At 71.6% G+C, this 57,671-nt stretch carries 43 protein-coding genes, 2 tRNA genes and 1 pseudogene (2 of these 46 only partly in view); 8 read left to right on the top strand and 38 right to left on the bottom strand.

Annotated elements, in window-relative coordinates:
• From ABD466_RS10915 to ABD466_RS10905, 3 genes are all read right to left on the bottom strand, one after another.
• Nucleotides 1-1,256, bottom strand: the start of a protein-coding gene (locus tag ABD466_RS10915; protein ID WP_344656847.1) for a rhomboid family intramembrane serine protease. It extends 1,336 nt beyond the left edge of the window; only the first 1,256 of its 2,592 coding nucleotides appear in the window; it begins with the start codon at nucleotides 1,254-1,256; its stop codon lies beyond the left edge, outside the window.
• Complete coding sequence (locus ABD466_RS10910) at nucleotides 1,253-2,566, bottom strand: alpha/beta hydrolase (RefSeq protein ID WP_344656846.1); 1,314 nt, start codon at nucleotides 2,564-2,566, stop codon at nucleotides 1,253-1,255. Before ABD466_RS10910 ends, ABD466_RS10915 begins: the two co-directional genes overlap by 4 nt.
• 125 nt (nucleotides 2,567-2,691) lie before the next feature.
• Nucleotides 2,692-3,279 (bottom strand): RNA polymerase sigma factor, encoded by a 588-nt coding sequence (locus tag ABD466_RS10905; RefSeq protein WP_344656845.1) that lies wholly within the window; start codon nucleotides 3,277-3,279, stop codon nucleotides 2,692-2,694.
• A gap of 75 nt (nucleotides 3,280-3,354) precedes the next feature.
• Between ABD466_RS10905 and ABD466_RS10900 the strand changes: the two genes are divergently transcribed.
• Both ABD466_RS10900 and ABD466_RS10895 read left to right on the top strand, forming a co-directional pair.
• Nucleotides 3,355-4,017 (top strand): winged helix-turn-helix domain-containing protein, encoded by a 663-nt coding sequence (locus tag ABD466_RS10900; RefSeq protein WP_344656844.1) that lies wholly within the window; start codon nucleotides 3,355-3,357, stop codon nucleotides 4,015-4,017.
• A complete protein-coding gene (locus tag ABD466_RS10895) occupies nucleotides 4,014-5,252 on the top strand; it encodes a sensor histidine kinase (protein WP_344656843.1) in 1,239 nt (412 codons plus the stop codon). The genes ABD466_RS10900 and ABD466_RS10895 overlap by 4 nt, the downstream gene beginning before the upstream one ends.
• Nucleotides 5,253-5,258: 6 nt before the next feature.
• Here the strand turns inward: ABD466_RS10895 and ABD466_RS10890 are convergent, their stop codons facing one another.
• The 5 genes from ABD466_RS10890 to ABD466_RS10870 form a co-directional block, all read right to left on the bottom strand.
• Nucleotides 5,259-5,504, bottom strand: coding sequence for a DUF5999 family protein (locus ABD466_RS10890; RefSeq protein ID WP_344656869.1), 246 nt, complete (start codon nucleotides 5,502-5,504; stop codon nucleotides 5,259-5,261).
• A 221-nt stretch (nucleotides 5,505-5,725) separates the two neighbouring features.
• The gene (locus tag ABD466_RS10885) at nucleotides 5,726-7,153 is read right to left on the bottom strand and encodes a WGR domain-containing protein (protein WP_344656842.1); all 1,428 of its coding nucleotides are present in this window, start codon (nucleotides 7,151-7,153) and stop codon (nucleotides 5,726-5,728) included.
• 155 nt (nucleotides 7,154-7,308) lie between these two features.
• Nucleotides 7,309-8,322 carry a hypothetical protein gene (locus ABD466_RS10880; protein ID WP_344656841.1) on the bottom strand — a complete coding sequence of 338 codons (1,014 nt, stop codon included), beginning with the start codon at nucleotides 8,320-8,322 and terminating at the stop codon, nucleotides 7,309-7,311.
• A 67-nt stretch (nucleotides 8,323-8,389) separates the two neighbouring features.
• Entirely contained in the window at nucleotides 8,390-8,896 is a 507-nt protein-coding gene (locus tag ABD466_RS10875) for a SigE family RNA polymerase sigma factor (RefSeq protein WP_344656840.1), read from the bottom strand.
• Nucleotides 8,897-8,933: 37 nt separating this feature from the next.
• Nucleotides 8,934-9,188, bottom strand: a complete 255-nt coding sequence (locus ABD466_RS10870) for a hypothetical protein (protein ID WP_344656839.1) — start codon at nucleotides 9,186-9,188, stop codon at nucleotides 8,934-8,936.
• A 19-nt stretch (nucleotides 9,189-9,207) separates the two neighbouring features.
• Between ABD466_RS10870 and ABD466_RS10865 the strand changes: the two genes are divergently transcribed.
• Nucleotides 9,208-9,510 (top strand): DUF6529 family protein, encoded by a 303-nt coding sequence (locus ABD466_RS10865; protein WP_344656838.1) that lies wholly within the window; start codon nucleotides 9,208-9,210, stop codon nucleotides 9,508-9,510.
• A 5-nt stretch (nucleotides 9,511-9,515) separates the two neighbouring features.
• Here ABD466_RS10865 and ABD466_RS10860 read toward each other — a convergent pair whose 3' ends face one another.
• The 10 genes and pseudogenes from ABD466_RS10860 to ABD466_RS10810 form a co-directional block, all read right to left on the bottom strand.
• Nucleotides 9,516-12,479 (bottom strand): polysaccharide lyase family 8 super-sandwich domain-containing protein, encoded by a 2,964-nt coding sequence (locus ABD466_RS10860; RefSeq protein ID WP_344656837.1) that lies wholly within the window; start codon nucleotides 12,477-12,479, stop codon nucleotides 9,516-9,518.
• Nucleotides 12,480-12,605: 126 nt separating this feature from the next.
• Nucleotides 12,606-13,235: a cysteine dioxygenase family protein gene (locus ABD466_RS10855; protein WP_344656836.1), complete on the bottom strand. Its 630-nt coding sequence runs from the start codon at nucleotides 13,233-13,235 to the stop codon at nucleotides 12,606-12,608.
• Nucleotides 13,236-13,246: 11 nt separating this feature from the next.
• Nucleotides 13,247-14,401, bottom strand: a complete 1,155-nt coding sequence (locus ABD466_RS10850; protein WP_344656835.1) for an ATP-grasp domain-containing protein — start codon at nucleotides 14,399-14,401, stop codon at nucleotides 13,247-13,249.
• Nucleotides 14,398-15,771, bottom strand: coding sequence for an MFS transporter (locus tag ABD466_RS10845; protein ID WP_344656834.1), 1,374 nt, complete (start codon nucleotides 15,769-15,771; stop codon nucleotides 14,398-14,400). The genes ABD466_RS10850 and ABD466_RS10845 overlap by 4 nt, the downstream gene beginning before the upstream one ends.
• Nucleotides 15,758-17,017, bottom strand: a complete 1,260-nt coding sequence (locus tag ABD466_RS10840; RefSeq protein WP_344656833.1) for an ATP-grasp domain-containing protein — start codon at nucleotides 17,015-17,017, stop codon at nucleotides 15,758-15,760. The genes ABD466_RS10845 and ABD466_RS10840 overlap by 14 nt, the downstream gene beginning before the upstream one ends.
• A gap of 34 nt (nucleotides 17,018-17,051) precedes the next feature.
• Nucleotides 17,052-20,132, bottom strand: coding sequence for an AfsR/SARP family transcriptional regulator (locus ABD466_RS10835; RefSeq protein ID WP_344656832.1), 3,081 nt, complete (start codon nucleotides 20,130-20,132; stop codon nucleotides 17,052-17,054).
• 147 nt (nucleotides 20,133-20,279) lie between these two features.
• Nucleotides 20,280-22,337 carry an alpha-galactosidase gene (locus ABD466_RS10830; RefSeq protein WP_344656831.1) on the bottom strand — a complete coding sequence of 686 codons (2,058 nt, stop codon included), beginning with the start codon at nucleotides 22,335-22,337 and terminating at the stop codon, nucleotides 20,280-20,282.
• 698 nt (nucleotides 22,338-23,035) lie between these two features.
• A pseudogene (locus ABD466_RS10820) lies at nucleotides 23,036-24,454 on the bottom strand (NEW3 domain-containing protein); the annotation flags it as partial.
• A 241-nt stretch (nucleotides 24,455-24,695) separates the two neighbouring features.
• Nucleotides 24,696-25,910: a serine hydrolase domain-containing protein gene (locus ABD466_RS10815; protein ID WP_344656830.1), complete on the bottom strand. Its 1,215-nt coding sequence runs from the start codon at nucleotides 25,908-25,910 to the stop codon at nucleotides 24,696-24,698.
• A gap of 90 nt (nucleotides 25,911-26,000) precedes the next feature.
• The gene (locus ABD466_RS10810; protein ID WP_344656829.1) at nucleotides 26,001-28,997 is read right to left on the bottom strand and encodes an AfsR/SARP family transcriptional regulator; all 2,997 of its coding nucleotides are present in this window, start codon (nucleotides 28,995-28,997) and stop codon (nucleotides 26,001-26,003) included.
• A gap of 131 nt (nucleotides 28,998-29,128) precedes the next feature.
• Here ABD466_RS10810 and ABD466_RS10805 point away from each other — a divergent pair, with 131 nt between their 5' ends.
• Nucleotides 29,129-29,947: a MerR family transcriptional regulator gene (locus ABD466_RS10805; protein ID WP_344656828.1), complete on the top strand. Its 819-nt coding sequence runs from the start codon at nucleotides 29,129-29,131 to the stop codon at nucleotides 29,945-29,947.
• A gap of 76 nt (nucleotides 29,948-30,023) precedes the next feature.
• Here the strand turns inward: ABD466_RS10805 and ABD466_RS10800 are convergent, their stop codons facing one another.
• The 13 genes from ABD466_RS10800 to ABD466_RS10740 all read right to left on the bottom strand — a co-directional run bounded on the left by ABD466_RS10800 (nucleotide 30,024) and on the right by ABD466_RS10740 (nucleotide 46,190).
• Nucleotides 30,024-30,959, bottom strand: a complete 936-nt coding sequence (locus ABD466_RS10800) for a sensor domain-containing protein (protein ID WP_344656827.1) — start codon at nucleotides 30,957-30,959, stop codon at nucleotides 30,024-30,026.
• Between the two features lie 625 nt (nucleotides 30,960-31,584).
• A complete protein-coding gene (locus ABD466_RS10795) occupies nucleotides 31,585-33,387 on the bottom strand; it encodes a helix-turn-helix domain-containing protein (RefSeq protein ID WP_344656826.1) in 1,803 nt (600 codons plus the stop codon).
• A gap of 80 nt (nucleotides 33,388-33,467) precedes the next feature.
• On the bottom strand, nucleotides 33,468-34,361 hold the full coding sequence (locus ABD466_RS10790; RefSeq protein ID WP_344656825.1) for a serine hydrolase: 894 nt from the start codon (nucleotides 34,359-34,361) through the stop codon (nucleotides 33,468-33,470).
• 14 nt (nucleotides 34,362-34,375) lie between these two features.
• Entirely contained in the window at nucleotides 34,376-35,506 is a 1,131-nt protein-coding gene (menC, locus tag ABD466_RS10785) for an o-succinylbenzoate synthase (RefSeq protein WP_344656824.1), read from the bottom strand.
• Nucleotides 35,503-36,663 (bottom strand): GNAT family N-acetyltransferase, encoded by a 1,161-nt coding sequence (locus ABD466_RS10780; protein WP_344656823.1) that lies wholly within the window; start codon nucleotides 36,661-36,663, stop codon nucleotides 35,503-35,505. Before ABD466_RS10780 ends, menC begins: the two co-directional genes overlap by 4 nt.
• Nucleotides 36,664-36,682: 19 nt before the next feature.
• The gene (locus tag ABD466_RS10775) at nucleotides 36,683-36,940 is read right to left on the bottom strand and encodes a hypothetical protein (protein ID WP_344656872.1); all 258 of its coding nucleotides are present in this window, start codon (nucleotides 36,938-36,940) and stop codon (nucleotides 36,683-36,685) included.
• A 3-nt stretch (nucleotides 36,941-36,943) separates the two neighbouring features.
• On the bottom strand, nucleotides 36,944-38,356 hold the full coding sequence (locus tag ABD466_RS10770) for a serine hydrolase domain-containing protein (RefSeq protein WP_344656822.1): 1,413 nt from the start codon (nucleotides 38,354-38,356) through the stop codon (nucleotides 36,944-36,946).
• A 39-nt stretch (nucleotides 38,357-38,395) separates the two neighbouring features.
• The gene (locus tag ABD466_RS10765; RefSeq protein WP_344656821.1) at nucleotides 38,396-40,339 is read right to left on the bottom strand and encodes a S9 family peptidase; all 1,944 of its coding nucleotides are present in this window, start codon (nucleotides 40,337-40,339) and stop codon (nucleotides 38,396-38,398) included.
• Complete coding sequence (locus ABD466_RS10760) at nucleotides 40,336-41,190, bottom strand: ABC transporter ATP-binding protein (RefSeq protein ID WP_425558607.1); 855 nt, start codon at nucleotides 41,188-41,190, stop codon at nucleotides 40,336-40,338. The genes ABD466_RS10765 and ABD466_RS10760 overlap by 4 nt, the downstream gene beginning before the upstream one ends.
• A complete protein-coding gene (locus ABD466_RS10755; RefSeq protein WP_344656820.1) occupies nucleotides 41,187-43,139 on the bottom strand; it encodes a dipeptide/oligopeptide/nickel ABC transporter permease/ATP-binding protein in 1,953 nt (650 codons plus the stop codon). The genes ABD466_RS10760 and ABD466_RS10755 overlap by 4 nt, the downstream gene beginning before the upstream one ends.
• Complete coding sequence (locus ABD466_RS10750) at nucleotides 43,139-44,161, bottom strand: ABC transporter permease (RefSeq protein WP_344656819.1); 1,023 nt, start codon at nucleotides 44,159-44,161, stop codon at nucleotides 43,139-43,141. The genes ABD466_RS10755 and ABD466_RS10750 overlap by 1 nt, the downstream gene beginning before the upstream one ends.
• Nucleotides 44,161-45,819: an ABC transporter substrate-binding protein gene (locus ABD466_RS10745; protein WP_344656818.1), complete on the bottom strand. Its 1,659-nt coding sequence runs from the start codon at nucleotides 45,817-45,819 to the stop codon at nucleotides 44,161-44,163. The genes ABD466_RS10750 and ABD466_RS10745 overlap by 1 nt, the downstream gene beginning before the upstream one ends.
• Nucleotides 45,820-46,013: 194 nt before the next feature.
• Entirely contained in the window at nucleotides 46,014-46,190 is a 177-nt protein-coding gene (locus ABD466_RS10740) for a hypothetical protein (protein ID WP_344656817.1), read from the bottom strand.
• Nucleotides 46,191-46,342: 152 nt separating this feature from the next.
• Here ABD466_RS10740 and ABD466_RS10735 point away from each other — a divergent pair, with 152 nt between their 5' ends.
• The 3 genes from ABD466_RS10735 to ABD466_RS10725 all read left to right on the top strand — a co-directional run bounded on the left by ABD466_RS10735 (nucleotide 46,343) and on the right by ABD466_RS10725 (nucleotide 49,772).
• A complete protein-coding gene (locus tag ABD466_RS10735; RefSeq protein WP_344656816.1) occupies nucleotides 46,343-47,935 on the top strand; it encodes a DUF1254 domain-containing protein in 1,593 nt (530 codons plus the stop codon).
• Between the two features lie 48 nt (nucleotides 47,936-47,983).
• Nucleotides 47,984-48,916: an HAD family hydrolase gene (locus ABD466_RS10730; protein WP_344656815.1), complete on the top strand. Its 933-nt coding sequence runs from the start codon at nucleotides 47,984-47,986 to the stop codon at nucleotides 48,914-48,916.
• Nucleotides 48,917-49,343: 427 nt separating this feature from the next.
• Nucleotides 49,344-49,772, top strand: a complete 429-nt coding sequence (locus ABD466_RS10725; RefSeq protein ID WP_425558606.1) for a site-specific integrase — start codon at nucleotides 49,344-49,346, stop codon at nucleotides 49,770-49,772.
• Nucleotides 49,773-49,848: 76 nt separating this feature from the next.
• On the opposite strand, the gene ABD466_RS10720 is transcribed toward ABD466_RS10725, so the two are convergent.
• Both ABD466_RS10720 and ABD466_RS10715 read right to left on the bottom strand, forming a co-directional pair.
• Nucleotides 49,849-49,922, bottom strand: a tRNA-Ile gene (locus ABD466_RS10720).
• 152 nt (nucleotides 49,923-50,074) lie between these two features.
• Nucleotides 50,075-50,147: transfer RNA gene (locus tag ABD466_RS10715), tRNA-Asn, on the bottom strand.
• A gap of 195 nt (nucleotides 50,148-50,342) precedes the next feature.
• Here ABD466_RS10715 and ABD466_RS10710 point away from each other — a divergent pair.
• Nucleotides 50,343-50,696, top strand: coding sequence for a YtxH domain-containing protein (locus ABD466_RS10710; protein ID WP_344656814.1), 354 nt, complete (start codon nucleotides 50,343-50,345; stop codon nucleotides 50,694-50,696).
• A gap of 328 nt (nucleotides 50,697-51,024) precedes the next feature.
• On the opposite strand, the gene ABD466_RS10705 is transcribed toward ABD466_RS10710, so the two are convergent.
• The 5 genes from ABD466_RS10705 to ABD466_RS10685 form a co-directional block, all read right to left on the bottom strand.
• The gene (locus tag ABD466_RS10705; RefSeq protein WP_344656813.1) at nucleotides 51,025-51,903 is read right to left on the bottom strand and encodes a DUF8094 domain-containing protein; all 879 of its coding nucleotides are present in this window, start codon (nucleotides 51,901-51,903) and stop codon (nucleotides 51,025-51,027) included.
• Nucleotides 51,904-52,219: 316 nt separating this feature from the next.
• Nucleotides 52,220-53,800 carry an FGGY family carbohydrate kinase gene (locus tag ABD466_RS10700; RefSeq protein ID WP_344656812.1) on the bottom strand — a complete coding sequence of 527 codons (1,581 nt, stop codon included), beginning with the start codon at nucleotides 53,798-53,800 and terminating at the stop codon, nucleotides 52,220-52,222.
• 102 nt (nucleotides 53,801-53,902) lie between these two features.
• Nucleotides 53,903-55,075, bottom strand: a complete 1,173-nt coding sequence (locus tag ABD466_RS10695; RefSeq protein ID WP_344656811.1) for an RNA polymerase sigma factor — start codon at nucleotides 55,073-55,075, stop codon at nucleotides 53,903-53,905.
• A gap of 126 nt (nucleotides 55,076-55,201) precedes the next feature.
• Nucleotides 55,202-57,292, bottom strand: a complete 2,091-nt coding sequence (gene dnaG, locus ABD466_RS10690) for a DNA primase (RefSeq protein WP_344656810.1) — start codon at nucleotides 57,290-57,292, stop codon at nucleotides 55,202-55,204.
• Nucleotides 57,293-57,313: 21 nt separating this feature from the next.
• A protein-coding gene (locus ABD466_RS10685) for a deoxyguanosinetriphosphate triphosphohydrolase (protein WP_344656809.1) crosses the window boundary here: on the bottom strand, nucleotides 57,314-57,671 show its end. The gene runs 965 nt beyond the window's last position; 358 of the gene's 1,323 nt are visible here — the last part of the coding sequence; its start codon lies off the right edge, out of view; it ends in the stop codon at nucleotides 57,314-57,316.

The following is a 57,671-nucleotide window of genomic DNA, read 5'->3' as shown; positions in this document are numbered from 1 at the left end:
AAGGCCAGGCCGGAGGTGCCGAACAGCTTGAGCGCGGTCCGGCGCGGAGCGCGCAGCTCGAAGTGCCGCCGCTTGTGCAGGAGAAGGGCGATGACGGCGACGGGCACCGCCATGAGCAGGGCCGAGTACCGCACCACGAACGCGTGGTCGTCGGCGTATCCGGGCTGCGACCGGTCCAGGCCGTCGAGGACCCGGACCGTGTACCGCCACGTCACCAGGGTCACCGCGGCCTCCACCACGATCGCGGCGACCAGCGCGAACCGGCGGCCCCGGCGCAGCCCTTCGGCGACGATGAGCAGCAGGATCGCCGGGACGAAGAGCATCAGCACCGCCGGACCGCCGGCGAGCAGGTGCTCGGACCGGGCCTGGAGGCAGCCCCCGGACATGTCCGCCGCGCCGGCGCAGGTGTTCCGGACGTCCTCGATCCCGGTCCCGGTCCCCACGAACAGGTCGGAGTACAGCGAGAGCGGCCCGTAGGGCGCCTTGGTCAGGAACGCGATCAGCGGCCCGAGCGCGGAGGCGCCGACGGCGATCGCGACCAGGAGCCGGTTCTCGGCATGTGAGGCGACACGGTCGGCCCGGGTACGGCGGCCGCCCCAGACCAGCAACCCGGTGACGCACCCGATGACGGCGCCACCGCAGCGCAGGACGTCCAGCGCCGTACCGTCGTAGAGCACGAACAGCACCACACCAGACCCCAGCAGGAGCCGGATGCGGCGCCGCCACAGTGCGGACAGCCGAGCGCTGAGCGCCAACGCCACGCCGACCAGCCCCACACTGGCCCCGACCGCCCGATCACCGCGATCAGACTCCAGCCACGCGTCCCCGCCGAGCGTCCCCAGCTCCAGGAGAGCCACTCCGAGCAGCGCCCCGCCGACCTGGCAGAGCAGGAACAAGCCAGCCGTCGCGGGGACGCCCAGCCGACGTTCGGCCGGGCCCAGCACGGCCAGCGCCAGCAGAACCGTCAGGATCAGCGCGCTGGGACCGACGTTGAGGAAGCCATAGGTCACCACGGTCCACCACTGGCCGCCGGCGAGAGCCGCGACGCCGGTTCCGGCGGAGGCCGGACGGGACCGGCCGTCCGGATCGGCCCCGGCCGTGCCGAACAGCAGCGCCACGGCGAGCAGGACCGCGACGAAGCCCGCTGTCAGCGGGGCTCGGCCGACGGCACGCCGCGGCGCGGACCGGACGGACCGCGCCACCGCCGTCGGCACCGGAGGTCGTGCCGCATCCGCCGAACCGTCGCCGGCGGTCACCGGCGCGCCAATCCGCCGCGCTCGGCGATCCACGGCAACTGCTGGGCGAGCCCGGCCCGCCAGACCTGCCAGCTGTGGCTGCCGGGCAACTCGATCATCTGCACATCCATGCCGGCTTTCCGACATGCCTGGAAGACCGTCCTCAACTGCGGCGTGAACTCCCGGTCGGAAGCCCCGCTGATGATGCGGCCGGCGATGGTCGGGAACTGCCGGGTCCGGAGAATGGTGACCGGGTCGACTCGGGCGAACGCGGCCTCGTCACCGTCGAACGTCCGCCGCACGGTGTCCGTATGGCTTCCGAGCGTCGGTTCGCGCTGCCCTGACAAGTCCAGGAACGTGCGATACAGACCGGGCGCGCGGACCGCCAGTTGCAGCGAACACGTCCCGCCGAACGAGAACCCGCCGACGCTCCACCCCTGCTCCGGCGGAGCGACCTGCAGATTGCCGGTCACCCAGTTCCTGACGTCGACGGTGAGATACGTCTCGGAGTTCCCCAGCTTGGAGTCGATGCACAGGGTGTTGCCGATGGTGGATCCCGTCGCGTCCGGCATGAGGACGACCGGCGCGAGTCCGGAATGCGTGGCGGCGTAGACGTCGAGGATCCTCTGCATCCCGCCGGCGTCGATCCAGTCCCGCGGCGACCCGGGCTGTCCGGGCAGCAGCACGAGCAGCGGCAGCCGGGGTCGCGGCACGGCCTGATACGCCGGCGGCAGGTAGACCCACGCGTCGCGGGCGTGGAAATGCGACACGGTGCCGGGGATCGAGACCCGGGACAGCGTGCCGGTCGTCGGCAGCCCGGGGGGCGGATGCCAGACATCGGCGAGCATCTCGCCGGGCGGTGCGACGACCTCGGCGGTGACGCGCCCCGCGGCGCGGCTGAACGTCGTCCCGGTGTCGAGCCACGGGCCCAGCGCGGCGCGCATCGTCGGATAGTTCTGGAAGTAGCGGTTGACCTGGTTGAGACAAGTCACCCCGACGATCGCGGCGCAGGCCAGCGCGGCGGCCCGCCGGGGCCACCCGAGCGCCGGCAGCCGCATGGCCGCGACCGCGCCGCCGGTGACCGCGACGCCGATCCAGGCCAGGACCTCGGCAGGCAGACCTTCGGGGAACGGCTGCCACCACCGGTCGACGATCACGCCGAGCACGGCGGTGAGCACCAGCGCGGCGCCCAGCGCGACCGGGGCCTTCCAGACCCACCAGCTCCGGGTCCGTTCGGCCAGCAGCAGCCCGAAGGCGGCGACGGCCGCGAGAAGCAGCAGGACCGGCAGCGGACCGCTGAGCAGGGACCAGTCGAGGGGATTGGGTGGCATGTCCATGAGATGCGGGCGGACCCGCCGGGGTTGTCAACCGGTGGCCGGACCGGGTGTGAGCCCGGTCTCCGAGGTGGCTCCCCGGCTGGTCTCACCATCGGTCGAAGTCACCTTCGCTCCGGGCGTCAACGAGGCGCGTGGCCCGCCAGCGACTGCTCCAGCTTGTGCATCCCGCGGCTGGCCGTGGACTTCACCGTCCCGCGGCTGATGCCCAGGACTCCGGCGATGTCCGCCTCGGACATGTCGGCCCAGTACCGCAGGACCAGCACCTCGCGCTGCCGCCGCGGCAGGGCCTTGACGGCGTCGAGCACCTGGCGGTGCTGGCGGGAGAGCACGATGTCCTCGGCGGACTCCCCGTAGGGCAGGAACCACGGTATGTGGTCGCGGGCGGTCTTACGGCGCCGCAGCCGGGTGCGCGCGTTGTTCAGCACCGCCACGCTCAGGTAGCTGAGCGGGTTGTCCAGGCCGTCGATCCGGTCGCCGTGCCGGCGCCACAGGCGCAGGAACGCGTCGTGGACCGCGTCCTCGGCGTCGCCCGTGTCGCCGACCAGGAGGACGGCGAGCCGGGTCAGGTAGAGGTGGTGCAGGCGGTACAGGTCGGCGAGCGTCGCGCCGGCGCCCGCGGTGGGGTCCGCAGCGGGGTCCGGGACGCGGTCCTCGGCGTGGTCCTCGGGTACGGCTCGGGGCGCCGCCGCGATCGTCAAGGCGGTCATGGGAGCAGACTGGACGAACGTTGATGAGATTTTGATGACGCGCCCGGATCCCGGGGCGGCGGCTAGAGTCCCGTCATGCGGGTGTTGGTGGTCGAGGACGATCGCGAGGTGCGGACGGCGGTGGCCGAGGGGCTGCGCCGGGCCGGGTTCGCCGTCGACGAGGCCGACCGGTGGGCGCGCGCCGACCTGCAGATCGCCGTGAACACGTACGACTGCCTGGTCGTGGACCGGATGCTGCCGGACGGCGACGGCTCCGAGGGGCTGCACCGGCTGCGCGCGGCCGGGACGGCGACGCCCGCGCTGCTGCTCACGGCGCTGGACGCGCTGAGCGACCGGGTGGCGGGCTTCGCGCGGGGCGCCGACGACTACCTGGTCAAGCCGTTCGCCATGGAGGAGCTGGTGATGCGGGTGCGGGCACTGTCCCGCCGGAGAGGCCAGGTCGTCGCCTCCGTGCTGCGCAACGGCGATCTCGAAGTGGACCTCGCGCTGCGCACCGTGCGCCGCGACGGCGTGCTGCTCACTTTGCGGCCGAAGGAGTTCGGCGTGCTGGAGCTGCTTCTGAGCGCCGCCCCGGCGGCGGTGAGCCGGTCGACGCTGATCGAGCACTGTTGGGACGAGATGGCCGATCCGGCGTCCAACGTCGTCGAGGTGCTCATCGGCCGGCTACGCCGCAAGCTCGGCGACCCGGCGGTGATCCACACCGTGCGCGGGTTCGGCTACCGGCTGGGGCCGGAGTGACGGCTCTCCCGCACACCGCGGTCCGGCTCCGCCGGATGCGCTGGCGCCTGGCGGTGCTCTTCTCGGTCTTCAACGTGGCCGGCCTCGCGGTCCTCGGCACGGTCGCCGTGGCCGCCGACCAGAACGGCCGCTCCTCGACGCTGCGGACCCAGATCCGCGGCATGGCCGCGCTGGCCGCCGACCATCTCAGCGACGTCAACGGCACGCTGACCTTCGACGAGTCCGGCGTGGAGCAGGACTTCGTCGACGGCATCACGGTCTACGTGTTCACCCGCGACCCGTCCGGCGCCGTCAAGCTGTTCGACACCGCGGGCGACGGCCCGATCTGGGGCCCGGAACTGCTGGCCGACTCGGCCCGCTGGGCGGTGCGGCACAACGACGAGACCGCGTTCACCGACGTGACCGGCCCGAACGGTTCCGGGCTCCTGCTGGCCGTCCCCTTCTACCACTCGGACGGCACGGACGGCACGGACGGGGAGCCGATCGGCGCGATCGTCGCGGTCGGCGATCCGGACGCGCAGTCGGAGGACCACGAGCGCCTGGTGTGGGCCGTGGTCGCGGCCGGAGCGGCGCTGACGGTGACGGCCGGCGTCGGCGGCTTCCTGCTGGCCCGGCGCAGCGTGCGCCTCGCGGCCCAGGCGCTGGAGCAGCAGGAGCGGTTCCTGACCGACGCCGCCCACGAGCTGCGCACACCGCTGGCGGCGATCCGCGCGGCCGCCGAAGCCGCCGGTCCCGAACCGGCACGGCACTCCGCGACGCTGAGCCAGGTGGCGGCCCGGGCCGCGGGCATGTCCGGCACCGTCGACGGCCTGCTCCTGCGGGCGCGGCACGCCGCCGGCCTCACCCACAGCGAACCGGAGCGGCTGCGCCTGGACCTCCTGGTCGAGGACGTCGCCGCGGACGAGGTACCCGAGCCGCACCGGCTGATCGCCCAGCTGGCGCCGACCGTGGTCCGCGCGGACCCGGCCCTGCTGCGGATGGCGGTGCGCAACCTGCTGGACAACGCGGTGCGGCACGGCCGCGGCGACATACCGGCGGTGGTCGAGGTCAGCGTGCAGGACACGTCCGTGTCCATCCACGACTACGGCCCGGGCGTCGGGGCGTCCGGGCCGCGGGAAGGGGTCGGGCTGTCCCTGGCCCGCTGGGTCGCCGAGCTGCATCACGCGGAGCTGACGGTGGCCGACCATCCGAACGGCGGGACCGTGGCCACGCTGCGGCTTCCCAGCGATCAATAGCGCTCCCTAGCCGAGACCGAGCATGTCCGTGGGCCGACGGGGCGGGACGACACGGCCGTCCGGAAGGAGCTCGCCGGTGTCGTCGAAGACGACGACACCGTTGCACAGCAGGCTCCAGCCTTGTTCCGGGAACGAGGCGACTGTGCACGCCGACTCGCGATCGGCCTCTTCCGCGCCGGGGCAGCGTGGCTTGTGCGAACACGGCGTCCGGGAAGCCGCTGGCCGCCCGGACCCGGATCGGTCGGAAGGAATGTTAGTGAGCACCATGGTCGGCGCACCGCCTTGCCTTGATTCAGGCCATGTCGTCAACGCGCCCCCGAGCGTGCCTGTCAGGCGGTGGTCCCGCCCCCACACGGCCTCTACTCATCCGATATATACCGAACGACCGCCAATAAGTAAAGACCTTTCTAGAAAGGCCCCACTTCACATGTCCGACGTACGACCAATCGGCGATTCGGGCGAGCCCCGGCGCACTAGACGAGCCGCTTGATCTCCCCGCGCACCCGGTAGAAACCGCGACTGGTCTCGTGCAGTTCCTCGACGACATAGCGCGCGCCGACCACTCGCATGTCGCGCGGGAACTGGACGTTCCAGCCCGACTGGAAGCCGCCGCTGACGACGCGGACCCGCAGGCGTCCATGGTCGTCGACACACTCGACGACGGTGCCGCTCCCGACGGAGGTGGTGGTGGCGACCGCGGTGGTCGGGGTGGCGACCGGCAGGGCGGCGCTGGCCTTCACGTCGACCACGGTCGGGACGACACCGCCCTGCGCGGCGGTGATCGCCTGCTCGGTGGCGTCGATGCAGGCGAGCGTGCCGTCGGTGGTGACGATGTAGAGGCGCTCGTCGCGGTACTGCATCGACAGGGCCGACCCGCAGCCGGTGCCGAGCTTCCACAGCCTGGTGCCGTCCGCGGCGAAGCAGTAAACGGACGAGGCACTGTCACCGGCGAAGACATAGCGGCCGCCGGGGGCCGTGGCACAGGAGTAGACGGCGGTGTCGCAGCGGTAGTCCGCCGCCACGCGACCGTCCGCCTTGGTGATCTTGTGAACGGCGTGGCGCCCGGTCCCGGCATAGACGTGGTCGGCCTCCTGCCAGCCGAAGAGCACGGCACCGGGGGTCTTGGTGTTCCACAGCTCGCGGCCGCCGTCGGCGGCGTAGGCGGTGACACCCGCGCTGTGGCCGTGGTAGACGGCGTCAGCGTCGCTGCGCACCATCCACGCACCGCTGCCGGGACTGTTGCGGGACCACTGGTGCTCCTCCTCGTGGTCGATGACGACCAGGCGCCCACCGGCGTCGGAGACCGCGAGCACCCCCTCGTGGATGTCGAGCCAGTAGATGTCGACGTCCTCGTCGATGCGGTACGCGGCGTGCGGGATCTTGCCGGAGAGGTCGTAGACGGAGCCGTCGTCACAGCCCGCGTAGATCCAGAAGTCGTCCGCGACGAGGCACTTGACCCCCTCCGGCAGCTGGAACCGCGACAGCACCGACCCGTCGTGCCCGAGACTGAACACGTCCCCGGACTGGTTCCCCACCCAGCACCGATCCCCGTCGATATGAATCCCGAACGCGCTCGACGCGGTCCGGAACCGCCACAACACCGGCGCCGTCGCCCGCGCCGTCGACGGCGCCGAGGCCACCGCCCGCCGTGTGATACTCCGCGGCGCCCGCGCCCCCATCACGGCCGGCGCGTACCCCTTCCGCACCTTCTCGCCGATCTTCTTGGCCGCAGCCGCCTCAGCCTTCTCCACTGTCGGAAACGTAGAGGTCTGACGCGCGCCATCGGTGCCTATGCGCCCGTACCGGATGTCGACGACCGTGCCCGCGACGGTCACCTCGTAGAACTTGTGCGCGGCGCCGTCATCCTCGGACAGCTCCAGATAGGTGGTCCCCTGAGTCATGGGGAGAAAGTACAAGCAGCGGGTGACAGTGCCTTGGCGGGGTTCGCCGAGCGACGCTTGATCGGTGCGGCAGCACGCTTCAACGCTGCCGCACCGATCCATCGATCCTCGCGGTAGGGCACCGGGACGTGCCCGGAGCCGAGGTGCCGTTACCGTCAGTGCCCGTCGACAGTCATCGTCGTCTCAGCGTGCTGCACGAACACCGGGTCCATGCTGAACCCCCACCGCGGATCCGCGGCGATCGCGTAGGCCTGCTGGTCGGTGACCGGGACCTGGGCCAGGCGGGAACCGTTGCCGAAGAAGAGGCCGTTGGCGATGGTGACCTCGATCTGGACTCCGTCGACCCGGTTCAGCAGCACCTCGACCTCCTTCAGGCTCGACGTGCCGGTCCCCTTCGCCTCCGTGTGCAGGATGCGGACCTGGCTCCCGTCGGCCAGGGTGCCGCGGGCGCAGGTGGCGGTACGGCCGCTGGGCACGGTGACGTCGTCGCACAAGGGCGCGTCCTGCGGCATGACGCCGGGACGATCGAGGAACACCTCGGCTTCGGCCGTGCCGCCGTCGACACTGAACTCGACTTGAACCTGCGTCATGACGTTGGACGCGGACATGAGCGAACCGTGGACCCCGGGGACCGCCTTGCCGGGCAGCAGCTCTTGGAGCAGCGCCCCGTACGCCTTGAGGGTAGCCGGGACGCCGTTCGCCGGCGGGTTCGCCGCGACCGGCGCCGGCAGCGACGGGAGCTGCACGACCGTCGCCGGCGTCCCGCCGGCCGGTCTGGCGCCGGACGGCGGCGACGAGGGCACGCCGCCTGCCAACGACGAAGCCGACGACGGAACCGACGGCGCCGACGAGGCCGACGAGGGAGCCGAGGACGCGGACGACGGAGCCGAGGACGCCGACGACGGCGCCGAAGTCGGCCTCCCACCGTGCCCGGGTCCGGCCGCGCCGGAGCCCCCGCCTCCGGACCCGATCCGTCCGGACAGGACCACGGCACCCACCACCACCGCCGCGACCGCACCGGTCCCGCTCACGATCCTGATCTGCTGCTGCCGCCTGCGCAGCCGGCGGCCGTGCGCCAGCGCGTCCGCCGCCAGCCCGCTCGACACCCCGCCGCCCCCGGCGGCCAGTTCGTCGCGGAGCTGCTCCTTGAAACCACTGTCGCTGAACATCTCGATTCCCTCCGCTGCGGGTCCGCGTCTGAGTGGGTGGCCGAGTGGGTGGCCGAGTGGGTGACCGTCACGCCTCGACCGGGAACTGGTCACCGAGCAACTCCCGCAGCTCGGCCAGCGCCCGCGCCGACGTCGACTTCACCGCGGACGCGCTCATCCCGAGCAGGTCCGCGGCGGACTCGACGCTGTGGTCCTCCCAGTACCGCAGCACGACCACGGCCCGCCGCCTGGGAGACAGCCGCGCCAGCGCCTCCAGCAGCGTCAACCGCAGGTCGGCGGAGTCGTCGGCGGCAGGCCGGTCGGGCAGCACGGCGGACGGCCGCTCGTGCCAACTCCGGCGCCGCTGCTGGCTGAGGAACTCGTTGAGCAGGATCCGCTTGGCGTACCCGTCTATCGAACCGTCGTCATGCAGCCGGTGCCAGGCCACGTAGACCTTCGCCAACGCCAGCTGCGTCAGGTCCTGAGCCCGATGCCAGTCACCGCATATCAGGTACGCGGTCTCGCCGAGGCGCGATGCCTTGGCCGCCGCGTACGCACTGAACTCCGCATCACGATCCACACCCTCTATACGCATCGAGGGCACGGTCGCGACTCACCCCCCGCGCGATTGTTCAGCGATCACCGGCCGGATCGACGGCCTCGGCATGCGCCAGCAGCATGCCCGCCAGCTGACGCGCCTCCTCGACGGTCAGCCCGGCCCAGCACCGCTCCAGGTCACCGCGGTTCAGGCTCGTCCCCAGCACGACGCGATCAGCGTGGTGACCGCCGGGATCCGGCTGCAACGTGTTCACGGTCAACTCGCGTCCGCAGGTAGTGCGCATCACGTCACGGGCTCTGCGGGCCGGGCCACCGCCGGATGCCGTCATGCCGTCGTCCTCCTCGGTTGTGTTCAGATGGGCTATTCGGCACAACACACGAGGTGGCGAGCCTCTTCCCGAGGGCCGCTGGTCCGCCGAACAGCCCGCGGAGACCGCCGCGGCGCCACCGCCGACCGGATCCGGGCTCGCCCTCCTGATCCCGGCGGCGATCGGCTGCGCGGTGTCGCTGGGCATCCGCCTCTACGCACATGTCCACACTCCGGCCGGCCTCGCGGTCAACGTCGCCGGTTTCTCCGGCCCGCTGCCCGCGAAGGCCTGGCTCACGACGATCGCCATCAAGGTCGCCGACGGACAGATCTCGCTGGCTTGATCGAGCTAGTCCGTCACCACCTCCAGCACCGGTGCCGTGCCGACGGCACCGTGGTTCGTGGCGAGGATCGCGGCCAGCCCCGCAGCAGCCTGCGACACCCCGATCGCCACCACGCCACTGGCAGCCGCCGCCTGCACCAGACCGGTGACGTCGAGTCCGACCCAGTCCGCGGTGTTGCTCAACGGCCCGCTGCCGTATGCGGTCCGGATGGCGGGCGCCGTGTTCCACGTGACCGTCGCCTCGCTCCAGGAACTGCTGCTCAGACCGTAGGCACCGACCGTGGTCATGCTGCCTCCGGAATCGGCGACATAGCCGTTGACCCACAGCACCGCCCGGGTGACCGAGCCCGTGATCGCGGCCGTGTCGAACTTCAGAAGGCTGACACGGTCGTAGCCGCTGGACGCCGACTTCACCACCATCGTGGTCTGGCCGCCGTAGTTGGTTGCCGCGTAGGACCCGTCCCGCACATAGCAGTTGTCGGTCGCCGCCAACGCAGTCGCGGTACACGGCGTGAGGGCGGTGCCGGACGTGGACAGCGTCACGCTGTGACTGGAGCCCCGTGACCCTCCGGTCTCGACAAGAAGCTTCACTTGACCGCCCGAGGTCGACAGGACGGTGACGCCGGGATCGCCGCTGACGACGGAGACGTAGCCCGACGCCGCTACGACGACCTGAACCGTCGAGGAGCCCCATGTCGGATCGGACACCGCGATCGTCAGGCTACCGCCGTTCTCCCGCGTCACGACCGAGGCCGGCGCACTGACGGTGATCGCCCCGGCCGTCCCGGCCGCGAAGAAGTTGGCCATGGTCACGCCGAGCCCGGCGTGCGTGATCGCCTGCACCGACGCCGTGTTGCTCAGGACGCCGACCTCGGGACTCGCCGCGTAGGCCGCGGTCTGGGCCGGCGTCGCGCCGGGCAGGACGACGTAGGAATAGGTGGCTCCCGCCGGGTTCGCACCGTGGTTGAACGCGATGCTCAAGTAGGGCCGGGTGTCGTCGGCCAGCGTGCTGGGGGCCAGGCCGTTGACCGTGTGCCAGTTGCCCGTCTGGTTCGTGAGCGCGAACTCGACGTTGTTCGCTCCCGCCGGCCAAAGGAAGTAGTAGCCGGCAACGCCGCTGATGCACGCGGAATGCACCGCGCTGACGGTCGTGGACCAGCCGGGGCTGGTGGACTGCGCCGCGCCGTTGACGTAGAGCGTGTTGGCCCCGGCGCTGTGCAGGTTACGGTTCTCCACCGTCGTCCGCACCGTGTCGCCGCTGCTCGACGTGATGCCCGCACCCAGCGCGACGACCTCGTCATCGAGGCAGAACCATGATTTACAGCCCGTGAGGCCGTTCGAGTAGGCCTGCAACTGCATGCCCACCGAGCCGTACGCGCCCGACGCCGCACCGCCGACCCACCTCGTGCTCGGCTTGGTGGCCTCGCCCGCCGAGGCGGCGACCGTGCCGGAATCCGCGGTGACGCCAGGCAGCCGCAGCGGGTCGACCGTGTCCCAGAAAGCGTCGTTGAACTGCGCGACGTCGCCGTCCAGGTACAGGTAGCCCATACCGTCGCCGGTGTACCAGCCGTGCACGTTCTCGCCGTTGATCGCCTCGTAACGCTCCACCAGCCACGACGACATCGCCAGCGAGTACGCCCACCCGGGACGCCGGTGGATCGCCCGGGCCATGACCGGGAACTGGCGATGGCCGGCCGGCTCGGGCGCGGCGGCGACCGAACCGTCGGCCAGCACCGACTCGGCCACCGCGATCCCGGAGACGCCCGGCACCGACACGGTCACCGAGGCCCCGCTGGTGAAGTCGACGACCTGCTGCGTCGTGGTGGCCACGGTGCAGCTCGTGTTGCGCTGCAACCAGCCCTTCGCCGCGGCCCGCCACGCGGCGGCCTTCGCGGGATCGGCGGTCGCCTGCGCGTACCGGAGCACGGTCAACGCCGCGCTGAAGCCGTCCTGGGCATCGGTCTCGTTGAACCGCGACACCGCGCGTCCCCGCACCGCGTCGATCATCAGCCCGTTGTAGACGACCGGCGCCAGGGCGGTGTCCACGCCGTCGAAGACCACCGCCAGGTTCGGATCGGTGATCGCCCACGACGAGTCCTTCAGCAGCAGCGCGAGCGCGACCACGTCGGCGAAGAAGATCTTGCCGTAGGTGCCGGTGTAGGCCACCCCGCCGTGCTGGATGAACGAACCGTCGGCGTAGAGCCCGTCACTCCACATGACCAGCGGCAACGCCGGCGACATCGCCGCCACACCCGTGCTGATGGGCGTCGCGGCGCCACCGAGCGCCCCACGCACGATGACGCTGCGGCACAGGTCGAGCCGGTTCGCCCCGGTGGAGGTGGTGACTCCCCCACTGACAGACCTCTGTTTCGCCGGGTCCGGTACGAAGGCGTCGATGACCGCGCAATAGCTGGCCACCTGCGCGGCGGAGAGCGCGGGATACATCAGGATCGCCGCGTCCTCCAACGCCTGCGTCGCCCCGATCTGCCAGTCCCACCAGTTGTCGTACATGGCCGTACTCGCCGAATAGGGCCCGCCGACCATGAAGTCGAGACCCCCGGTCACGGCCGCGGCCACCGTCGCGCTCCCCGTGTAGCCGCTTCCCGGCGTGACGTATGCCAACGCCAGGGTCCGCAGCCGGTTCAGGCTCGACGTGATGTTCGCCGAGACGGTGCCGAGCGGCAGATCCGTCCACAGCGCCGCCCGCCCCGAGCCCACCTGCATCGACCCCGACCACGCCTGCGTCAGACTATTGAGTCCCGCCAACGCCGGCGCGTAGACGGCGTTCCCCGGATCAATGGCACCACCTGACAGGTAGGCGCTCCACGAACTCCGCAGCGCCGCATAGGGATCGGTCGCCGCCATCGCCGGCGGAGCACCGTCCAGCGACAACGCCAACGCCCCGAATCCGGCCCCACTCCATGCCAGCAACCGCCGCCGGCTCACCCGAGGCTGTTCACGACTACTCACGGACCACTCCTGCCGATGCGGACTGCACGTGCGTGTCGCGCAAGGTAAACCGGTTCCACGATTTCCGTCAAGAGCACGGCCACAGATGACCGGGAACTCGGCCAATCCGACTAGTAACCGTTTTCGTCACACAGTCCTTCGGCGCCACCCCCAGTCGTCCGGGTTCCGCCAGCTCACGATCCTGGCTCCGGGCGGCGGCTGCTCCACGACCTCCTGGCCGAACACGCGATTGATCGAGCTGTTCCCGTTCACCGAGATGTCGGCGCCGTACACGTGCAGCGACACCGCCCGGCCGGTACCGCCGTTGGACACCCGGTGGATGTCCTCGTCCGGCGGCACCAGGAACTGGACCCGGCCGGGCGTACAGGTCGTGCGGCCGGTGGGAACCAGGACTTTGCGACCGGAACCCGCGAGCCGCCACAGCCGGAACGACTCGTCCACCTCGGCGCCCTCCACCACCCCCGCCACGCACCAGGCGACATGGTCGTGGATCGGCGTGCGCTGGTCCGGCAGCCAGGTCAGAGCCACCACCGAGTGGGTGGGACCGGCATACAGGAGACGTTGCGTGTAGCCGCCTTCGTCACCCTCGCACAAGTCGTCCGGGACGATCAGGCCGGCCTCCAGATACCGGCGCAGGGTGTCGGCGGTGGTCTGCGGGGTCAGGACACCGATCGCGGCGTAGCGGTCGAGGTCGGAGAGGAACGTGTCGAGGTGGGAGCCGAGGCCGCCGTCCTGCTTCATGCCTTCGCGTTTCATGCCGTCGTGCTTCATGCCGCTCGCCGACCGCCGACCGGTTTCTCGTCCTGCGTCCCGATCTCCTCCCACCGGATCCGGGCATGCCGCGGCGAGTCGGCGGTGAACAACTCGTGGCCGACGCGGTCACGCCAGTCGGCGGCGCCCGGCACCGTCAGGAACCTGATTCCGGCCGCCGCGGCCGACGCCGCGCCGAACGCCCCGAGGGCGAACGGGTCACGTCCGGTGGCCGCGGCCAAGGCGACGGTCGGCAGATCGACGCCGGTGGTCAGCTGCAGCAGATCGGTGATGCGGTCGCCGGGCAGGCGGGCCGCGACCTCCATCAGAACCGGGCCGTGCGGGGACAGCCGCAGCTCGCAATGGAACGGGCCGCGAGTGACGCCGACCGCCCGGACCACCGCCTCCGCGTAGGACGTGAGGGCGGCCGCCTCCCAGGGCAGCAGGTCGGCGGGCGTCAGGTGGCCGGTCTCGACGAACGCGGGCTCCGGACCGAGCAGCTTGCGCGTCACCGCCACCACGCTCGGCGTGCCGTCCGCCACAAAGCCGTCCGCACTGAACTCGGGTCCTGACAGGTACTGTTCGACGATGACGGCACGGCCCAGCCCGACCCCGAGGTCCAGACGGGTGTCCCGCAGGATGGCGGCCACCGCGGCACGGGCCCCGCGCACGTCGTCGACGCGGCGCACCCCCATGCTTCCGCAGCCGTCGGCGGGCTTGACGACCGCGGGGAAGCCCACGTGGGCGCAGGCCGCCGGGAGATCGGCCGGGTCGTCGAGCTCTGCGAAGCGCGGCCCGGCCAGGCCGGCGGCCGCCACCGCCGCCCGCATCGAAGGCTTGTCGCGCACCAGGTCCACGGTCGCCGGATCCAGGCCGGGCAGGCCGAGGGCCGCGGAGATCCGGGCGGCGCTCGGGACGCGGTACTCGCACCCCGCGACCACACCGTCGATCGGCGCGCGCCGGTGCTCCCCCGCCACCGCGGCCGCCAACGCGGTCTCGTCGTTGGTGTCGACGGTGATGATGCGGGCCGCCGCGGCGCGCGCCGCCGGATCCAGCCGCCGGTCGCCCTGGTCGTGGGAGGCGACGAGCGGCTGCCAGCCCAGCGCGGCGGCGCGGTGGACGAGGGCCAGCCCCGAGGACGCGGGTTCGAGGATGGCGACGCGGACGGTCATGGTTGCTCCTGGGACGGGACGAACGAAGGCAGAGGGACGGGAGGGTGATCGCGGACGGGAGGGTGATCGCGGACGGCACGCCCCAGGCCGCGCAGGGCGGCGGCGTTGACCGTGGTCGCGGCGATCGCCGCCAGCAGCACCAGGGCCGGCAGGCGTCCCGCCGGGGCCGCCGCGACGAGCAGGCCGGAGACGGGATTGGGCAGCAGCCCGGTGAGAACGACGGCCGCGGTGACGCCGCCGTAGTTCTGGGCGGGGACGGCGCGCGCCCGGATCGTGCGCAGATGGACCTGCACCGCGCCGAGCGTTCCGAGCACCAGCGCCGCCGAGACGAAGAAGACCGGCAGGCTGCGGGCGGTGCCGGCGGCGAATCCGGCGAGTGACAGCACGGCGAAGGCCCCCGCCCCGACCCGGTCCGGCTCGTACCGCTCCAGGCCGCGCCGGGCCAGTGCCACGCCGACCAGCGAGAGGCAGAAGCCGCAGGCCCACAGGACGCCGACCGCGGTGGGCGGGCAGTCGTAGCGCTTGAGCAGCAGCGGCGGCGCCGCGACGATGACGACGCCGTAGAGCAGGTTCGACGCGCTGTAGACGGCGGCGACACGCCGCAGGTCGGGACGGCGCCGGACGGTGGCCAGGCCCGCGAGGACGCCGGTTTCCGTCGGGAGCTCGGCGACTGCCGCGACCGCGCCCTCCGCACCGACGGCGGAGGCACTTGTCGGCCGCCCGCCGAGGGGCCACGCCAGGAGCGTCACGAGCGCCGATGCCCCGGTGATCGCGGCGACGGCGACCGCCGAACCGGCGAGCAGCAGCACGGAGGCGAGCAGCGGCCCGGCCATCCGCGCCGCCTCGTCGATCGCGGTCTGCACGGCCTGGATCCGCGGCACCCGCTCGGGCTCGCGCGCGCCGAGCTGCGCGCCGACCGACTCGGCCGCGATGAAGGTGCTCTCGAAGGAGAGCCCTGACACGATCCCGAACCCCGCCGCACACCACCACGCGGCCGGATGGGCGATCAGCACGGCGAGGAGCGCGACGCCGGCGACGGTGCGGACCGCACCCGCGGCGCGATAGACGGTCCCGGGACCGAGGCGGTCCACGAGCGCTCCCGCGTGGGGGATGACAGCCAGCCGCAGAACCCACTCGACGCAGAAGCTGAGGCCCGACCACGCCGCACTGCCGGTGGCGTGCAGAACGATCAGCGGGACCGCGATCTCCGTGGCCGAGGACGCCAGCGCGTCGGCGGCGCGCAGCGGATAGGCGCGGCGCGGAGTAGGGGCGTGGCCTCGGCGGCCGCTGCGACTGCGGTGGCCGCGCTGGCCGCGCTGGTCCCGCTGGCCGGGCTGGCCGCGGTGACTGCCGTGTCTAGGGGCGGGCATCGGCGTGCCCCGCTGCCGCCTCAAGCGCTTCCGCTATGACGCGTACGGCCCCGACCCGCTCAGCCTCAACCGCCTCGACCGGCGCCGCATCGAGCTCGAACACGAACTCCCGCAGCGCCCGCGCCATCCCCTCCAGGACCGCGTCCGTATCCGTGCCCCGGAACCGGAACCCGGCGACCAGGTCCTCGCCCTCCAGCACCTTCCCGACCTCGGCCGATACCTGCGCGTACAAGCCCGGGATCCGCCCACTCAGGTCTTCGACCCGGCGCACGCGCGCCCCGACGGTCCCCGGCACGAGCAACGCGCCCCCGACCGCCGGACCGCCCGGCGCCGCGGGCTCCTGTCCCATCTGCAGCCTGATCCACTCCCGGACCAGGTCGAACCCGTGCACCTCGGCCAGCGTCCAGGGAATCAGGCAGCCGCCGACCCGCGCTCCGACCTCCAGGAAGACCGGCCCGTCCGGGGCGTCGATCGCCTCGAGGTGGAACGCGCCGTCCGCGAGGCCCAGCGCGTCCAGGCACCGCAGGGCGAAGTCCAGAATCCGCCGCCCGTCGGGGCCGTCGTCGCACACGCTCGCCGTCGGCTGGCCGCTCGCGAAGCCCAGCGGCGTCCCGAGATACCGGGAGGCGCACGCGAACCACGGGGCGCCGGCCCGCATCAGCCCGTCGACATGCCACAGCGTCCCCGTGACGAACTCCTCGGCGTGCAGGTCGGCGAAGTCCGCACCCTCCAGATACGGTGCCGGGTCAGCGCCGGAGGGGATGACCCGCACTCCCGCCGCGGCGGCCCCCGTGCGGGGCTTGAGCACGGTGGCGCCGGCCACCGTGGCGGCGAACCGGGCGACCGCCCCCGCCGAGTCCACGACCTCCAGACGCGGCACGCGCAGCCCGGCCCGGGCCACCGTCTCCTTCATGAGCGGCTTGTCCCGGAAGCGCAGCAAATCCGCCACGCCGGGACCGGGAACGCCGAACTCGTCCCGGATCCGGCCGCCGAGCAGCAGGTTGAACTCCGACAGCGCCAGCACCCGGTCGACGCCGCCGAGCGCTCCCCGGCAGCGGCGCGCCGCCGCGAGCAGCTCCTCGTCGTCCGCACCCGGGGCGACGACTTCCACCGATCGCGCCTCGGCGGGCACCCGCGGCAGATGCCCGGGCACCGTCACATACGCCACCGAATGCTCATGGTGGTCGATATGGGCACCGTAGTCGGAGAACTCGTCGTCCCACCGGTTGATGATCAAAACACGCATGGCGACACGGCACCATGCGGGGATCGATGAGCGATTACGGGTTGGTTGACGCCCCCGTGGATCCCAGGTCGGCGAGCGCCGCACGGCATCGCGCGAGCAGCCACCGGAGGTTGAAGCGCAGGGCCGTGGCCTCGCCGACGGTCCGCACGACCGTCGCGAGCAACTCGGCGGCTCGTTCGGTCTCCCCGCTGTGGAACAGGGCCAAACCCAGAACCCCGGAGCTGAACGTGACGCCCTGGCCGACGCCGATCTCCTCGGCGATCGCCAGCGCCTCCTCGGCCGCGGCGACCGCCTCGGCATGCCGGCCGGTCATGGCCAGGCCGATGGCGTAGAGGTCCAGGCTGTCCTTGGTCCCCAAGGTGAACCCGCCATCGCGGCTCCAGGCGACGGCCGTCTCGGCGAAACCGACGGCTTCCTCCCACCTCCCGGCGGCGATGCACACCAGCGCGGACGCCCTCCGCGCGGTCCCGGATTCCGGGTCCAGGATCCGGGACCGGTCCGCGGCCTCCCGGGCGGCGTCAAGGTCTCCGTCCGCCTCCAGGATGCAGGCCGCGACCTTGTACAGGGCGCTGGATTCGGCGAGAGCGTTGCCGGCGTCCCGGAACCGGGCCGCCGCGTCGTACAGCAGCTCCAGACCGCCGGCCGGTTCCTGCGGTGCGAGCACGTAGCCCAGCAGCGCACGGGACTGGGCGGCGATGTAGGGCTCCGGGTCCTCCACGGCGACGGCCTTCCGCAGGGAGTCCACGCACTCCGGCAGCGGCGGCGTCGGTCCGACGCGGACGCTGCCGCGCACGTAGGCGGCGCGCGCCAAGGCGGTCCCGTCCCCGAGCTCCGCGGCCCGGGCCATCGTCGCCGCGGCGGCTGCGGCCGTCGACGAGGCGTGGACGGCGCGGTCGACCCAGTACGTGTCCATGAGCAGCAGCAGGGCCCCGGCGTTGTCCACCCCGGCCGGTCCGGCGATGGCGACCTGCCCGAGCGCGGCCATCAGCGACGGGAGTCCGGCGTTGATCTGGAACCCCGGGGCCAGCGTGGTGGCCAGCTCCGGCAGCACCAGCCCGGCCGCCGGGAGGTATTCCTCGTCTTCGAGGTCGAGGCTGCACACCGCCGCGTAGAAGTACTCGAGCATCCGGTCCACACAGCCGGCGGCCGTCGCCGGATCCGTCTTCTCCCGGGCGAACAGCCGGACCAGGTCGTGGTAGCGGTAGCGGCCTTGTTCCGGGGTCTCCAGCAGTCCCAGGTCGACCAGCTGCTCGGCCAGGTCCTCGGCCTCGTCGTCGCCGGTCTCCAGGAGCGCGGCGGCCAAAGGGACGCTCAGGGTCGGGACGTCGGGCCCGGCCAGCAGCCGGAACGCGCGGGCGAGGCGGTCGTCCAGCTGCGAGTAGCTGAGCTCGAAGGTGGCCCGGACCGCGAGGTCGCCGGCCTGCAGCCGGGCCAGCCGCCGGCCGGCGTCGGCCAGGTTCGCGGCGAGGTGCGCGACCGTCCAGCCGGGCCGCGCGGCCAGGCGGGCGGCGGCGATCTGCACCGCCAGCGGCAGGTGGCCGCAGGCCGCCACGATCTCCTGGGCCGCGGGCCGGTCGGCGGCGACGCGCTCGGCACCGGCGACGGCTGTGAACAGGGCGAGGGCCTCCTCCGGCGCCAGGACGCCGAGATCGACGTCGGCCCCGGAGCCGAGCCCCCACAACGCCGCCCGGCCGGTCGCCAGCACCGCGCAGCCCGCGGACCCGGGAATCAGGGGACGTAGTTGGGCCGCCGACGCGGCGTTGTCGAGCACCAACAGCATCCGGCGGCCGGCCACGACGCTCCGGAACAGCGCGGACCGTTCGTCGACCGTCTCGGGGATCTCCCCCTCGGGAACGCCGACGCCGCTCAGGAACGCGGCCAGGACCTCGGCGGGCTCGGCCGGCTCGGCGCTCACCCCGCGCAGGTCGACGTACAGCTGCCCGTCGGGATACCGGTCCCGGAGCCGGTGGGCGACGTGCACGGCGAGGGCGGTCTTGCCGACGCCGCCGACGCCGGTCACGGTGACGACCGGCGGGACCCGGCCGTCGGCCGTCGTGATCGCCGCCATGAGCTGGGCGACGCGGTCCCCGCGGCCGGTGAAGTGTGATGGCGCCGCGGGCAGCTGGGCCGGGCTGAGGCGCGGGGGCGCCGCGGGCGGGGAGTCCGAGGCCGGTTTGGTGCCTTCGCCGCCACCGGTACCGCCAGTGGTGCCGCCGGTGCCGCCGGTGCCGCCGGTGGTGCCGCCGGTGCCGCCAGTGGTGTCGCCGGTGCCGATGCCGGTGCCGGTGCCGGTGCCACCGGATCCGACGCCGCCGTCCAGCGCCGCCGCCTGCCCGGTCGCCGGCCCGGCCGCCGCCACCAGTCCCGGATCCGCGCGCACGATCCGCAGATGCAGCTCCGCCTGCTCCGGGCCGGGCAACACTCCCAGTTCCTCGTCCAGCCTGCGCCGCAGCTGCTCGAAGAGTTCCAGCGCCTCGCCCTGCCGCCCGCAGCGGTACAACGCCAGCATCGACAACCGATACAGGCTCTCCCGCATCGGATGCGCCGCGATCAGCTCCGTGAGCTCGGCGACCGCTTCCCCCGCCCTCCCCAACTCCAGCATGGCTTCCAGCCGCGCCTCCGTCGCGTCCAGATGTCTGGCCGCCAAGCTGTCACGATGGACCGCGATCTGCCGCCCCGGCACTCCGGCGAGCGGCTCCCCGCGCCACAGCGCCAGCGCCGCGGACAGATCTTCGAATGCTCGTCGGTGGTTTCCGGTGGCGGCGGCGGACCGGGCCTGGTCCACCAGGGTGTCGAACACCTCCAGGTCCGACGCCCCGGGCTCGATCCGCAGAGCGTAACCATCGCCCTCGGTGACCAAGGGGCTGTCACCCGTCCGGCCGGGATCCAGAACCGTCCGCAGCCGGAAGACGTAGGTGCGAACCGACCTCTTCAGACTCGTCCCGCGGCCGTCCTCTCCCCAGATCGCCGTGCAGAGGTCGTCGACAGAGACCTGCTTCCCCCGCTGCAACACCAGCAAAGCCAGGAGCGCCTGCTGCTGCGGCGCCCCGGCCGGCAAGGCCTCCTCCCCGCGCCACATCGCCACCGGCCCCAGAACGCCGAACCTGTACTCCATGACCCCCGCCCCCGGTTTTCCGCATAGCCTGCTCGCCCCAGCTTGTACCAGTGATCAACTCTAACCACCGCCGGCGACCGCGGCTGGAACGGTCCGGGTCCGTCCGGGCAGCGGCTCGGACGGACCCGGACAGACCTGGACGGTGACTCAGTTCAGAACATCCCAGTCGGCCGCCGTCCCCGGCGGGGCCAGGACCACCGAACCACCGACCACCGACAGCACCCCGCCGCCGGCGGCGTTGACGACGCTCAGGCCGCCGTCCGAGGCCGGCGTGACGATCCACTTCTGGCGCGGATCGGCCGGATCGAACACGGTCGAGGCCGTGACCGGCGAGCCCGCCGCGCCGGCCGCGGTCAGCGAGCCGTGCTGCTGGGCGGCGCTGTAGCAGGCGTCGAAGATCCGCACCGTGCCGTCCGGGTTGGGCGCGAACTGCCACCACTCCGACCAGTGCGAGTCCCACCAGGTGTTCACATCCAGCGGCGCGTTCGCGGGCGCCGCCGCACACTGCCCCGCGACCTCGAGGGCCTGCCCGGTGGCACCGTGCACGGCCAACCCGTGATAGCCGCCGTCGCCCACGACCGACGGCTGGGCGGCGGTGATGCGGAACAGGGCCACGCCGTGCGGTTCGACGTCCGCGCTCAGCGATCCGGTGACACTGAGCGTTCCGGTCGTCTTCGTCCACAGCTCGCGATACGCCTCGCCGGTACCGCCGATGCCCAGGGCCGCTGCGCTGACGCTGATCGTCCGGGTGTTCGCCGGATCCTGATTCACGAGCAGCACCGCGACGTCCCCGTTCGCCAACCGCCGCTCCAGCACCACCGGCGCGGTGCTGGACGCCGGCGGCGACCCGACCAGGGTGGCCGGCGTGCCCTGCCGGTCCTGGTCGATCGCGACGACGTCGGCGTTCTCGTAGATCGCCAGGCTGCTGGCCGAGACACCCGTCGACCACGTCACACCGTTATCGGTGTGCTGTGACTGCGCCGCCGGACGCAGGTCCGCCCCCGAGACGAGCGGTGCAGCGGTCATCGCCAGAATCGACATCTCGGTCCGCGACTCGGTGTCGGTGAACGGCTTGTGGCAGGGACAGTTATCGGTGACGCCGTACACGCCATATGGGTCGAGCCACCCGGTGAACATCATGTCCATGTCGTTCCAGGACCCGGGTCGCACGTTACCGGCGTAGGCCAGGGTCGTGGCGAGCTGACCGTTGTACAGCACACCGTCGAGCTCGCTGTCCCGATCACCACCGATCCGGCACATGTTGGCCACTTGCCCGCACCACACCCCGGTCGGCGCATAGCCGGGAGCCCGGTCCGGCGGCGTCCCAGCCGCCACGATGACCGGATCGGTGCGGGCCGGATCGTTCGCGGATTCCAGATACGGCACGCCGGTGTGCACCGGCTGAGCCGAGACACTGACCACCACCCGCGGACGCCCCTGCGCCGCCGACGCCGCGTCGAGCGCCTGCTGGAACGCCCGCACGCGCGAGTACATCGACTGTGTCAGTTCCCTGCCTTCGCCCTGCGTCCCGTAGTTGTGGCCGTCCGGTCCGACGACCGGCGGGCCATAAGGGCAATCGTCGTATTTGACGAAGTCCACGCCCCACGCGACGAAGTCGGCCGCGTCGGTGGCCTCGTGCCCCAGACTGCCGGGATGGCCTTGGCAGGTGGTGTAGGTGTCCGTCGCGTAGAGGCCGAACTTCATCCCCTTGCTGTGCGCGTACCAAGCGAGATACGCGATTCCATTGAGCGTCCGTCCCTGAACGACCTGGGACGGGAATGCACTGTTCGGCGTCAGGTGTCCGGAGGTGGGATCGACGCCGGAGCCGTCCAGACCGTCGACCGGATTCCCCGCCGCGTCGTACAACTGCATCGCGCCGTACGACGTCTTGGCGAAGTTCGTGCTCTGATCACTCCGCCACGGGACCGACCAGCCGTCGTCGATGGTCACGGTGTCGTAGCCGGCCGCGACCATGCCCGACGAGACCATGTAGTCGACGGTCTGCTGCACCTCCGTCTCCGTGACGGCGGGCCCGAAACTGTTCCACGAGTTCCACCCCATCGGAGGTGTCAGCGCCAGGCCGTTGTCCAGCCGGACAGCCGCGGACGCCGGTGCCGACGCGGAGGCCGCACCCGTCGTCCCCACCGTCAGCGCAGTCAGCACCGCGAGCGAGGCGCACGCAGCCGCAAGGTTCTTCTTCAGCATCCCGGACCAGCCCTTCAGCTCGTCTGGAAGCCGGTGAAGTCGACCTCGCCGCTGTCGCCGGAACCGACGTTGTGCGCGGTCATGAACGCACCGACGTCCTGGGTCGCGTTCACACCCGGAACGGTGGCCGTTCCCACCTGGTTCCAGGTCGTACCGTCGGTCGAGTAGTAGCCGGTGAACGTCGAGCCGGAGCGGACCAGCTTCAGCCACGACGGATACACCGCCGAGCCGAGCCCGGAGTCCGGCGGCGAGCTGTTGCTGTCGAGCTGCCCGCTGCCGGTGCTGTCCCACTGCAGGACGTAGCCGTGGCCCGGCGTGACAGCGAGGATCAGGTACCCCGGCGAGCTCCCGGCGCCCGTGATGTCGTCGCGGACCATGATCCCGGCCTTGGCCCAGACACTGGTGGCGGCCTGCGCGGTCACCTTGACGACGGTCGTCGACCCGTCGTGCTCGGCACCGGGCCGGTACACGGTGCTGTACTCGTCCGTCGATCCCCAGGCGTCGGCGCCGGCCCCGATGATCGAGACGTCCGATCCGAGCTGGCCGGTGAGCGCCGTGGTGCTCGTGAAGGCCTTGTAAGGAGCCTGCGGCGGGTTGACGAGCCGGATGGTGCCGGACGAGGTCGAGCTCTCAGCGCCGCCTTTCCACCGGTCGGACTCGGTCCCGTCGATCCGCACCGTCTGGATCGGTTCGGTCAAGGTCGCCGGCGCGGTGAGCTTGAACGCCGCGATCGCCATGTGGCCCGGCTGGACGCTGCTGGACCGGGTCGGCGTCAGCGGCCTCGCCGTCCAGCCGCCGGGCACCGTCAGACCGAGCACGACGTCGTTCACAGCCGCCACACCGTTGTTGGTGAAGTACGAGTACACCGTGCCGGACTGGCCGGCCGACAGCGCAGGCAGGGTCGTCAGCAACGTCGTGCTCGGCGGAAGCTGCCGCGTCGTGGCCGGAGAGACCCGGTACATCACCGTCCCATGCCCGGGGACAGCCGCGCTGATCGTCCCACCGCTGATCGTCGTCCGACCGGTCCACAGGTCCTTCAGCGCGTATCCGCCGTTCGAACTGCTCGGCACGCCCGCGGCGGCCGCCGTGGTCGAGATCGTCGCCGCCGTGGCGTTCTCGTTGAACAGGACCACCGCCACGCTGCCGTCGCTCAACGGCTTGGCCAGCACGTCCAGCCCGCCCGAGGACGAGATCCCAGTTCCCTGCTTCCCCAACGGATCCTGGTCGACCGCGATGACGTCGCGGTTGCCGAGGATGCGCAGGGTGTCCGGACTCGCGGTGCGCAGATCGGTGCCGGAGATCAGCGGCGCGGCCATCTCCGCCCACAGCGTGAATTCGGTCTGGTCCTCGGTCACGGACATGCCGTTGCCGACTTCCAGCATGTCCGGATCGTTCCAGCCACCCGGCCCGGCGTCCTTCGCGAGCTGCACGTTGGTGTGGAAGATGTCCAGCATGCTGCCGAAGCCGGCACTGATGTCCCCGGTCGTGCGCCACAGGTTGCCGACGGTCCCGCCCCACGACGCCACGTCCTCGGTGCCCCAGCTGCACAGGCTGTAGACGATCGGCCGGCCGGTGGCGGCGAGCGCCGATCCCATGGCCTGGTACCGCTGTTTCGAGGGGACGCCCTGGTTGTAGCAGTTGTCGTATTTGAGGTAGTCGACACCCCAGCTGGCGAACAGGTTCGCGTCCGCGGTCTCATGGCCGAGGCTGCCGGGATACCCGGCACAGGTCTTGGTCCCGGCGGTCTCGTAGATGCCGAGCTTCAGCCCCTTGCCGTGGACGTAGTCGGCCACCGCCTTGATCCCGTCGGGGAACTTCACCGGGTCGGGGACCAGGTTCCCTTCCGCGTCCCGGTTCGGCGCCATCCAGCAGTCGTCGATGTTGACGGAACGGTAGCCGTCCGCGGCCAGCCCGCTGGAGACGAGCTTGTCCGCGGTCTGCTCGACGAGCTGCGCGCTGACGTCACACCCGAAGGCGTTCCAGTCGTTCCAGCCCATCGGCGGGGTCAGCGCCAGACCGTTGGGCAGCGCCGCCGCCGGCGGCGCCGTCGTCGCCGCGAGCGTCAGCGGCGCCGCGACGAGTGCTGTGACCAGTAGGAGTATCCGTGCTCTGAGCATGTGCCATCTCCTCGGAAGGCGGGGGTGGGTCCTATGCGAGGTGCAGACGGTGCGTGCGCGCCATGATTTGAACGATCGAATCCAACAGTTTCGATCGCGTACGCGCATGGTTCAACATGACGTCCCGCAACGTAGCGATGTCATATAGCACTGTCAAGCATGCGCGATCAGGCTCCTGTCACGCCTATCAGGACGCCCGGGAGGTGCACACGGCCTCACACGGCCCACCCGTCGCCGAAACTCAGTACTTTGCGGCAGTAAGGTCCTGATACACCTTCAGCAGCAGCTGCGGAAGGTGATCCTCCGCGACGCCACCGCTGTTGAGCGCGAGACTGACGAGGACGCCGGATGAGGGCACGTACATGATGACCGACCGGAAGCCGGAGGTCTCGCCCTCGTATACCCACGCCTTCCCCACCACCGGGCTGGTGACCTGACCGACACCGAGACCGTAACCGTGCGGGTCACTCGGCGTCGTCGTGCTGATCGGCAGACCGGTCTCGACCGACACCAGGCTCTCCAGTTCCCGCTGCTGCCGTGGCGGAAGCAGCTCGCCGTGGTAGAGCGCCCGCTCCCAGCGCGCCAGATCCGGCAGGGAGGCGACGATGCCGCCGGCCGCCTGCATGGCGGTCAGGGCGAGAACCGGCATCGAGGTCGCCTGCCCCGGCGCGGGGGCGTAGTAACCGGCGGGCATGCGTGCCGCCGTGCGAGCCGGGCAGACCGGCCCGTAGCAGGTGTCGCGCAGGCGCAGCGGCTTCAGGATCCGCGTGGTGAGCTGGTCGGCGTAGGAGTCGTGAGTCGCCCGCTCGATGATCTGCTCGGCGATGATGTAGTTCGTGTTCGAGTAGCCGTAGCCATGTCCCAGCGGCAAACCGTACGCGTAGGACACCAACTGATCCGCGGTGAAGTCCCTTTTCGGATCGGCGAAATAGGCGGACGTGAAGGCGGGAAGCTCGGTGAAGTCCGGGATACCGCTCGTCATGTTGAGGAGCTGCCGGATCGTGATGCGCCGCCACGCCGGATACTGCGGCAGCCACGTGCCGATCTCGTCGTCGACCGACAGCACGCCCTGTGCCTCGAGCTTCAGCAACAGCACCGACGTGAACGCTTTAGTGTTGCTGGCGATCTGCCACCGGGCATCGGCCGTCACCGGACGGCCACCGCCGAACCGCGTGGTGCCGGCGGCCAGGTTGATCGGTCGGCGACCGCCGGACCCGGCGGGATCGAACGTGACGGTGAGCGATGCGGCTGAAACGTGTTCGTCGGCGCCCTCGGCGGCCAGATAGCTCCGCAGATCGGCACGCAATATATCAATAAGCTGTGAATCTTGGCGACGGTGCTGTGTCGCGGACGCTGTTGGTGCCGAGACCGTCGACCCGGCCAAAATGACCACGGCAGCCCCCGCCATGGTTGTGACGAGCCGACGGCGGCGGCCGGCTCCGGTGAAAGTACGCATGGCACCAAGGCTGTTCGACGATGAGGGCTGACCTCCAGCCTCCGAAAGTCGATGGGTTCAGCTCTAGCCGATGGTCTCGCTACGAAAGAACTACCCCGCCCTCCCAGCCCCCAACGCCTGAAGCGCCTCGGCCTCGGCGACCAAGCCGAGTCGCGTGAAGATCTCCATCGCCTCCCGGCGTGCGGTCTCAGCACGCTCATCTTGCCCCAGCCTAGGCAGCGACTCAGCCAGAACCCCCAGTGCCTGGGCCCGCAGCCAGTCGTCATGCAGCGCCTCACCGCCGGCCAGGATGTGCTCGGCGATCGCCGCCGCCTCCTGGTGCCTCCCGACGGCGGCATGCAGAGTCGCGATCCGGAACCGCGTGGTCTCCTCGCGGTTCGGGATCCTCGCCTCCTGGCAGGTCCGGACGCATTCGTCGTAGACGGCCTCGGCCTCGTCGAACCGGCCCAACCTCTGCAACGCCAGGGCCGTCCCGTACAAGCCGGTCGCCACGTTCTCGAAGTCGCCCAACTCCCGGGACAGCTCGACGCACCGCCGTCCGTGCTCGATGGCCGCCTCCAGGTCGTCGTCACACGTCACCGGCAACTGCGCCATCGTCGCGTACACCGCCGCCAGCGCCTGCCGGTTCCCGGTGGACAGGGCCAGCTCCCGCGCCTCGTCGAGGCAGATCAGCGCCAGATCACGCCGCCGCACCGTGGACCACATCGCGCCCAGGTTGTCCAGCACGTCGGTCAACAGGATCCGGTCCCCCACCGCGCGACACAGCTCGACGGTCCGGTTGTAGGGCCCGCCGTCGACGACCGATTCGAGGAACTCCGCCGTACCCAGGCTGTAGTAGTCGATGACCCGGCGGGCGCGCGCCTCCGACAGCTGATCGCCGGTCCGCGCGGCGGTTTCGGCGAGCAGCTCGGCGGCCGGCTTCACCATGTTGCGCTGCCATTGCGGGTCCACATACAGCAGCACCAGGTTCTGCGCCGCGATGCTCAGATGCTCGGGTGAGCCGGCGATGGCCTGGCGCATGACCGCCAGGATCGAGGGGAGCCGCACGGCCAGAACGGCACGGGTCTCGGCGGCGTCGGTGAAGGGCAGCCCCGGCGACCGCGCCGGCTCCAGGCTGCCCGGGAGCATGCTGCGCGGCTGCGTGAGGCGGAAGGCGTTGAGCGCGGTGGCCTGGAACATCTCCAGGAGCCGCGTCAGGCACACGTCGGCCGCCTCGGGGCCGTCGACCGCCAGGGCCAGATCGCGGGCGTACGCGCGCACCAGATCGTGGTAGCGATAGCGACCGGGGGCCGGCGACTCCAGCAACGCGAGGTCGACGAGCGACTCCAGCAGGTCCTCGGTTTCACCGGTGTCCAGCGGGTCCAGACCGATGATCGACGCGGCGCCCTCCAAGCCCATGTCCGGGAAGGAGATGGTGGCCAGCAGGCGGAACGCGCGGGCGGCGTCGGGATCCAACTGCTGGTAGCTCACGCTGAAGCACGCTTCGATGGACAGATCGCCGGTTCTCAGCTCCCTGAGCCGCCTCTGCTCACCGGCCACCCGCCCGGCGATGTCCTCGACAGTCCAGTTCGGCCGCGCCGCCAGCCGTGCTCCGACGATGCGCACCGCCAGCGGCAGACACCCGCACGCGGCGACCAGTTCCGCGGCCGCCGCACCGTCCACACCCGGCCGCCCGGACCCCACGATCCGGCTCAACAGCTCGGCGGCCTCGTCAGCGTCCATGACGTCGAGGTCGACCGTCGCCGCCGTCGGCAGACCGACCAGGTGCGGCCGGCTCGTGACCAGAGCAGCGCTTTCCGGCGCACCCGGCAGCAGCGGACGCACCTGCGCGGCGTCGAAGGCGTTGTCCAGCAGAATCAGGACCCTGCGGGAAGCGAGCACCGTCCGGAACAGCGCCGCACGCTCGTCGAGCGCCGCGGGCACCGTCTCCGGGGCGGCGCCGAGCGCCGTGAGGAACCGTCCGAGCACGTCGCCCGGATCCGTGGGCCGGTCGTCCGCACCGCGCAGGTCGGCGTACAGGCAGCCGTCCGGAAAGCGGTCGGCGACGGCGTGCGCCGCGTGCGCGGCCAGCGTCGACTTCCCGACGCCGCCCATGCCGGACACCGTCACGATGGCCACGCGGCCGGACGCCGCGCGGTCGGTGAGGGCCTCAACGATCTTCCGCGTGGGAACGCGACGGCCGGAGAAGTCCGGGATGTCGGCCGGGAGTTGTGCGGGAATCGGCATCCGGGGCGCCTGCCTCCGCGTGGCCGCCGTCGCCGACGGCGCGTTCCGGACGTCCACCGTGGCCGGCCGGACAGAGGCGGGCACAACGTTGAGCGTCGGATCGGCAGCAAGGATCCTGCGATGCATCTCCCGCAGCCCGAAGCCCGGCTCGACACCGAGTTCCCCGTCCAGAAGCCGCCGGGCCTCCGCATACGCGGCCAGCGCCTCAGCCTGCCGCCCGGATCGATAGAGCGCGAGCATCAGCGACTCGTACAGCTGCTCCCGCAGCGGATGCTCGGCGATCATCACCGACGCCTCCTCCACGACAGCCCCATGGCGTCCGAGCTCCAGCTCGCACTCCAGCAACGCCTGCCGCACGTTCAGACCCGCCTCGACCAACCGGACCCGCTGCGTCTCCGCATAGGGTCCCGGAACCCCCGCAAGCGGCCCGCCGCGCCAGAGCGCGAGTCCGCGGCGATAGAGGTCGACGGCCTCATCGACCCTGCCGGCGCCGCGCGCTTCGCCGGCCCGCACGGTCAGATCGTCGAACACGGTCAGGTCGAGCGCTTCAGCGTCGGGTTTCAGGACATACCCGGAGCCAACAGACGCCAACAGCCCCCCGGTCTCGCCCCGAGCCCGCTCGGGATCCAGACACTTGCGCAGCCGAGCGACATAGGTACGAACGGTGCCCAAAGCACGATCGGAAGGCTCGTCGCCCCACACGGCATCGATGATCTCGTCGGCGGTCACGGTCCACGCCCCCGCCAGCAACAACCGCACCAACACCGCGACCTGCTGCGGAGCCCCGAGCGCCACCGGCTCGCCGGCACCCCGCCACGCCCGCACCGGTCCGAGGACGCCGAACCGCACCCCCTGGCCCATGATCATTTTCCTCCCCGCAGCCCCCGGTTCATGCTAACTGGATCAAGGTGCCAGAGGACGGGACGACCGGCGAGGCGTTAAGGAAGCCCCGGACTTGCCTCGTCCCCAGGGGCAGGGTGCAGGGTGAACCCGTGCCCGAGGACTTGATCACCATCGGCGAGCTCGCGTCCCGAACCAGGCTCAGCCTCAAAGCCCTCCGCCTGTACGGGAACCGAGGCCTCCTACCACCGGCCGAAGTCGATCCCCGAACCGGCTTCCGCCGCTACGGCCCCGCCCAGGTGGAGCGGGCCCGCCGCATCATGCTGCTGCGCGCCGCCGGGATGCCGTTGACACAGATCGCGGCACTCCTCGACGCCCCCAGCGAAGAGGCTCTGCATCTGCTGACGGCCTACTGGCGCGATCAGGAGTCCACCCACGCGGCCCGCCGCCAGGCGGTGGGCTACGCCCGAGAGATCCTGAACGGAAGGAACCCGGCCATCTACGAGATCGCCGAACGCCACGTACCCGAGCAGCAGGTGCTCTTCATCCAGCGCCACGTCAACGCCGCCGCCCTGCCCGGCTTCCTCGCATCAGCGCCGGATCAACTGTTCGCGCACCTCCGCACCACCGGCGCCTGCCTGTCCGGCCCGCTGTTCGCGATCTTCCACAGCCTGGTCAGCGAAGAATCAGACGGCCTCGTGGAAGTCTGCGCCCCCACCCTGAACACCGTCTCCCCGGCCGGCCCGATCGGCCTCCGCATCGAGGCCGCCCACCGCGAGGCCTTCGCCGCCCTCCCGAAACAGGCCGGCGGCTTCGCGTCCATGGCCGCCGCCCACGACGCCGTCCACGCCTGGCTCGTGGAGCACGGGCACCGACGCTCCGCCTCGAACCGCGAGATCTACTACCCGAACTGGGCGACCGCCGGACCCGACGAGCACGCGGCCGACGTCGCGATCCCGTTCGTCACGTGACCTGCTGTCCGCGCACCACCGGTGCCGTCCGGAGGGCGCCCGGAACCAGACCCGATGCCTTCTCGAAAACCCGTGCTCAGCCGAGATCCTCCACAGCCTGAAGCCGCCCGACCTGGATGTCGGAAAAGTGGGCGAGCGTCACACCCATCTGGTGCAGGGTCTCGGTATCGTCCGTCGCAGGCCCGATCAGGGCGACGATCGAGACCGCCTTACCGACACGAACCAGTTCAGTGGCCATCAGCACGGTCTTGCCGTTAGCGGAGATGTAGTCAACGTAGCCCACCCCGCCTTCCGCAAGCTCAGATCCCGAACCGAAGGTCATGGAGACCGGGACTCCATCCTGAGTCAAGGTCAGGGACTTACACCCCTTCAGCCCCACAGTCAGGTCGGAGAGCATCGTCACAGCCTCATCGACAGACGGCAACACCACCACCGAGTCACGGATCGTATGCTCCTGAGCCGCCTTCGTGAACTGGCGGTCGACCTCAGCCACCGTCCCGTACTTCGTGGACAGCGCGTCCGTCGCGTCCGCGAGCGTCTGGCAGAGGCCACCCCCGCTCGTGACGACGTCCTGGACATCCGTGGTCTCGGTACTGTCCTTCGAGGCGTCATAGACGTAGCCGGGCGCGTCCTTGTCGGTCAGCAGCAGCTTCCTGATTTTGTCGGTCGTCAGAGCGGAACCGCCGGCACCGCTCGACGTCGCGACCAGGCTGGCCGACGGACTACTGGACACCGGCGCCGTCGACGAAGCAGTAGTGGCCGCCCCGGCACTCGCACTCGACGACGAAGTGGCCGACGCACCCACCCCCGCCGGCAAGATCTTCCCCGACCCGCTACAGGCCGTCGCCGTCAGGACAGCTGCCGCGAGCACAGCTATGGAAACGCCTTTGTTTGCTGAGCGCATGATGATTTCCCCCTCGACGAGACACACCGCGCCCAGGAATCCCTGAGACGCGGTGCGTTGACGAACGCTCGCTTCGATGGCGGCTACGTGAGCTGCCACCACCTCCACCAGCTGAGGAACACCATCAGACAGCCCGACCTGTCAAAGCCCCATAAGAGGCACCGCTTGCGCTCAGGGCGCCGGCGGTCCAAGAACTGCCTCCGACGATCAGTCGACGTCGCCAACGCAGAGCCCGGCGGGCCCCAAAAATCCTTCGAGGAGCTGAATAGCCTGCTCGCCCCAAGGTTGACTCAGCAAACATGCGCGATGAGCGCCTGCGTCGTTCAGCACCCACTTTTTATCGCCGGAGTCGGGAAACAGGCCGGAGGGAAAAGCCACTACATCCTCTCCCTCGTTCAGCGTCTTACCGCAGATACGACACGTGCTTCGCCCCAAGAGAATCAGAGCCATATCCATAACTCCAATCCCGCGTAGCAGCCGGAGGGTCTTGATGGGTTCCGGCCGCCCCGGATCATGGTGTGGCGCGGAGACGGGCCATTCCCCGAGTAGCAAGCACGGTATCGCCCCACAGCACCCGTTGCAGGTTCTACGCTGGATGTCGTGGGGATGGGACCGGAGCCTTGGTGAGCGGCTGGGGAAGCCGCGCCGTCGTCGTGGCCTGACCCAGGAGCAGCTCGCGGTGGCCTCCCGGGGTAGGCGCAACGGCGCCTGGACCCTCACCGCCCGTATCGGCTCAACCCTCAGGGGGCATGAGGCGCAACTGCACCATCGCCTCGAAGCGAGCCTCGGGATCGGACAGGTCCAGCCCGGAGACCTCCGCCAGGCGGCGGAGACGGTAGCGGAAGGTGTTCGGGTGGACGTGGACCTTCGCGGCGGCCGCGTTCACGTCGCCGAACGCGTCGAGCCAGGCGGCCAGGCTGGCGGCGAAGGCGGTGCCGTGGCGGCGGTCGTGCGCGCGTAGCCGGATGACCGGACCGGACGGCACGTCGTCGTCGGCGGCCAGGCGGTCGGCGAGTTCGCGGAGGAGGCTGGCGGCGTACACGTCGGACAAGCGCGCAATACGGTGCGGGGCCTGCGGGTCGTGGGCCGGGCGTGCGGTGCGGGACTGCAGCACCCGCAGCGCGCGGTCGGCATCGGTGCGGCTGCGGCGCAGGCCGGTGGGGTGGTCGGCGCAGCGGCCGATGGCCACGCAGATCGGGACGCGCGCGCCGGCCCGGGCCAGGAAGGCCTCGATGACGCGGCGGGCGTCCTCCTCGGTGGCGGCCGGGAGCACCGCATAGGTGATGCTGCCGAGGCTCGCGACCGCGGTATGTGGGTGGATCGCCGACAGGTGCAGTGCGAGCGCGCCGGCCAGGCGGGCCTCGGCCGCGGCGCGATCGGCCGCCGCGCGATCGCGGGCGGCGCGCTCGGCGTCGTCCGCGCGCTCGGCGGCAGCTTGGTCCGCGACGACAGCCCGGTCCGCCGCGGCCGCCCGCTCGGCGCCACCGCGGTCGCCGGCACCGCGCTCAGCCGAGCCGACCATCCGCTCCTCCGAGCCTGAACTCGAACCCGCACTCGAACCGCCGCCCACCCCGGAGCCGCCGGGCGTCGCCACCGCCAGAGCCAGCACGCAAGCCCGCTGCGCGGCCAGCCCCAGCCGTGCCGCCGCCTGCGGCGCCTGCGGCCCGCCCTCCAGCACTGTGGCCAGCAGGTCGGCGCGCAGGCGGCGGTCGGCGTCGGCACCCGAGCGGCTGCGCAGCAGATGCAGCGCGGCGACGTTGGCCGCTTCGCGGAAGGCCTGGGCACGGTCGTCGTTGAGCGGGCCGGGGACCACGACCCAGATGGAGCCGAGGATCTCGCCGCCGGCTCGGACCGCGATCGCGACCCGGGGCTTCTCGCCGACGCCGGCGATGTAGACGGGGTCGTCGGAGCGGTAGATGGCGTGGAAGGCGCCGCGTTGTTCCAGGTCGCGGAGTTTGTCCGCCGGGACCTGGCGGTCCAGGATGGTCGCGATGCGGGAGTCGTCGGCCTCGTCCTGGCGGGCGGAGAAGGCCAGGACGCCGCCGCCGCGGTCCTCGATGGTGACGGGGCCGTCGAGCAGGCCGGCGATGGCGTTGGCCAGCTGGAACAGGTCGCCGGCGAGGGGGGCCTCGGGGCCGGGGGCCGGGCCCGCGGCGGTGGCGTCGGCCGAGATCAGGGATCTGAGCAGCGCGGCCACCTGGGCCCAGGACGCCCCCGGTGTCAGCCCGAGGACCACCACGCCGGTGCGCGCCGCGGCCTCGGCGACCGGTCCCTGGGCGACCACCGGCGAGCGGACCACCACCGCGGCGGCACCGAGCCCGCCTGCGTGGTCGACGAGCGCCGCGACGTGTTCGGGGCCGTAGACGCCGACCCCGAGGACGATCGCGCCGGGCAGGCGGGCCGGCTCGTCCAGGCGGTCGTGGATGAGGACGCCGGCTACCGGAGTGGCCGGGTCGGACCGGCCCGCCACCAGCTCGACCAGGGTGACGCCGAGATCGGCGATGATGCGGCCGAGCGACGTGCGCGGCGACGTCACCGGCCGCCCCCGCCTGGCCGGGGCGCGCGCGGCACCCGCGAGCCGGCCGCGCGCTCCACCGCAACGTTCATGATCACAGATCACACAGTAAGCGACCGCAGGTGCCCCACCGCAAGGGCCGCGGCCCGGCCGATGGCCCGGTCGGCAGCCGGATGACGGAAGTCGGGGCGCTCGGCGCGGGTGAACACCGCCACCGCGTACCGTCCGCCCTCGGGGTGTTCGACCACGCCGGCCTCGTTCCGCCAGCCGGGCAGCGTCCCGGTCTTGGCGGCGATCCGCCAGCTGTCGTCGAAGCCGCAGGACAGGCGATGCGGCCAGATCTGCCGCGCCATGATCGCCCGGACCTCGGCGCACGCCTCCGGGTCCCCGGCCTCGTCGCGCCAGATCTGGCCGAGCAGGTCCGCGACGTCGCGGGCGGTGCCGCGGGTGGTCCGGGCCGGGGTGCAGACGTCCAGCTCCATCAGGGTCCCGGCGGCCGCCCGGCGGGCCATCTCGGCCAGCAGCTCCTCGTCGGTCCCCCCGCCGAGGTCCGCACGCATCGACCCGAGCAGCTCCAGACACCCGCCGACCAGGTGGGTCCGGGTCCTGCCGAGATCGGCGAGCAGACCGTTGACCCGGTCCAGGCCGATGCGCGCCAGCACCACGTCGGTCGCGGCGTTGTCGCTCATCGACATCATCATCAGAGCCAGGTCGCGCAGGCTCATCTCCACCGGGTCGGCCAGGCCGGAGGTGCCGATGCCGCCGTCCCGGTACTTCGGCTCCACGGACAGCCGCTCGGTGCGGCTGACCCGCCCGGCCGCCGCCTCGACGGCGTAGGCCAGGCACACCGGGACCTTGAAGACCGAGGCCAGGCACACCGGCTCGTCGGGTGACAGGCCGACCTCGGCCGGGCCGTCCACGTCGCGGGCGTGAAGAAAGCCCTGGATGCCGGCCTCGTCGAAGGCCGCGCGGAGCTCGTCCTGGATGGAACTCACAGTCATAACGGCGTTCACAGCGCGATCCACTCCCGGGTCTCGGTGACGGTGTCCAGCAGCTCCGGGATCGGCGAGCGCCCGATCCCGGGTTCGCGCGGCACCGCCAGGTGGCCGTCCACCAGGGTGAACGGTTCGGTGATGTCCGTCCGGTAATACCGGTCCGACGCCGACGTGTCGCCGGGCAGGGTGAACCCGGGCAGTGCGGCCAGCGCGACGTTCGCGGCCCGGCCCAGGCCGGTCTCCAGCATCCCGCCGCACCAGACCGGGACCCCGTGGGCGACGCAGACGTCGTGGATGCGCCGCGACTCCAGGTAGCCGCCGACCCGCCCCGGTTTGATGTTGACGATCGCGCACGCACCCAGCGCGATCGCGTCGGCGGCGGCGCGCGCGGAGACGATCGACTCGTCCAGGCAGACCGGGGTCTTGATGCGCTTGGCGAGCTCGGCGTGGCCGCGCACGTCCTCCTCGTCCAGCGGCTGCTCGATCAGCAGCAGGCCGAAGGGGTCCAGGCGGGCCAGCTGCGGCGCGTCGCCGAGGGTGTAGGCGGTGTTGGCGTCCACCTGCAGCAGGACCTCGTCGCCGAACCGCTCGCGGACGGCGCGCACCGGCTCCACGTCCCATCCGGGCTCGATCTTGAGTTTGATCCGGACGTAGCCCTCGGCGAGGTAGCCGCCGACGGCGTCGAGCAGTTGCGGGACGGAGTCCATGATGCCGACCGAGACTCCGGCCGCGACCGTGTTCCGGGTGGCGCCGAGCCACTCGGCCAGGGAGAGCGAGCGCTCACGCAGCCAGGCGTCGAGCACCGCGGTCTCCAGCGCGGCCTTGGCCATCCGGTGGCCCTTGATCGGCGCCAGCGCGGGCGCGACGGCCCAGGGGTCGAGGTCTCGCGACTGCGCGGCGGCGCGGGCGGCGGCCGCGGCGAGCATCGGGACGAGGTAGTCGCGCACCACTGCGATCGCGCCGTCGGTGTACTCCGAGGAGTACACCGGGTCCGCCATGGTGACGAGCTCCCCGTAGCCGTCGGCACTGTCGGTCTGCACCCGGATCAGGCCCAGCTCCCGGGTCTGTTGGGTGCCGAACGAGGTGCGGAACGGCGCCACCAGCGGGATCGCCAGCCGGCGTAGTTCCACTCCGATCAGCTTCATGAGTGGTCCTCCTGGTTGTGTCCGGGTGCTATGTGCTGTGTTCGTGGTGTCTGCCGCATCTGTTCGGACTGTTCGGGCCGCTCCACGACGTACCAGCCGTCGCGGGTGAACCCGGTGATGCGCGCGCCGTCGGCCAGCAGCCCGCCGAGGACCTCGCGCAGCGCCGGCCGCCATCGGGCGGCGAGGGCGGGGTCCCTGACGCGCAGCTCCTCGACATCACGCGGAACCGCGGTGAGCAGACGCCCGGCACCCCGGACCCGGTCGGCGCCGGCGATCACCGGACCGCCGTCGGGTCCGACGCCGAGCGCGACGACCGCGTCATCGGTGGCCGGCGTGAAGTCGCCGGACAGGACCGCGCGGGTGTGCGGCCCGGCCAGGTCCCAGCGGACCAGCAGGCGGTCGGACGGGATGCCGACGTTGCGCTCGTCGGCCATCTCGCCGTAGTAGTCGGGGTGGTACTGGACCGCGACCGCGCCGAGCTTGGCCAGGTTGAAGTAGGCGTTCCGGCTGACCAGCGGATCGTAGGTCCAGGTGACGGCGCCGATCCCGCGCCGCAGGCACCAGGCCCGCTGGTGCAGTTTCAGCGCCCTGCCGAGGCCGCCGCCGCGCCAGCCGTCCTCGATCCCGGTGATGTGCGAGTGCAGACCGAAGTCGGCCAGCAGTCCGAGACAGACCCCGACGACGCGGTCCTGGCGATGGGCGCCGACGACATAGCTTCCGCAGTGTGCCAGCACCTTGAGCAGGGCGGCTGTGACCAGCGGAGACCCGCCGCCGCCCGGCCGCCAGACCCGGTCCAGCAGCCCGGCGGCCTCGTTCATCTCCGCGATGGAGCGGTATTCGACGAAACAGACCCCGACCGCCTCGGCCGCGGCATCGGCGGTGGCCTGCGCCTCAGCGACCAGGCCCGCGGGGAAGTCCGCGGGATCGCGGCGGCCGAGCCAGGAGCCGGCCGGTGCGCCGGCGTCCACCACCGCGCCGGAGCTCATCGAGCGCACCGCCTCCCCCGGGCCGAGGTCCCCAGATCCACCCGTCTCCGCCGTGCCGGCCGGGCCGGCCGGCCCGGTCAGTCCGGTCGGCTCGGTTGGCTCCGTCGGCCCGGTCGGCCCGGTCGGCTCCGTCGGCCCGGTCGCCGCCCTCGCCGTCATCTCAGTGCTCACCGCTCCCGCTCGCTCTCGCTCATTCCTCGTCCAGCAGCTCTGCGACCAGCGCGGCCAACGGCGCAGTCCGCCGGGGCAGCTCCGCCACCAGTACGTGTTCGTCGTCCGCGTCCGAGCCGCCGCCGACCGCCACCCCGCGCAGGTCGCCGAAGCCCAGCCGGGCACGGCCGATCCCGGCGGCGACGTCGTCGGTCGGCGACGCGCAGACCACGAGTTCCCCGATGTCGGCCGGCAGGTCCGCGAGCCGGGGTGGCCGGCCGGCCTCCCGCACGGGCACGGCTCAGGCCACCTTCGGGGTCGCGCGGGCGCCGTGGTGGATGTACTTGGTGCCGTCGGGCAGCTCGTAGAAGACCACGGAGAGCCAGGCGTCGAGCTCCGGGCGCCTGGTCACGAACACCCCCGGCTGGAGGGTCCGCAGCTCCATCTCGACCGGCTCCAGGCCGGCCAGCGTCGCGATGATGCCGCTGACCGTGAGGATCATGACCAGGCCGCCGTCACGTTCCACGACCTCCAGTCTGGTCGAGGCCCGCTCGTAGACCCCGACGTAGTCGGCGGGGTCGAACGGCAGCGGCTCGGGCGTCGGCTCCAGCGGCGCGCGCATCTGCACGCCGGCCAGTTCCCCGGCGATCTCGTTGAAGACCGCGCGGTACAGCGCCATGGCGTCGCCGCCGTTGGTCAGCAGGCAGATCGCCAGGTCGTGCTCCGGCAGCACCCGCAGGAACGCGGACTGTCCGAGGGTGCCGCCGTCGTGGCCGAAGACCTTGGTGCCGTCCCACTCGTCCAGGAACCAGCCCAGGCCCCAGTGCGTGGCCAGGAACCACTTGTCGGGCACGTCGATCTGCGGCTCCTGCATGGCCGCGGTGGTGGCCTCGGCCAGGATCCGGGTACCGTCGGCGGCGACGCCGCCGTCCAGGTGCATCTTGACGAAGGCCAGCACCTCGCGCGGCGTGGTGTGGATCAGGCCGGCCGGGCCGGCGTTGCGGATCAGACCCCAGGCCGGCGCCGGGGCCGGCGGCGTGCCGATGTGGCCCATGGCGGCGCGGTGCAGCAGTGCCTCCTCCGGCAGGGTGCCGATCTGCTTCAGGCCCAGCGGGCGGAACAGCCGCTGGCGCATCAGCTCGTCCCACTGGGTGCCGGTGACGACCTCCATGACCCGGCCCAGCAGCGAGAAACCGCTGTTGCAGTAGGACATCGTGGCGCCCAGCGGGTGGTTCACCGCCTCGTCGGCGAGCAGCTGGACGTACTTCTCCAGGTTGTCGTCGCCGCGGCCGGTGTCGGTGAACACGTCGCCGTCGATGCCGCTGCTGTGGGTGAGCAGGTGCCGCAGGGTGACCTTGCGGGTCAGCTCCTCGTCGGCGAGCTTGAGTTCCGGCAGTACGTCCACGATCGGGGTGTCCAGGTGCAGCACGCCGTCGTCGACCAGGGCCATGGCCACCGTGGCGGTCCAGACCTTGGAGATGGAGCCGATCTGGAAGACGGTGTCCGTGGTGGCTTCGATGCCGGCGCCCTTGTGGGCCCAGCCGGCGGCGGCCTCGGCGACGATCTCGCCGCGGTGCAGGATCGCCAGGCTGGCGCCGACGCCGTGCTGCTCGACGAGTTCGGCGAGCCTGGTCTGCCAGTGCGCGGTCAGCTCCGGGTTCAGCGTGCTGCCGGTGCTCTCCTCGGCGGGCGATGTCGTGACGGTCTCGGTCATCGTGTACTCCGATCCAGGTTGTCAGGGATGAAAAGGACGTCAGGCTGCGGTGTGGGCGGTGACCCAGTCGACGAGCCGCCGGGTGTAGTCGGTGCGGTGGGAGGGCCGGCCATTGAGGATGAACAGGTGCGAGGCTTCCGGGTACAGGACCATCCGAACCCGGACGCCGCGGGTCTTCAGCGCATGGAACCACTGCTCGGCCTGGCCGGCCGGGCACCGGTCGTCGGCGGCGCCGTGCAGGATCAGGGTGGGCACCCGAACCGCGTCGACGTGGGTCATCGGCGAGCACGCGGTCAGCGCGTCCTTGCCACCGACCTCCAGTGCGCTGACGGCCTGCCCCTCGTCGGAGGTACCGGCCATGCTGTGCAGGTCGCAGACCACGCCGCCGGCAACGACCGCGGCGAAGATCTCGCTGCGCGCCGACAGCCAGCAGGACATGAAGCCGCCGTAGCTGTAGCCGGTCAGGGCGATCCGCGCCGGATCGGCCAGGCCCTCGTCGACGAGCGCGGCCACCGGTTCCAGCACGTCCCGCTCGTCGGCCCGGCCCCAGCCGCCGACGGCGGCGCGGTAGTGCTGCTCGCCGTAGCCGTCGCTGCCGCGGATGTTCAGGATCAGCACGGTCCAGCCCCGCGCCACCAGCTCGTGGTGGTACAGGTGCACCGGGTCGGCCTGCGGGCCCCAGGCGTTGTGCGGGCCGCCGTGCACGTCCACCAGCAGCGGGCCGCCGGCCGGCGCTGCCGGGTCGCGGACCGTCCAGCCGGGCACCACGCCGCCGTCGGTGAGCGCGAACTCGCGCTGCCGGTACTCCGGCAGCCGCGCGTCCGGCAGCGCGGACTCCATGTGCTCGGTGAGCCGGCGGAACTTGCCGGACTCCAGGTCTACGACGCCGACCTCGCCGAAGCTCGAGCCGTCGGCGAACACGAACGCCGCGACCCCGGCGGGCTGTGAGACCTTCGCCCCGCTCACCGACAGCCCCGGCGGCAGGCCCAGGTAGCGGGGCTCACCGGGCTCGGCCGAAGCGCCGGCCGGCAGCACGCACAGCCGCGAGGCGCCGCGGTCGCGGACCGCGAACAGCACGTCCCGGCCGTGGAACTGGGCCGGTGCGCCGGGATAGCCGGGCGCACCGGGCATCACGTTGCGGTCCAGCTCGGCGGCCAGCTGTACCGGAGCCGAGCCGTCCAGGGGCTGTCGCAGCAGGTGGAGATGCCCGACCGAGACCGTGGTGCGGCCGGTAACCAGCAGTGCCGTGCCGTCCGGGGCCCAGGCCACCGCGGCCGTGAGCGGGATGCCGGCGCCGACCCGCTCGCGGGCAGCCGGCTCGCGGCCGGGCTCGACGTCCGGGCGGACGGCGAGCACGTACGGCGCCGAGGTCCCCAGGTACTCCGGCCCCGGGCCGCTCCGCGCGGCGAACGCCAGCCGGGTCCCGTCCGGCGACCACGCCGGGGCGCCGCAGTCATCCGGGCCCGCGGTCAGCTGTTCCACCAGACCGGAGGCGACTTCGACCACGAAGACCTGGCTGCGCGCGGTGCCCAGCAGGCCCGCGCCGTCCGCCTTCCAGCCCAGGTCGTCGGCCACCACCGGGGCCTTCGGGTCCCGGACGGCGTCCACCGCGGCGAACGCGATCCGCGTGCCGTCCGGGGACCAGGCGGCCGGGCCCGCGCCGCCCGGCCGCGACTGTTCGGTGGTCAGCGGCCGCGCCTCGCCGCCGTCGGCGGAGATCAGATGCAGCTGCCCGGCCCGCAGGAACGCCAGCATCGAGCCGTCCGGGGACCAGCGCGGCGCGCCGTCGGCCGGTCCGTTGGTCAGCCGGCGCGGCGCACCGCCGGCGGTGGGCACCACGTGGATCGCCGCCGAGGCGGAGTCCCGGTCGCGGTCCTGCCGGGTCAGCACATAAGCGACCCGTGAGCCGTCCTGAGAGAGGTCCGGATCCCCCGGGATCTCGAAACGGTACAGATCGTCGGCCGTCAGCGGCTGGGACATCATGCCTCCTGGTCGGGTACGGCGGTGGGCGGCCGGGTGGCGGTCACGGGCAGAGCGGGGACGCACGACAGCAGAGTCCTGGTGATCTCGTGGGCCGGACGGGCCATCACCGCCACGGCCGGACCGGCTTCGACGACCCGGCCACCGTCCAGGACGACGACCTGGTCGCACAGATACCGGATCACTGCCAGATCGTGGGAGATGAACAAGAGCGCGAAGCCGAGTTCCCGTTGGAGCCGGCGCAGCAGGTTCAGCACCGCGCCCTGCACCGATACATCGAGCGCCGAGGTGATCTCGTCGGCGATCAGCACGCCGGGCCGCGCGGCCAGGGCCCGGGCCAGCGCGACCCGCTGCCGCTGGCCGCCGGACAGAGCGTCGGGGGTCTGTGCCGCGCGCGCCGGGTCGATGCCGACGAGGTCGAGATAGCGGGCGACTTCGGCGGCGCGCTCGGCGCGGGTCCAGCGAGTGGTCCCGGCTGCGGCACCGGTGGTCTCGCCGGCGGCCACCCGCAGGTCCCGGGCCCGGGCCGGATCAGCGGTCTTGCGCCTGGGCAGCGCCTCGGCGATCGTGGCGCCGATGCCGAGCCGGGGATCGAGCGAGGCGTACGGGTTCTGGAACACCAGCTGCACCGGTCCACGTCCGGGGCGCCGCGGCAGATCCACGCCGTCCACCGTGATCCGGCCCGCGGTCAGCGGTGCCAGCCCGACCACGGCCTTGCCGAGCGTGGACTTGCCGGAGCCGGAGCCGCCGACCAGGCCGGTGACGCTGCCGTCGGGCACGGCCAGGTCCACGCCCCTGACGGCGGTGAACCGCCCGTACCGGACGCTGACCCCGCGCAGTTCCAGGGAGCTCATGCCGCCGCCTCCGATCCGGCTCGGGCTGCTTCGGGTTCGGCGTCCGGCTCCGCCGGATGCCAGCAGGCGACCCGGTGGCCCGCGCCGCCGCCGGCCGCGGCCAGGACCGGCAGCTCGGCGCGGCACCGGTCGGTGGCGGACGCGCAGCGGGCCGCGAACGCGCAGCCGGGGAACTCCTCCCCCGGCTCCGGCGGCCGGCCCGGGATGGTGGCCAGCTCCGAGGCCGGATCGGTGGCCATGGTCGGGATCGCGCCGACCAGAGCGCGGGTGTAGGGGTGCGCGGCGTCGGCCAGCCGGCGGACCGGCAGCTCCTCGACGATCCGGCCGGCGTACATCACCAGCACCCGGTCGCAGACCTCGGCGACGACGCCCAGGTCGTGGGAGATCAGCAGCAGCGCCGCGCCGGTGCCCGCGCGGACCTGCCCGAGCAGGTCCAGGACCTGCTTCTGGACGGTGACGTCCAGAGCGGTGGTCGGCTCGTCGGCGATGATCAGCTTCGGCTCGGCCATCAGGCCCATGCCGATGAAGGCGCGCTGCCGCATGCCGCCGGAGTACTCGTGCGGGCGCTGGCGCGCGCGGCGGCCCGCGTCGGGGATGCCGACGGCGGCCAGCCGGGCCACGGCGCGGGCCCGCGCGCCGCCGCGGGAGGCGCCGAGGTGGACCTCGGCCACCTCCGCCAGTTGGCGGCCGACCCGCAGCGCCGGGTTCAGCGACGTCATCGGGTCCTGGAAGACCAGGGCCAGATCGGTGCCCAGCCGCGGGTTGGATCGCAGATCGGCACCGTCGAAGCGGACCGTGCCCGTCGTCCGGCCGGGGTACGGGACCAGGTCGGCCAGCGCCAGCGCGGTCAGGCTCTTGCCGGAGCCGGACTCGCCGACCAGGCCGACGGCCTCGCCGGCGGCGACCGTCAGGCCGACGCCGCGGACCGCGGTCCGCCCGCCGGGGAACGCCACCCGCAGGTCGGTGACCTGGACCAGGGCGTCGCCGTTGACGTCCGGCCGGTCCTGCGGATCTTTGTTCGCGTTCCCCGGCGGGAGGTCTGTGTCCTGCTCGGCGGCGGCCGCGGGTACGTCGGTCGGCGTGGCGGTAGGGACGGTGACCGTCCGCCGCCCGCCGGCCTGCGCGACCGCCTCGCCGATCAGGCCGAACACCAGGCCGGCCAGCACCACCGCCGTCCCGGGCGCCAGTGCCGAAGCCGGGTTCACGTACACGCGGCCGAGGCCCTCGTTGAGCAGCCGTCCCCAGTCGTAGTCCGGGCTCTGCACCCCCAGGCCGAGGAAGGACAGGCCCGCGAAGGCGATCAGCGAGCCGGTGGCGGCCTGCACCCCGAACAGCACCACGGGCTCGACGATGTTGGGCAGCAGGTGCCGCACGACGATCCGGAACCGGCCGACGCCCAGGATCCGCGCGGCGGCCACGTAGTCCGAGCCGGCGATCGAGGCGGTCAGGTTCTGGATCAGCCGGGCCAGCGAGGGGATCAGAGCCAGGCCGATCGCCAGGACCGCGCCGGTGCTCCCGACGCCGAACACCGTGGCGAGGAAGAGCACGAACAGCAGGCCGGGGAAGGCCACCAGGACGCCCACGGCGGCGGTCACCGCACGCCCGGCCCGCCGCCCGAGCACGCTGGGCGCCACGCCCAGCACCAGGCCGCCGGCCAGGCCGATGACGGTCGCGGTCAGGCCGAGCTGCAGGGTGAGGCGGCTCGCGACCAGGACCCGGGCCATGATGTCCCGGCCCAGGCTGTCGGTGCCGAGCCAGTGGGCGCCGCTGACGCCCTGGTTGGTGGCGCCGGTGTCGATCGCCTCGGCGCGGTCGCCGAACAGCGGCGGGGCGGCGACGGCCAGTGCGGCCAGCAGCAGCCCGGCGATCACCGCGGACAGCCCGATCGGGGTGTGCAGCGAGCGGCGCAGCGCGGCCCGCGCGCCGGTGCCGGAACGGTTCGCCGCCATCAGTTCCCCCTGACTGTCGAGCGGGGGTCGACGGCCGCGACCGCCATGTCCACGGCGAAGGTGATGAGCAGCGCGAAGGTGCCGTAGACCAGCACCACGCCCTGCACGAGCGGATAGTCCTTGGTGGTGATGGCCTGCACGATCGTCGATCCCAGGCCCGGCCAGGCGAAGACGTTCTCGACCAGGACGGTGCCGGCCAGCAGCGAGGTGAACAGCATGCCGCCGATGGTCAGCGAGGATGTCAGTAGGTTGGGAAGTGCGTGGCGGAGATACACCAGCCTGGCCGGGAGGCGCTTGGCGCGCGCGGTCCGCATGTAGTCCTCGCGCAGGACCCGGAGGGCTTCGACGCGCACCACCCGGGACAGCGACGCGGTAGGCACCACGGTCAGCGACAGGACCGGCAGGACGTAAGACGACAGGTCGGACTGCCCGGCCACCGGGAACACCGGCCAGGTCACGGCGAACAGCGCGATCAGGCCGACGGCCAGCAGGAACTCCGGCAGCGCGGCCAGCACACCGGTGGTCGCGGCGAACGCCAGCTCACCGCGCCGGCGGCGGCCGTCCCGGGTGAGGACCGCCGCGATCATGCCGGCCGGGACGGCGACCAGCAGGATCAGGACCACCGCCGGAGCCACCAGTCGCAGAGTGGCCGGCAGCCGGTCGGAGACGATCTGCGAGACCGGCGTCTGGGAGATGATCGACTCGCCGAGCCGGCCGTGGAACAGGTTGTTCAGGAAGCTGCCGTACTGGGCGGGCAGCGGACGATCCAGGCCCAGCTGGTGGCGGCGGGCGGCGACCAGGGCGGGGTCGGCGGTGGGACCGAGCGCGGCGTGGACCGGGTCGCCGGGGATCAGGTGGATCATCGCGAAGGAGGCGGTGACCACCACGGCCAGCGAGACCAGCAGCCGCGCCAGGCGCCGGGCCACGAACCCGGGCCAGCTGTCGCCGGCCAGGGCGCGGGCCGCGGCCCGCAGTCCGCCGGCGCCGGACGGCTGCTCGCCGAACGCGGCGAGGGCGGCCATCAGGAGGCCCGCAGCGTGCTCGGAATCGGACCGGAGCCGTCGACCTGGAAGGCCACACCCTTGCCGTAGTAGCCGACCTGGTTGCTGACGATCGGCACCACGTCCACTCGCTTGACCAGCGCGGCGTCCGCCTGCTCCCACAGGGCGCAGCCGGCCTTGCCGGCCACGGCCATCGCCTGCTTGCTGAGCGCGGTGTAGTCGGGGTTGGCGATCGACCCGAAGTTGGTCCCGTTGGGGGCCGCGGGGCCGTCGTAGAACCGGGTCAGCTGGTCGGGCAGCGGAACGGAGACGGGGATCCAGGCGACGTCCCATGCGCCTCCGGACAACGTGGTGACGACGGTGGTCGCGTCGACGACCTTGGACTCCACCTTCACCCCGAAGTCAGACCACTGTTTGGCGGCCAGCTCGTAGGCGGCGGACGCGTCCGGCCCCAGCGCCGAGGAGGTCACCTGGGTGATGCTCAGGGCCTTGCCGTCCTTACTCCAGCCGCTCCCGGACTTGGCCCACCCGGCGGCGGTCAGATCCGCGGCGGCCTTCACCAGATCGTGCGCCGGCAGGTTGCCGGTGACGGAGTCGCCGGTGCAGGGGTTCGGCGCGAGCTCCCCGATGGTGGTGGCCGGCGCCCCGGTCCCCCCGGTGGCCACAGACCCGATCTGCTTGAGGTCCAGCGCCTCGACGAGCGCCCGGCGCACCGCCGCATCCGCCGTCGGGCGCACCGTCGCCTCGTTGAACTGGGCGAACCCGAACGGGACCAGCGTGGACTGCTTGGCCACCCGCGCCGACTCCAGCCGCCGCGTGTCCGGACCGTTGACCTGTGCGATGTTCAGCTGCCCCGCCAGCAGCATGTTCGCCGCGGTGGAGGCATTGGCGACCACCTTGAACACAACCGTCGCGGGCATCTCCGCGTTGTTGGAACCGTTCGGCCCCCAGGTGTAACCGGCCCGCTTGGTGTACGTGTAATGGTCACCGGGAAGCGCTTCGGACAGCTGGTAGGGCCCGCTGGCATTGCTGGTCTTCGCCAGCGCGGCCGGATCGGCCAGGCTCTTCCGGCACACGAGCGGCAGCAACTGCGTCATCTCCACGATGAAAGGTGCCGGCGCCGACGTCGTGACCGTCACAGTCCGCGCCGCGACGTCCGCAGTCGCCTTGGCCGTGACCGGAACGGTGAGCCCGAGCATCGGCGAGGAATTCTTCGGATCGGCGATGTAGTTGTACTCGGCCGCGACATCCTCGGCGGTGAGCGGCGACCCGTCCTGACACGTCACCCCGGGCCGGATCGTGAACGTCGCGGCGCTACTGCTCGCCGACGGCGACGACGCCGTCCAGGACTCGGCCACCCCCGGCACGACCCGCCCATCGGGGTCGATGTGGATCAGCCGATCGTAGGCGAACCCGTTGAGCTCGATGGCCGTCCCAGCCAGGGCGGTGGTCGGCGACAGATTCCCGGGGTCGGAGGCGATCCCGATGGTGACCGTCGCCGAAGGGTCGCCCTTCCCGGAGACACTGGGAGCCCCCACTCCCGCCCCCTTCGCCGCGGAATGCCCGCAGCCGGACAGCGGCAGACTGGCGACCGAGGCCACAGCCAGCACCACGAAAAGACGCCGGCGCCTGCGCACCGGGTAGACCGCCGCTGGTACGTAGCCAGACTTGGTGTCCATCAGCTGTGCTCCTTCTGCCGCCGCGCCTTTGGGTGGGTGAAATGTAGGTGCGGCGGCACAGGGCCAGCGTTGTGCGGATGAATGAAGTTGGCGGAGTTAGTTGGTGCGCGGGAACGATGACGTCGCCCAACTCAGCAACGAAAGGCTCCGAACCGTCGCCGTCCGCGGCAAGCAGGGCCGATGCGTCGCTCCCGTCATCGCAGACCGAGCCGTAGCCGGTATCCACCGACCAGGAAGGACACCCGCATCACCTGGAACAGCAGTGCGAGCCAGCGGGTCCACGGACCGCGCCGCCACGCCGGAACCGCGGCCGACGCCACCGTGTCGAAGTCAGTCGGATTGCGCCGAGGTCGGCATGCGCCGTGGTCCATTCCTCGATCGTCGCGTCGATGTCGCGCCCGATGCCGAACCGCCTACCGCTCCACTCGAAGACCCTCCTATGGCCCAGGTGCGGTGGCGGCTTGCGGTGCGTGAGGCACATGGTCGACAGGGAGGCATGCTAACCCGAGAATGGAGCGATCCCTTGCAGCGCACCGCATCGATCTCACCCCGGGCCGTGGAGTCGATCTCAACACCCGAACGGGTCGAGACGCACCTGGGCACTCTGGAATTCCCGCTGGGCGTGCCCACCGAGGAGACGGCGAAACGCGTCTACGACCATGTGGACCACGTGCGGGCGGTCAGCGCGTTCCTCGACGCGTATTCCGGCGTCAGCCTGTGGGCAGCCCGCCGGGGATTCCAGGAGGCCGGGATCCAGGACAACGACGTCCTGCTCTTCTCGGAGTTCATGGATCCCAAGTCGCTCGTGCTGACCGGGAACGCCGACACCGTCTACTTCATAAGCTTCCTCGACCTGACCGAGGGGCCGCTGGTAGTGGAAGTGCCGCCCGTCGCTCTCTGCTTCCTCAATGACATGTGGTTCCGCTGGGTCACGGACCCCGGCATGGCCGGTCCGGATCGCGGAGCGGGCGGCAAGTACCTCTTCGTGCCGCCCGGTCACGAGGGTCCTCTACCCGAGGGCGGGTTCTTCACGCTCCAGACCCGCACCACACGGCTCATCCTGGGTGGTCGCGCCTTCCTGGAAGGCGACGACCCGAAGCCGGCGGTCGAGCGGATCAAGGAGGGCCTGCGCATCTACCGCTACATCCCCGGGTACTACGGAACCAGCATCGGGGAGATCGTCACCGGAGGCACGGCCCCGCCGCTGCCCTGGACCGCCCAGACCTGGACCGCCGCGCTGCACAGACCCGACCCGCCGCGCTTCGTCGACGGCTCAGGGCTTCCCGTGAACATGGTTCCGCCCGCGGACGCGACGTACTTCGACTTCGCCAGCGAGCTCGTGCACGACCAGCCGGCCGAGGCACTCGACCCCGAGATCGCCGGTGCGCTGGCCGCGGTCGGCATCGTCAAGGGCAGGCCCTTCGAGCCGGACGCGCGGATGCGGGAGATCCTCGCCGAGGCGGCCGCGGTGGGCAACGCCACGGCCCGCACCCTCGCCTGCAGTCCGCGTCCGGCCGAGGGGGCGCACTACTACGGCACCTCGTCCCGGTGGCTCAATGGCCTGCTGGTGTCCGGCCACGAGTTCCTTGCCCCGCCCGCGGACATCACCGACAGGGGCGCCGAGCCCCGCCCGAACGACGGCGCCCGTAAACTCAACCTGCGGTCCTGGTGGTGGTACGTGGGTGTGGGCATCAGCCCGGCGTTCACGGCGCCGCTGCCCGGCGTCGGCTCGCAGTACGTGTTCTCCTTCACGGATCAGGAGGGCCGGGCCTTCGACGGCTGCAATTACTACCGTCTTGTGCTCCCGCCGGACATCCCCGCCGCGAAGTTCTGGTCGGTCACCGTCTACGACAACCAGACCCGGTCGATGCTCGACACCCCGCAACGCTTCCCACGAGCTGGCAGCCAAGCCTATCCCACCCCGGCAGCGGTCCCGAGCCCGGACGGCACGACCACGGTGCACTTCGGGCCCGACCGGCCCGACAGCGTGCCGGAGGGCAACTGGATCCAGACCACGCCGGGCCGGGGATGGTTCGCGGTCCTGCGGCTCTACAGCCCGCTGCAGCCGTTCTTCGACAAGACCTGGCGCCCGGGCGAGATCGAGGCGGTGCACTGACCTCTCCCGACGAAGCTTCGCGGCCAGACGATACGGACGGTGAGGTGCATGGGCACGACCCCGCTGGGAAGCTGGAACGACGGTCCCACGAAACGGGCGATTATCGAGTTCGTTACGGCCGCGGCGCGGGACGGCTCGCCGGGATTCGTTCCGCCGCAGGACCGGGTCGCCGTGTTCGACAACGACGGAACCCTGTGGGTCGAGAAGCCCGCGCCGGTGCAGATGACGTTCGTCCTCGAGAAACTGGCCGCGCGGCTGGAAGCCGACCCGTCGCTGGCCCGCGAGCAGCCCTACCGGGCGATCGCCGACCGGGACGAGTCGTACTTCCGCGCACTGAACGAACAGGACCCCGACGCGGTGGCGTCGATGGTGGAGGCCATCGGAGCGGCCTGGGAAGGCACCACCCTCGCGCAGTACGAGGCCGAGGCCGTCCGATACCTGGACTCCTGGCGCCACGAGCGCTTCGGAGTACCGTACTCCGGTCTGGTCTACCAGCCGATGCTGGAGCTGTTCGACTACCTCAGGACGCACGGCTGGCGGCTGTTCGTCTGCTCGGGCGGCGGGCGCGACTTCATGCGCGTGATCTGCGAGGACACCTGGGGCCTGCCCAGGGAGAACGTGATCGGCTCGGCCCCGGAGTTCGCCTACCGGGACGGCGTGCTGGTGCGCCGGGCGACCCCGCACGGCCCGGTCGCGGTCGGGCCCGGCAAACCGGAGGACGTCCTCGCCCGCACCGGCAGGCTGCCGGCCTTCGCGGCGGGCAACGACGACGTCGACGTCGAACTGCTCCGGTCCGCCCGGTTCGCCTTGCTCATCGTCCACGACGACGACGTCCGGGAGTACGCGTACACCGACTGCGCGGAGCGGGCACACGCGACGGCCGAGAGGTACGGCTGGACGACGGTCAGCGTGAAGAACGACTGGAACACAATATTCAAGGAACGACTCACTCAGAAGAAACGCAGTGCCCCACATCAGTGACGCCCCCAGCCCGGGCGCACCACCCGAGGTCCTCGCGTCGATCATCTGCCGGGACCGGCTGGAGACGGTCTTCGGAGCGTTGGACTTCTTCGACGGCATGCCCCAGCCCGACGCGGTCACACGTAGCTACGACACGCTGGATCTGCTGCGCGGTATCGAGGCGTTCCTCACTGCGTACCCAGCGCCGCCATGGTGGCGATGCGACGCGGACTGCGGAGCATCGGCGTCGACTCCCGCACCATCGGCTACATGTGGCAGCGCTACGTCACCGATATGGACATCGCCGGGCCCGACAAGGGAGAGGAGGCAAATACCCCTTCCTGCCCCCGGGCTACGAAGGCGACATTCCCTACGGCTACTTCGTCGTCCGGCCGGAGCACACGTTGAGCAGTTCGGCACAGCTCCGGATGGACGGCTGTTCCATCGCGTGGACGGTGGGCCGATCCGTCATTCCACCTACGCCAAGGGCTGGGCACGGGCTCGCGCCAGCGCTCTCGCTCCGGAGCAGTTCGCATCACCGCTGGCTCAGAGGCCCTACGACCTGCGCCATGCCGGCGTCTCAACCTGGCTCAACGCGGGCGTCCCGGCCACGCAGGTCGCCGAATGGGCTGGCCACAGTGTCGAGGTACTTCTCAGCACCTACGCCAAGTGCCTGGACGGGCCAGACCAGGCAGCGCTCGCGCAACGACGCATCGACGCCCTGCTCAGCATGACGATTGAGGAGGACCGCTCTAGCCCCACCGCGCAGAATTGCGAGACTGGCGAGAGGCGGGATTTTGGGCCGCGTATGGGCCGTGAACATCGATCAAACATGATCGAAAACGAGACACCGTGCAGCGGAGCCGAGGACGACTGAGTCCCCAGAAACCCGCCCTGACTTGGCCTTCGATCGCCCGACCAGCGATCGGAGGCCAGTTCTTTTTGTTATGAAGTGGGGCGTGAGGGACTCGAACCCACGACCAAGGGATTATGAGTCCCCTGCTCTAACCAGCTGAGCTAACGCCCCTAGTGTGAAGTGCATCGCCGCCGGGTGGCGATGGTGGGCATCTGCCCAGCGCCGTGGCGGATCAACCCTCCCCTGTCACCGACTCCCCCAGTGACGCCAAACGTCTCCGGTGGCGCGCGGGGATCCGCGCGGGCGGAGACGTTCGTCGTGCGCTCCTGCAATAGGACTCGAACCTATAACCTGCCGGTTAACAGCCGGCTGCTCTGCCAATTGAGCTATGCAGGATCGTTCTGGCGCGGCGGGTGGCTCCGTTTTGCGGCGGTTCCGGCCCGGCGTGCGTGACTAGGTTAGCGCATGTCGGGGGGAGATCCGCAATCCGCTTTCCGGGGCAGGTCGGGGCGGGTGTGGGAACCCTGGGTGGTCGCCCATCCGTCGTAAGTTCGGTTCTTCGGATGCGTGAGGGTGGGTAGAGGGGTTGCCATGAAGGCTGGGACGAAGCTGACGTTGGCGGCCGGGCTCGGAGCCGGGTATGTGCTCGGGGCGCGGGCCGGACGAGAAAAGTACGACAAGATCGTCGGAGCGGTGCGGAAGGTGACCGAGGCGCCGGCCGTGCGGCAGACCGCGAACGTGATCCAGGTACAGGCGTTCGAGATCACCCGGAACACCGCGGCCAAGGGGCGTGAAACGGTGGTGCACGTCGTCGAGAAGGTGCGGCACCGTGGCGACCACGACGAGGAGCACGACGGCGGGTCCTCCGACGAGAACCTGACGAGTGCGAAGGCGAACGGGCCCACCACGGCCACGAGGGCTGCCCGGTCCAAGCCGGGGTCGTGACGGGCCGGATCGTGAGGGCGGCTGGAACGTGACAGCGGCCGACGTCGTGACAGCGGCCGGCGTCGTGACAGCGGCCGGCGTCGTGACGGCGGCCCCTATCGCCGCAGCAGCCGGATCGTGAAAGCAGCCAGGTACCGAACGGCCAGAGCCGGACCGCTTGACGGCCCAAGCCGGGTCCTGACCGCCCGACCACCCCTCGGCCCAGTCGCGGACCTACGCCCGCGCGCCCGCTGCTCTGAAGCCTGACCTGCCGACCGGAAACGCCAAGCACCCTACGAAGCCGGTCGGCCATCCAGCCTGCGCGCAGCACCCCACACCCCGCACCCCCTCACCGCACCGCCACAAGCCCCCCGTTCTCCGCGATCTTCTCGATCTTCGCCCCCTTGTCCGCCGGGTCCACGGCCGCCGCCAGAAACACCGCGTCGGCCGTGAACCCCCCGCTGAAGCTGTCATGGCCGGCGACCTTCGACCACCCGGGATCCGTGAACGCGAACGTCCGCCCGGACTGGCTGATCCGCAGCGACAGCCGCGACCCCCACAGCACCAGCTCGCCGCCGTTCTTCAGCGGCATCGTCAGCGGCGACGGCGCAAGCTCGGTGGTCACCGTCAGCGCCACCGTCGCCGGCGACACGGCATCGGACTCCCCCTGGATCCACCGCTGCTCCGCAGCCGTCACGTCGTCGTTCAGGAACGGCGACGCGGGCTGCCCCGCGTTGTTGTCCGCCAGCATCGTCCGATCCGCGGACACCAGGTCCAACGGTGCGAGTGCGAGCTTGTCACGTTGCACCGCCTCGTCGTCCAGCAGTCCGTCCGCACCCACCGCGAACTCCGGCCACTGCTTGCCGGACGCGAGAAACACCAGGCTGTCCGCCATCCACGGCGCTCCCGCCGCGGCCTGCGCGAAGTGGATGAGCCACCCGGCGTTGCTGGCTCCCGTCTGCACCGACTGTGCCGTCACGAAGAACCCACGCGGATACGCGGTCGACCGCGAGATGTAGAACGCCGGATTCGTCAGCGAGATCGGCTGCTTGGCCTGCTTGAGCTTGTCGCCGCCCGCCCCGAGCGCATACAGGTAACTCGCCTGGTCGTTGGCCAGCAGCGAACCGCTCTCGATCTTGGCGATCGCCGCGGTGTCCACCGAGGCGTTGGCGGCGTTGTTCGCCTTCTCGTAGTCCGTGAGGACCTTCGCGGCCTCGTCCTTCGACACGGTCGTCTCAGGGGCCGCGGTAGGCGTCGGCGGCGAGGGCGCCGTGGACGCAGCCCCAGACGTCTGTGTGCTCCCCGGTTTCCCTCCGGCGACCGACGCGCCCGACGCGCCCGACGAAGACCCCGAGGCCCCCGACGACCCCGCGGCACCCGCCGTCTTCGTTCCCTTGCCGACCGTCCCGCCGGTTGAACATCCCCCGGCCGTCGACCCGAGCGCCAAACTCACCGCCACCGCCACCACGGTCGCCGTTCTCGTCCCGTCGACCGTGCCCCTGCCACGCAGCACTACCCCTCCTGCTTCCGGTCCTTTGCCGGCCCTATCCCGGTGTCGAAGCGGCGGGCATCGGCGCCGCCAGGATCTCCATGGACGCCATGGCCGCCTCGCGTGCTCCGGCGAACTGCGCCCGCACCCCGACGCCGATCCCTGATTTGGCGTTCGGCGAGTCCTTGAACATCACCGCCTCGCTCCACGTCGGCGGGGCCGCGGGCGCCTCCCCGGCCGGCGACGTCGACGCCGCCAGCACCCACGCCGCCTGCCGCGCCGCGCCGATCGCCATGATCTCGCTGCCGCCCAGCATCGCCGCGCCGGTCGGCCGCCCCGAGCCGGGGCGCGGCACGCCGGTCGCGTCCAGTGCCGCGAACACGCCGGTCGAGGTCAGCCCGCCGGGCGCACCGTCCTCCGAGGACCCCGACACCGCGACCGCGACCGGCACCCCGAAGATCGCCGGGGCGATCAGCCGCACCGCGTCCAGCCGCGCGCCCTTGCCGGTGAGAATCACCCGCCGCACCGGCGTGCCCACCGCCTCCATCTGCACGTTCAGCGCGTCGAGCCCGTCGGCCAGCCCGCACAGCAGCCCCTCGACCGCCGCCCGCGCCAGGTTCGGGGCCGTCATCCGCGCCAGCCGCAGTCCGGTCAGCGATCCGGGATGCCCGGCCGTCGGCGGCACCAGCACCACGCCCTGCGCCCCCGGCGTGGACTCCAGCGCCAGCCGCGACAGCGTCTGCAGATCGACGCTCATCATCTTGGCGGCGGCCTCCAGCGTCGGCATCGCCTCGCCGGTGCGCATCATCGCCAGGAAGCGGCCGGTGGCGTCGGCGAAGCCCGAGACCTCGCCGGTCGGGTCCGACACCGGGTGCGGCAGGCCGCCGGCGAACAGGGTGCCGGTGGCGCCGATGCTGATCACCACGTCGCCGGGCTCCGCGGACAGGCCGAGCACCTGCGCCATCGCCGAGCCGGTGCCCGGGGCGACGAGCACGCCGGCGCTGGTGGTGCCGGCCGGCTCGACCGGCCCCAGCACCCGCGGCACGGCGACCTCGCGGCCGAAGGCGTGCGCCATCAGGGCCATGCGATAGTCGCCGGAGAACGGCGACCAGTAGCCGGTGCCGGAAGCCTCGCCGCGGTCGGTGACCGGGCCCGCGGAGCCGCCGAGCAGCAGCCACGTCAGCCAGTCGTGCGGCTGCAGCACGGCCGCCACGCGCGCGGCGTTCTCGGGTTCGCGCTGGGCCAGCCAGCGCAGCTTGGCTATCGGGAACGCGGCGGTCGGCACCGAGCCCACGGCCGCCGCCCACGCGCCCGCGCCTCCGCCCTCGGCCACCAGGTCGTCGGCGGAGTTCGCGGCGCGGTAGTCCGAGGACATCAGCGCCGGGCGCACCACGCCGCCCGCGGAGTCCAGCACCACCAGCGCCTGCCGCTGTCCGGAGACGGCGACCGCCTGGACGCCGTCCAGGATGTCGCCGTCGCACGCCTTGACCAGCGCGTTCCACCACTCGTGCGGGTCGTCGTCGCCGGCGGCGGCGTGCGCCACCGCCGCCTTGCGCATCACTTTCCCGCTCAACGCGTCGCATACGACGACCCGGGTGGTGCTGGGCGAGGAATCGATACCCGCGACGATCGGCATGACGCCAGATCATGCCGTATGCGCCGCGCGCCGGAAACCGGTGTCGCCCAACCGTTTCGGACCGGATTCAAACCGATTCAGCTACCTGATGGTGACCCACCGCTATCGCAGGTAGTCAAGCAGCTGATCGGCGTAGGTGTGACCGCGCAGCTTGGCCAGGGTCTTGGCCTCGATCTGCCGGATCCGCTCGCGGGTGACGCCGAAGGTGCGGCCGATCTCCTCCAGGGTGTGGGGCTGGCCGTCGGTGAGGCCGTAGCGCAGCTGCACCACGCGCTTCTCCCGTTCGCCGAGCGTCGACAGCAGGGCGTCCAGGTGCTCGCGGAGCATCACCACGGCGACCGAGTCGGCCGGGGACACCGCGTCGGCGTCCTCGATCAGGTCGCCGAGCGCCACGTCGTCCTCCTCGCCGACCGGCGCGTGCAGCGAGACCGGCTCCTGCGCCAGGCGCAGCACCTCGACCACGCGCTCGCACGCCACGCCGAGCACCTCGGCGATGTCGTCGGGGGTGGGCTCGACGCCGTTCTCCTGCAGCAGCCGGCGCTGCAGCCGGACCACGCGGTTCATCAGCTCGACCACGTGCACCGGGACCCGGATGGTGCGGGCCTGGTCGGCCAGCGCGCGGCTCATCGCCTGCCGGATCCACCAGGTGGCGTAGGTGGAGAACTTGTACCCGCGGGTGTAGTCGAACTTCTCCACGGCCCGGATCAGACCGAGGTTGCCCTCCTGGACCAGGTCCAGGATCGACATGCCACGGCCCAGGTAGCGCTTGGCGATCGACACCACGAGCCGCAGGTTCGCCTCGATCAGCCGGCGCTTGGCGGCCTGGCCCTCCAGGACCAGGATGGCCAGCTCGCGGCGCAGGTTCGGCTTGAGATTGGTCTCGTAGGTGAGTTTCTCCTCGGCGAACAGGCCGGCCTCCACGGCCTGTGCGAGCTCCACCTCCAGGACCGCGTTCAGCAGCGGCACCCGCCCGATCTCGCGCAGGTACTGCCGGAACAGGTCTCCGGCCGGCCCGGCGGAATCGGCCCAGGCGTTGACTTTGGTGTCGGCCTCGGCCTCCTTCTCCGGCTCGGTCTCCGCTTCCTCCTCGAGTGCCGCTTCGAGCTCTGCGATCTCGGGTGCGGCAGGTCCCGTGATCCGCAGGGAACCGAGCTCGTCCGGTTCGTCGTCCAGACCCAGGGTGGCACCGGCCTGGAGAGGGGACGAGGATGAGGGGCGGGTCGGCGCGAGGGTGTCGAGGAGGGCTACCGGTCCCTGTGCGACAGCACTGTTCACGACAAGCTCCAAGTGGGGGTTCGCGACGTCTTCGCCACACGCTTACCCCACGCGCCGCCCGGATATCCCAGATGGCGGAAATCAGAGCATGATCATTGTGGTCGGCGGTTCACCGACCTGTGACCGTTATGAGACTTCGGCCAGGCCACGCTTATATTGCTCCAGGGCGACCAGCTCGCCGAAAAGTTTGTTGTATTCCTCTTGCTGGGCCACCGGATTCAGGCGCTGCAGCCGGGACCGGACGTCCTTGATCCGGCGGTCCACGGTGTGGATGCGCACCCTTGTCATGACTTCGGCGACATACCGCTCATCGGCCGGCCCGCGCGAGTGCACGGCCTCCACGGTGAGCTCGGTGACCAGACCGCGGATGGCGTCGTCAGGGGCCTGATCCTGCACCCGGCCGGTCCAGTTGTTGTCATGGCCGGTCAGGCAGCCGCCGGCGCCGCGCACAGCCGCGCAGACGGCCGCGTACGCCGGGACCGTGAACTCGTCGGGCGCCAGGCCGTCGAAGGTGGCACCGGCGAGCTGGGGGTACTGCAAAGCCATTTTCAAGGCTTCGCGTTCGGCGCCCGCGACCGGATCCCGTTGCCCGGGAACGGTGGCGGCTTCCGCACCGAAGAGTCCGTCTTGGGCGGACGGCCCGTTATAGCCGCCGTCGTAACCTCCGCCGCCGCCTCCACGGCCACCGCGGCCGCCGCCCCGGCCGCCGCCGTATCCGCCTTGGCCTCCGTAGCCGCCCTGGCCGCCCTGGCCTCCGTAGCCGCCGTTCTGGCCGCCACGACGGTTGTTCGAGCCCTGACGCCCCTGCCGACCGCCCCAGTCGCCGCGACCGCCCCGGCCGCCACCGTCGTCAGCCGGGATCACGACCTCGTCCGGCCGGTTTCCGGAAGCGGTGACCAGCCGGCGCACGGCCGGCTGCACGTCCCGTTCCTCCAGCCCGAGCCAGCCGGCCAGGCGCCGCGTGTAGTCGTTGCGCAGCGCCGAATCGCGGATCTTCGCCACGATCGGGGCGGTGCCGCGCAGCGCGTGCACCCGGCCCTCGGACTCGTCGAGGTTGTGCTTGGCGAGCTCGGCGCGGATCACGAACTCGAACAGCCGCGTCCGGGTCGCCACCAGCTCCCGCACCGCCGCGTCCCCCTTGGCCAGCCGCAGGTCGCACGGGTCCATGCCGTTCGGCTCGACCGCGACGAAGGTCTGCGTGACGAACTTGTCCTCGTCGAGATAGGCGCGCATGGCCGCCTTCTGCCCGGCCGAGTCGCCGTCGAAGGTGAAGACCACCTCCACCCCGAGGAACTGGTTCCGGTCCGCCAGCAGCCGTCGCAGGATCTTGATGTGCTCCTCGCCGAAGGCGGTGCCGCAGGTGGCCACCGCGGTCGGCACGCCGGCCAGATGGCAGGCCATGACGTCGGTGTAGCCCTCGACCACGACCGCGCGCTCCTGCTTGACGATCTCGCGGCGGGCCATCTCCAGGCCGTAGAGCACCGAGGACTTCTTGTAGATCGGTGTCTCGGGGCTGTTGAGGTACTTCGGGGTGTCCGGATCGTCGGTGAGCCGGCGACCGCCGAACCCGATGACGTCCCCGGACAGGTCGGCGATCGGCCACATCAGGCGGTTGCGGAAACGGTCCATGGCGCCGCGCCGGCCCTCCGAGGCCAGGCCGCCGGCCAGGATCTCCCTGTCCGTGAAACCGCGGCCGCGCAAGTGCCGGACCAGCGCCTCCCACGACTCCGGGGCGTAGCCGACGCCGAACTTCTCGATCGCGGCCGCGTCGAAGCCGCGGCCACTCAGGAACTCCCGGCCCTTGGCCGCGGCCGGGGTCGCGAGCTGGTCGACGAAGAACTCGGCGGCGATCTTGTGCGCCTCGATCAGCCGGGTCCGCTCGCTGCGCTCGCCCTGCTTGGTGTAGCCGCCCTCGGTGTAGCGCAGCTCGATCCGGTACTGGGACGCCAGCCGCTCGACCGCCTCGGTGAAGGTGAGGTGGTCGTACTCCATCATGAACTTGATGACGTCGCCGCCGACGCCGCAGCCGAAGCAGTGGTAGAAGTTCTTGGCCGGGCTCACCTGGAACGACGGCGACTTCTCGTCGTGGAAAGGGCACAGGCCCTTCAGGTTGCCGCCGCCGGCGCTGCGCAGCTGGACGACGGCACCGACGATGTCGACGATCGACGCCGCTTTGCGCACACGCTCGATGTCGTCGTCATTGATCCGTCCAGCCACGATGAAAGTTTAGCCGGGTGGTCAGACCGTTCCGAGCCGCCCGCTCAGGGCGTAGGCGGCGTCGTCGGTGAGCGAGGCGACCTGGTCCACGACCACCCGCAGGCGGGTGCCGTCGTCAGAGGCGTCGGCGTACCAGGCGCGGAACGCCGGCTCCAGCGCGTCCGGCGCCGCGGACAGGCCCTCGACCAGGCCGGAGACCAGCTCGCGCTGGCGGCGGCGCAGCTCACGGGCGTCTGCGCGCTCCATGACGTAGCGCGCGGTGACCGCCTTGAGCAGCGCGCACTCCAGGCGGGTCTCGCGCGGAACGACCAGGTCGGCGGCGTAACGGGTGAGCGGGACGGTGCCCTGAGCGTCCTGGATGCTCTGCGGGCCCCGCACA

Origin of the sequence: Catenulispora subtropica, from assembly GCF_039531675.1 — a bacterium.
Taxonomy (GTDB): Bacteria; Actinomycetota; Actinomycetes; order Streptomycetales; family Catenulisporaceae; genus Catenulispora; species Catenulispora subtropica.
This window is presented reverse-complemented; position numbering and strand designations above follow the sequence as displayed.

Coding starts and splice junctions, on each gene's coding strand:
- ABD466_RS10840 (WP_344656833.1), bottom strand. CDS start 17,017: ATGCGTGTTTTGATCATCAACCGGTGGGACGACGAGTTCTCCGACTAC.
- ABD466_RS10910 (WP_344656846.1), bottom strand. CDS start 2,566: ATGCCACCCAATCCCCTCGACTGGTCCCTGCTCAGCGGTCCGCTGCCG.
- ABD466_RS10845 (WP_344656834.1), bottom strand. CDS start 15,771: ATGCCCGCCCCTAGACACGGCAGTCACCGCGGCCAGCCCGGCCAGCGG.
- ABD466_RS10885 (WP_344656842.1), bottom strand. CDS start 7,153: ATGACTCAGGGGACCACCTATCTGGAGCTGTCCGAGGATGACGGCGCC.
- ABD466_RS10815 (WP_344656830.1), bottom strand. CDS start 25,910: ATGCGTACTTTCACCGGAGCCGGCCGCCGCCGTCGGCTCGTCACAACC.
- ABD466_RS10765 (WP_344656821.1), bottom strand. CDS start 40,339: ATGATGTCCCAGCCGCTGACGGCCGACGATCTGTACCGTTTCGAGATC.
- ABD466_RS10745 (WP_344656818.1), bottom strand. CDS start 45,819: ATGGACACCAAGTCTGGCTACGTACCAGCGGCGGTCTACCCGGTGCGC.
- menC (WP_344656824.1), bottom strand. CDS start 35,506: ATGAAGCTGATCGGAGTGGAACTACGCCGGCTGGCGATCCCGCTGGTG.
- ABD466_RS10830 (WP_344656831.1), bottom strand. CDS start 22,337: ATGCTGAAGAAGAACCTTGCGGCTGCGTGCGCCTCGCTCGCGGTGCTG.
- ABD466_RS10740 (WP_344656817.1), bottom strand. CDS start 46,190: ATGGACCACGGCGCATGCCGACCTCGGCGCAATCCGACTGACTTCGAC.
- ABD466_RS10880 (WP_344656841.1), bottom strand. CDS start 8,322: ATGTTCAGCGACAGTGGTTTCAAGGAGCAGCTCCGCGACGAACTGGCC.
- ABD466_RS10750 (WP_344656819.1), bottom strand. CDS start 44,161: ATGGCCGCCCTCGCCGCGTTCGGCGAGCAGCCGTCCGGCGCCGGCGGA.
- ABD466_RS10710 (WP_344656814.1), top strand. CDS start 50,343: ATGAAGGCTGGGACGAAGCTGACGTTGGCGGCCGGGCTCGGAGCCGGG.
- ABD466_RS10755 (WP_344656820.1), bottom strand. CDS start 43,139: ATGGCGGCGAACCGTTCCGGCACCGGCGCGCGGGCCGCGCTGCGCCGC.
- ABD466_RS10835 (WP_344656832.1), bottom strand. CDS start 20,132: ATGGAGTACAGGTTCGGCGTTCTGGGGCCGGTGGCGATGTGGCGCGGG.
- ABD466_RS10870 (WP_344656839.1), bottom strand. CDS start 9,188: ATGACGGCATCCGGCGGTGGCCCGGCCCGCAGAGCCCGTGACGTGATG.
- ABD466_RS10700 (WP_344656812.1), bottom strand. CDS start 53,800: ATGCCGATCGTCGCGGGTATCGATTCCTCGCCCAGCACCACCCGGGTC.
- ABD466_RS10875 (WP_344656840.1), bottom strand. CDS start 8,896: ATGCGTATAGAGGGTGTGGATCGTGATGCGGAGTTCAGTGCGTACGCG.
- ABD466_RS10810 (WP_344656829.1), bottom strand. CDS start 28,997: ATGGGCCAGGGGGTGCGGTTCGGCGTCCTCGGACCGGTGCGGGCGTGG.
- ABD466_RS10730 (WP_344656815.1), top strand. CDS start 47,984: ATGGGCACGACCCCGCTGGGAAGCTGGAACGACGGTCCCACGAAACGG.
- ABD466_RS10905 (WP_344656845.1), bottom strand. CDS start 3,279: ATGACCGCCTTGACGATCGCGGCGGCGCCCCGAGCCGTACCCGAGGAC.
- ABD466_RS10900 (WP_344656844.1), top strand. CDS start 3,355: ATGCGGGTGTTGGTGGTCGAGGACGATCGCGAGGTGCGGACGGCGGTG.
- ABD466_RS10850 (WP_344656835.1), bottom strand. CDS start 14,401: ATGACCGTCCGCGTCGCCATCCTCGAACCCGCGTCCTCGGGGCTGGCC.
- ABD466_RS10855 (WP_344656836.1), bottom strand. CDS start 13,235: ATGAAACGCGAAGGCATGAAGCAGGACGGCGGCCTCGGCTCCCACCTC.
- ABD466_RS10760 (WP_425558607.1), bottom strand. CDS start 41,190: ATGAGCTCCCTGGAACTGCGCGGGGTCAGCGTCCGGTACGGGCGGTTC.
- ABD466_RS10770 (WP_344656822.1), bottom strand. CDS start 38,356: ATGACCGAGACCGTCACGACATCGCCCGCCGAGGAGAGCACCGGCAGC.